The sequence below is a fragment of the Collinsella sp. AF05-9 genome (assembly GCF_003465595.1).
Lineage (GTDB): Bacteria > Actinomycetota > Coriobacteriia > Coriobacteriales > Coriobacteriaceae > Collinsella.
Window position 1 is genome coordinate 1 of sequence record NZ_QSBB01000018.1, and the last position, 43,773, is coordinate 43,773.

Annotated in this window: 33 protein-coding genes, 1 pseudogene and 1 riboswitch; of the genes and pseudogenes, 13 read left to right on the forward strand and 21 right to left on the reverse strand. The window is 61.9% G+C overall.

What is annotated here, in order from left to right; genetic code table 11:
* Nucleotides 1–61: 61 nt before the first annotated feature.
* Entirely contained in the window at nt 62–733 is a 672-nt protein-coding gene (locus DWV43_RS06440; RefSeq protein WP_147346268.1) for a hypothetical protein, read from the reverse strand.
* 532 nt (nt 734–1,265) lie between these two features.
* Here DWV43_RS06440 and DWV43_RS06445 point away from each other — a divergent pair.
* On the forward strand, nt 1,266–1,913 hold the full coding sequence (locus DWV43_RS06445) for a hypothetical protein (RefSeq protein WP_117817467.1): 648 nt from the start codon (nt 1,266–1,268) through the stop codon (nt 1,911–1,913).
* A 451-nt stretch (nt 1,914–2,364) separates the two neighbouring features.
* On the opposite strand, the gene DWV43_RS06450 is transcribed toward DWV43_RS06445, so the two are convergent.
* The 5 genes from DWV43_RS06450 to dnaK form a co-directional block, all read right to left on the reverse strand.
* A complete protein-coding gene (locus tag DWV43_RS06450; RefSeq protein ID WP_117817469.1) occupies nt 2,365–4,665 on the reverse strand; it encodes a hydratase in 2,301 nt (766 codons plus the stop codon).
* A 270-nt stretch (nt 4,666–4,935) separates the two neighbouring features.
* Entirely contained in the window at nt 4,936–5,352 is a 417-nt protein-coding gene (locus tag DWV43_RS06455) for a heat shock protein transcriptional repressor HspR (protein ID WP_055250809.1), read from the reverse strand.
* 72 nt (nt 5,353–5,424) lie between these two features.
* Nucleotides 5,425–6,390 (reverse strand): DnaJ C-terminal domain-containing protein, encoded by a 966-nt coding sequence (locus DWV43_RS06460; protein ID WP_117583637.1) that lies wholly within the window; start codon nt 6,388–6,390, stop codon nt 5,425–5,427.
* 107 nt (nt 6,391–6,497) lie between these two features.
* Nucleotides 6,498–7,340: a nucleotide exchange factor GrpE gene (locus tag DWV43_RS06465; protein ID WP_117583638.1), complete on the reverse strand. Its 843-nt coding sequence runs from the start codon at nt 7,338–7,340 to the stop codon at nt 6,498–6,500.
* A 2-nt stretch (nt 7,341–7,342) separates the two neighbouring features.
* Nucleotides 7,343–9,235, reverse strand: a complete 1,893-nt coding sequence (dnaK, locus tag DWV43_RS06470; RefSeq protein ID WP_117564548.1) for a molecular chaperone DnaK — start codon at nt 9,233–9,235, stop codon at nt 7,343–7,345.
* Between the two features lie 658 nt (nt 9,236–9,893).
* On the opposite strand from dnaK, the gene DWV43_RS06475 reads away from it, so the two are divergent.
* The gene (locus tag DWV43_RS06475; RefSeq protein WP_006235216.1) at nt 9,894–10,079 is read left to right on the forward strand and encodes a DUF362 domain-containing protein; all 186 of its coding nucleotides are present in this window, start codon (nt 9,894–9,896) and stop codon (nt 10,077–10,079) included.
* Nucleotides 10,080–10,316: 237 nt separating this feature from the next.
* Here DWV43_RS06475 and DWV43_RS06480 read toward each other — a convergent pair whose 3' ends face one another.
* From DWV43_RS06480 to DWV43_RS06510, 7 genes and pseudogenes are all read right to left on the reverse strand, one after another.
* Nucleotides 10,317–10,862 (reverse strand): transcription repressor NadR, encoded by a 546-nt coding sequence (locus tag DWV43_RS06480; RefSeq protein WP_117759114.1) that lies wholly within the window; start codon nt 10,860–10,862, stop codon nt 10,317–10,319.
* The gene (gene nadC, locus DWV43_RS06485; RefSeq protein ID WP_117817471.1) at nt 10,862–11,722 is read right to left on the reverse strand and encodes a carboxylating nicotinate-nucleotide diphosphorylase; all 861 of its coding nucleotides are present in this window, start codon (nt 11,720–11,722) and stop codon (nt 10,862–10,864) included. Before nadC ends, DWV43_RS06480 begins: the two co-directional genes overlap by 1 nt.
* Nucleotides 11,723–11,725: 3 nt before the next feature.
* Nucleotides 11,726–13,102 carry an L-aspartate oxidase gene (locus DWV43_RS06490; RefSeq protein WP_233539217.1) on the reverse strand — a complete coding sequence of 459 codons (1,377 nt, stop codon included), beginning with the start codon at nt 13,100–13,102 and terminating at the stop codon, nt 11,726–11,728.
* Nucleotides 13,103–13,158: 56 nt separating this feature from the next.
* Nucleotides 13,159–14,184 carry a quinolinate synthase NadA gene (gene nadA, locus DWV43_RS06495; protein WP_117817475.1) on the reverse strand — a complete coding sequence of 342 codons (1,026 nt, stop codon included), beginning with the start codon at nt 14,182–14,184 and terminating at the stop codon, nt 13,159–13,161.
* Nucleotides 14,185–15,178: 994 nt separating this feature from the next.
* A complete protein-coding gene (locus tag DWV43_RS06505; protein WP_158566293.1) occupies nt 15,179–16,231 on the reverse strand; it encodes an IS3 family transposase in 1,053 nt (350 codons plus the stop codon).
* Nucleotides 16,132–16,359: pseudogene (locus DWV43_RS10350) on the reverse strand (transposase); the annotation flags it as partial. The gene DWV43_RS06505 and the pseudogene DWV43_RS10350, both read right to left, overlap by 100 nt.
* Before the next feature lie 82 nt (nt 16,360–16,441).
* Nucleotides 16,442–17,548 (reverse strand): hypothetical protein, encoded by a 1,107-nt coding sequence (locus tag DWV43_RS06510; protein ID WP_233503821.1) that lies wholly within the window; start codon nt 17,546–17,548, stop codon nt 16,442–16,444.
* A gap of 103 nt (nt 17,549–17,651) precedes the next feature.
* Between DWV43_RS06510 and DWV43_RS06515 the strand changes: the two genes are divergently transcribed.
* The gene (locus DWV43_RS06515) at nt 17,652–18,806 is read left to right on the forward strand and encodes a sensor histidine kinase (RefSeq protein WP_158569841.1); all 1,155 of its coding nucleotides are present in this window, start codon (nt 17,652–17,654) and stop codon (nt 18,804–18,806) included.
* Nucleotides 18,807–18,824: 18 nt separating this feature from the next.
* Here the strand turns inward: DWV43_RS06515 and DWV43_RS06520 are convergent, their stop codons facing one another.
* A complete protein-coding gene (locus DWV43_RS06520; protein WP_117564541.1) occupies nt 18,825–19,400 on the reverse strand; it encodes a hypothetical protein in 576 nt (191 codons plus the stop codon).
* A gap of 136 nt (nt 19,401–19,536) precedes the next feature.
* Between DWV43_RS06520 and trxA the strand changes: the two genes are divergently transcribed.
* From trxA to hypE, 7 genes are all read left to right on the forward strand, one after another.
* Nucleotides 19,537–19,857: a thioredoxin gene (trxA, locus tag DWV43_RS06525; protein WP_117629728.1), complete on the forward strand. Its 321-nt coding sequence runs from the start codon at nt 19,537–19,539 to the stop codon at nt 19,855–19,857.
* 221 nt (nt 19,858–20,078) lie between these two features.
* Entirely contained in the window at nt 20,079–20,327 is a 249-nt protein-coding gene (locus DWV43_RS06530) for a hypothetical protein (protein ID WP_006235225.1), read from the forward strand.
* 1 nt (nt 20,328) lies between these two features.
* Nucleotides 20,329–20,823, forward strand: a complete 495-nt coding sequence (nikR, locus tag DWV43_RS06535) for a nickel-responsive transcriptional regulator NikR (protein ID WP_117757710.1) — start codon at nt 20,329–20,331, stop codon at nt 20,821–20,823.
* A gap of 118 nt (nt 20,824–20,941) precedes the next feature.
* Nucleotides 20,942–23,380, forward strand: coding sequence for a carbamoyltransferase HypF (gene hypF, locus DWV43_RS06540; RefSeq protein ID WP_117817479.1), 2,439 nt, complete (start codon nt 20,942–20,944; stop codon nt 23,378–23,380).
* A 146-nt stretch (nt 23,381–23,526) separates the two neighbouring features.
* On the forward strand, nt 23,527–23,787 hold the full coding sequence (locus DWV43_RS06545) for a HypC/HybG/HupF family hydrogenase formation chaperone (RefSeq protein WP_117736746.1): 261 nt from the start codon (nt 23,527–23,529) through the stop codon (nt 23,785–23,787).
* On the forward strand, nt 23,787–24,899 hold the full coding sequence (gene hypD, locus DWV43_RS06550) for a hydrogenase formation protein HypD (protein WP_117817481.1): 1,113 nt from the start codon (nt 23,787–23,789) through the stop codon (nt 24,897–24,899). Before DWV43_RS06545 ends, hypD begins: the two co-directional genes overlap by 1 nt.
* Before the next feature lie 48 nt (nt 24,900–24,947).
* Nucleotides 24,948–25,982 carry a hydrogenase expression/formation protein HypE gene (gene hypE / locus DWV43_RS06555; protein ID WP_117817483.1) on the forward strand — a complete coding sequence of 345 codons (1,035 nt, stop codon included), beginning with the start codon at nt 24,948–24,950 and terminating at the stop codon, nt 25,980–25,982.
* A 181-nt stretch (nt 25,983–26,163) separates the two neighbouring features.
* Here hypE and DWV43_RS06560 read toward each other — a convergent pair whose 3' ends face one another.
* Together DWV43_RS06560 and DWV43_RS06565 are read right to left on the reverse strand one after the other, a co-directional pair.
* Nucleotides 26,164–30,717 (reverse strand): FIVAR domain-containing protein, encoded by a 4,554-nt coding sequence (locus tag DWV43_RS06560; protein WP_117817485.1) that lies wholly within the window; start codon nt 30,715–30,717, stop codon nt 26,164–26,166.
* Nucleotides 30,718–30,884: 167 nt separating this feature from the next.
* Nucleotides 30,885–31,012, reverse strand: a riboswitch (cobalamin riboswitch).
* A gap of 357 nt (nt 31,013–31,369) precedes the next feature.
* Entirely contained in the window at nt 31,370–33,514 is a 2,145-nt protein-coding gene (locus DWV43_RS06565) for a C69 family dipeptidase (RefSeq protein WP_117817487.1), read from the reverse strand.
* A gap of 412 nt (nt 33,515–33,926) precedes the next feature.
* Between DWV43_RS06565 and DWV43_RS06570 the strand changes: the two genes are divergently transcribed.
* The gene (locus DWV43_RS06570) at nt 33,927–34,592 is read left to right on the forward strand and encodes an HAD family hydrolase (protein ID WP_199569390.1); all 666 of its coding nucleotides are present in this window, start codon (nt 33,927–33,929) and stop codon (nt 34,590–34,592) included.
* A gap of 492 nt (nt 34,593–35,084) precedes the next feature.
* Here the strand turns inward: DWV43_RS06570 and DWV43_RS06575 are convergent, their stop codons facing one another.
* The 4 genes from DWV43_RS06575 to DWV43_RS06590 form a co-directional block, all read right to left on the reverse strand.
* The gene (locus DWV43_RS06575) at nt 35,085–35,642 is read right to left on the reverse strand and encodes a hypothetical protein (protein WP_117634513.1); all 558 of its coding nucleotides are present in this window, start codon (nt 35,640–35,642) and stop codon (nt 35,085–35,087) included.
* 235 nt (nt 35,643–35,877) lie between these two features.
* The gene (locus tag DWV43_RS06580) at nt 35,878–36,414 is read right to left on the reverse strand and encodes a PTS glucose transporter subunit IIA (RefSeq protein WP_117817491.1); all 537 of its coding nucleotides are present in this window, start codon (nt 36,412–36,414) and stop codon (nt 35,878–35,880) included.
* A gap of 140 nt (nt 36,415–36,554) precedes the next feature.
* A complete protein-coding gene (locus DWV43_RS06585) occupies nt 36,555–37,994 on the reverse strand; it encodes a glycoside hydrolase family 1 protein (protein ID WP_117817493.1) in 1,440 nt (479 codons plus the stop codon).
* A gap of 170 nt (nt 37,995–38,164) precedes the next feature.
* Nucleotides 38,165–39,157, reverse strand: coding sequence for a helix-turn-helix domain-containing protein (locus DWV43_RS06590; protein ID WP_117817495.1), 993 nt, complete (start codon nt 39,155–39,157; stop codon nt 38,165–38,167).
* 114 nt (nt 39,158–39,271) lie between these two features.
* Between DWV43_RS06590 and DWV43_RS06595 the strand changes: the two genes are divergently transcribed.
* On the forward strand, nt 39,272–41,863 hold the full coding sequence (locus DWV43_RS06595; RefSeq protein ID WP_117817497.1) for a glycosyl hydrolase: 2,592 nt from the start codon (nt 39,272–39,274) through the stop codon (nt 41,861–41,863).
* Nucleotides 41,864–42,135: 272 nt separating this feature from the next.
* On the forward strand, nt 42,136–42,990 hold the full coding sequence (locus tag DWV43_RS06600) for a MurR/RpiR family transcriptional regulator (RefSeq protein ID WP_089573523.1): 855 nt from the start codon (nt 42,136–42,138) through the stop codon (nt 42,988–42,990).
* 143 nt (nt 42,991–43,133) lie between these two features.
* Here DWV43_RS06600 and DWV43_RS06605 read toward each other — a convergent pair whose 3' ends face one another.
* Entirely contained in the window at nt 43,134–43,715 is a 582-nt protein-coding gene (locus DWV43_RS06605) for a helix-turn-helix domain-containing protein (protein WP_117817499.1), read from the reverse strand.
* Nucleotides 43,716–43,773 lie beyond the last annotated feature (58 nt).

Here is a 43,773-nt window from a genome sequence, read left to right on the forward strand (position 1 = left end):
TATTTATTCAGTCCAAGTTTCGGGGCGCAGTTCACAGGCACCTTTGTGGTGGTCGCGGTCTCTACTCCTTCGCCGAACCCGTACTTCCCGATTCGACGGTCCAGGGCATCTCATCCTCGAACAGCCATGTACGGGCAGACCCACTATCGCGTGCAGTCTGCGGGTCAGGCAAGCAGGTCTGTTTATAGGCATCTTGGATACACTGACCCATAAAATCGTTGAGCTCGGTCTGGTCGCCCTCCATGACATAGGCGACATCGCCGTCCATGATGTAGATGCCCGGACCCTCATTGCCCTCGTAGCCCGGATCGTACGAGACATCACATAACTTTGCGCCGTTTGCAGTGTCCAGCTCGATGGACGAGTGGCATCCGCCAACCATGTCGTTCGCTTTTGCCCGATAGGACGCATATCCGTACCAACGCTTAAATGTTTTGCCCTTGAGTAGCTCGGACGCCCTATCGATCAGGCTTGTATCCGTGGTATAGCGCATGGCCCCAAGCTGAATACGCGGATAATTGCTAATACCCAGCACAGCCGGCTGCTCATCAAAATCAACGGTAATGGTCTCGGGCTTGTCGTCGCCGGTCAGAAGTTCGACAGATTGAGTCACAGGCTTGACCACCGGCTCCGTCACCGCAGCAGGTAGAAATGCCATACCGACAGCGCCCGCGCCAACCACAGCGATCGCAAGCGCCAAGACAATCAATCCAATACGGGCAGGACTTCTCACAGCAAAACACCTCACAATGCAAGCCTTCGCCACCTGCACTAATGATATCGCGGCCAGCACTATTACCAAAAGGAGCTGCTCGTACCCCACCACCACAAAGGTGCCTGTCCCCTTTGTGGTGGTCCCAGTCTTTTTTAGCGTCCTTCAAGACCCAACGAGAACACAGCGACGAAATCGAGAGCCACCGATAGCCCGTTCGCGCAGATATAGATGGAGATTCAAGACAAGGGTGCCGGCCTAAACGACTTGGCTATCGTACGCCACAACTTTCTCGTCATCGTCCCTGTCGTTTTTATAGTGCTTATAGTGAAAATAGCGAGTTTAGTGAGAATAGTATTGCGCAAAACTCGTGAACTCAATTTTTGACCCCTCGCCCAGAATGAGGGGAGGCAAATATTCCTATTAGAGATCAAATCGAAGCCCAATAGGGCCTTTTAGCCCTCTCATTCCGGGCGGTCGCTTTCTTTTGAATATTGTCGTAAGCTGGTATCACTTATCTTAATGAATGCATGCTGTTTGCGAGGTACCCGCCGTGAAACGCTCCACCTACATCGGCCTGCTCGTCTTAGCGTTTGCAATTACCGCAGTCGGCGTGGGCATTATCTATCTCGCATTTCTCCCTGCCTCGGCAACGCAGGCGGCGGTTGAAACCGTAAGCTACCCCATCGAAATCCTCACCGATATCGTCAAACCCGATTCAATCAACGTCGATTTCGACGGTACGCCCGCAGCGCTTGGGGTCAGTAACTATCCCCGAATCGAACTTGGAGCCACGCGCTATACCCAAGATGAGCAGCTTATCGGCAAGGCAACCAGTTTACTCAAAGGCAAGACGTTTAAGCGATGGTACGGCGCCGCAATATATCGAGCCAAGAAAGGCCAAATGAATGGCGGGTATTATTCGACCCTTGAACTCGATGCGGCAAACGGGAGCAGACTGTGCAACGTTTCATACGACCCCGGCTACGTGGACAACGAAGGGCCGGGAGTCTATATCTCGGATGGCAACGTGATCTACGTCATGGAAGGCGACCAGACGGCAGTCGTCGATTTTATGGATCGGTGTACCGAGGATGCCTACGAACAAACTTGCGAGCCCGATCCACAGACAGCGCGCGACCGTGGCTCGTCACGCACTTGGCTATTTGACGACGAAATAACCTGGACCCCATCGAAATAAGGACCCGCCGGACAGACACCTTCGTGGTAGTTTTCGGCTCCAGCGCTCCGCTGTCTCAACCTGTAACAGCTAGCGGCCCTTTTGGGTCCTTGGTGTTACAGATTTAGATGAAATGATTGACGGCAACCGCTTGTCTAAATCTGTAACAACTACTCGGCAAATTGGGCCCCAGATGTTACAGGTCGAGATTAAGTGCAGAGCCCCGTCGGAAAATCTCAATCTGTAACACCAGGCACACTTTTAACCGCCTAGATGTTACAGATCGAGACAAACGGAACCACCACAAAGGTGCCTGTCCCCTTTGTGGTGGTCCCAGTCTTTTTTTAGCGTCTCTCAAGACCCAACGAGAACGCAGAAATGTAGCCCGGGGCTTACCCTTTCCCGAACGCGACCCTCGCGAAGCGCGTGAGCGAGCGGGAAAGGGTAAGCCCCGGGCGGACAATTAAGTGCGCTACTCGGCAGCGGCCTTGAACTTGTTGTAGTTGATCAGGCAGCCGGCCTTGACGATGGCACGCTCCTCTGCCGTCATATCGGCAATGTAGAGCTCAATCTGCTCGGCCGCACCATCGGCGCGCACCACGTAAGCGGCGATGTCCTTTAGGTCGCCATCGAGCGCGGCACGGATACCCGGCACAAAGACGTAGTCGCCCACCTCAAAGTTGGGCTCGGCCTCCATCTGGAAGGGCACCATGCCCCAGTTCATCACGTTGGAGCGATAGCGCTTGGTGGCGTACTCGTGGACGATGTTGGCCAGGCCGCCAATTACGCGCTGGCAGCTCGCGGCCTGCTCGCGGGCAGAACCGTCGCCCGGCTTCTTGGCGTAGAGCATGGAGCCGTACTCAGTCGCCTTGGTGTCTGCCGCGACACCCGCGCCGGCCAGCGCCTCAAACACGCCGGCAAGCTCGGCATCGAGCGCCGCCAGGTCGCCCGCGGCCTCTCCGGCCACGCGGCGCTTCTCCACGGCGTCGACCTCCTTGGAGCGGCCCACGTAGGCCGGATCGCGACGGCTCAGCGTAAACTCGGCCAGGCCCAGCGGGTTGGAGCGGAAGGAGCTCGTCTCGCCCGAGGGAATGAGCTCGTCGGTCGTGGTGACCGGGTCCATGATCTTGGAGCACACCTTGAGCAGGATGTCGTCGCCGAGGGGCTCCATCGCGGGCCACGGCTTGATGTTGGGGCCTTCGACCAGCTCGTCGGCGGGCTCCGCCTTGCCAAAGCCCCAGTACACGCGCTTTTTGTACGGCGCGTCGTCAAAGGTGTACTCGCAGGCCTCGTCCCAGGTGTCCTCGGGCAGGTCGGTCGCCGGCGTCAGGACGCCGCCGTTGGCAGCCGTCGCCGCGATGGAGCGGGCGTCCATCAGAGCCACGGCGCTCAGCTGGCCATTGCCCGGCTTGGAGCCCTCGCGGTTGGGGAAGTTGCGCGTGGTGTGACGAATGGACAGGCCGTTGTTGGCGGGCGTGTCGCCGGCGCCGAAGCACGAGCCGCAGAATGCCGTGCGCACAATCGCGCCGGCCTCCATAAGATCGTAGATATAGCCGCGGCGCGTAAGCTCGAGTGCCACGGGCTGGCTCGTGGGATAGACCGACAGCGAGAACTCGCCGCAGCCGGTGTTGGCGCCCTTGAGCACGCGGGCAGCCTGGACCACGGAGTCGTAGTTGCCGCCCGAGCAGCCGGCGATGACGCCCTGCTGCACATGCAGCTTGCCGTCGACGATCTTGTCGAGCAGGCTAAAGTGCGTCTTGCCCTCGCCGATCTTGGCGGCCTCGAGCTCCACCTCGTGAAGGATGTCCTCGAGGTTCTCGTTGAGCTCGTCGATCTCAAAGCCGTTGGAAGGATGGAACGGCAGGGCGATCATGGGCTTGATGCTCGACAGGTCGACCTCGACGCAACCGTCGTAGTAGGCGACATCGGCGGGCTTGAGCTCGCGGTAGTCGTCGCCGCGACCGTGCATGGTCAGGAATGCGTGCGTGTCCTCGTCGGTGGCCCAGATGCTCGACAGGCAGGTAGTCTCGGTGGTCATGACGTCGACGCCGTTGCGGTAATCGGTCGTCATGCTCGCGATGCCCGGGCCCACAAACTCCATGACCTTATTCTTGACGTAGCCCTTGGCAAAGACGGCACGGATGATGGCAAGTGCCACATCGTGCGGGCCAACGCCGGGGCGCGGGGCGCCCGTGAGGTAGATGGCGACTACGCCGGGATAGGCAACGTCGTAAGTGTCGCGCAGCAGTTGCTTTGCCAGCTCGCCGCCGCCCTCGCCCACGGCCATGGTGCCCAGGGCGCCGTAGCGGGTGTGCGAGTCGGAGCCCAGGATCATCTTGCCGCAGCCGGCGAAGTTCTCACGCATGAAGGAGTGGATGACGGCGATGTGCGGCGGGACGAAGATGCCGCCGTACTTCTTGGCAGCCGAGAGGCCAAAGACGTGATCGTCCTCGTTGATGGTGCCGCCCACGGCGCACAGCGAGTTGTGGCAGTTGGTGAGCACGTAGGGCAGCGGGAACTGCTCCATGCCCGAGGCGCGTGCCGTCTGGATGATGCCGACAAAGGTGATGTCGTGGCTCGCCATGGCATCGAAGCGAATCTTGAGCGCCTCGGGGTCACCGGACGTATTGTGTGCCTGGAGGATCGAATACGCGATGGTGCCGCGCTTGGCATCCTCGGGCGTCTGCGTAATACCGCGCTCGGCAGCCTCGGCCGCAGGCACAACCTCGCTGCCTCCGCGCAGGTAGATGCCGTCCTCGTACAGCTTGACCATACTGTCTCCCACTCTGCCCAAAAGATTTGGGCGCATAGCATACATTCGTTCAATATCGTGCCATAGAACGGTTGCGAGTGGGTTACGAATCTACACGTTCACTTTATCTCAGTAAAGTAAAGGACGAGTTAGGTCCTGGGGAGGCAGACTTAGACGCTCAAATGACGAGAGTGGATAATCTCCCACTTTGAGCCTGCAAACAGGCAAAAAACGGGAGATTATCCACTCTCATTCTGCAGGTACTCATTTAAGTCTGTCCCCAATGAGTGCCTACAGGTCGCCGCCCGTGCCCAGCAGTTTGCGCATGACTTGCTCGGGGTTGACCGAGCCGTCGCGCGGGGCCAGGGCGGTGATCTTCTTCTGCATCTTATACTCGTGCAGCTCGTCCTCGAGCTGGCGCACGCGGGCGCGGAGCTTTTCGTTCTCGCGCTCGCGCTCCTCGGCACGCTCCTTCATATCGAGGATGCGCACCACGCCGGCAAGGTTGATGCCCTCGTCAGTCAGCTGGTTGATGAGCTCCAGGCGCTCGATATCGGCACGCGAATACAGACGCGTGTTGCCGCCCGAGCGCTGGGGGTTCACCAAGCCCTTGGACTCGTAGACGCGCAGAGTCTGCGGGTGCATGCCGGTCAGCTCGGCCGCCACGCTGATCATGTACAGCGGTTTGTTCCTATTGTCCTCGGCCATGCTACCTGACCCCTTTCCGTCTCGTTATCGTCCATCATAAGCCCGCGGGCGTGGGCGTGCGCCGCGACCGCCCTAGTACGTCGCCTTGTAACGATTGACCTTCTCGCGATAGTCGCGCGTGTCGGCCTCGCGCAGCTTGGTCATGGCATCGCGTTCATCGTCGGACAGGTTCGTGGGAACCTGCACCTTGATCTCGACGAGCAGCGCGCCCGTGCGGCCACGGTGCTTAACATCGGGCGCGCCCATCTCCTTAAAGCGGAACTTCTTGCCCGTCTGGGTGCCCGCCGGCACCTTCAGACGAACCGTCGCGCCGCCGGGTGTGGGCACATCCACCGTGCAGCCGAGCGCCGCCTCGTAAACCGAGATCGGTACCTCCATGGTCACATCGGCACCCTTGCGCTTAAACAGCGGGTGCTCCTCCACATGCGTGGTCACGACCAGGTCGCCGCGCTCGCCACCCGCAACGCCATACTCGCCGCGACGCTTGTAGCGTAGTTTGCCGCCGTCGACCGCACCTGCGGGAACCGAGACCGTAATGGTTTGCTGCTCGCCCGTCGAGGGAATGCGATAGGTGACCTTGTGCGTCACGCCGCGAAACGCGTCCTCGGCCGTCACGTCGACAGTCAGCGACAGGTCGCCGCCCTTGCGAGCACGGCTGCGACCCGCACCGGCACCGGCATTACCCGCAGCCCCGGCAAAGCCCGAGCCCCAATCGCTGCCCCAAGCGCCGTTGCCGCTAAAGATGCTGTCGAAGATATCGCCCCAGCCGCTGGCGCCCGCGCCGGCACCGTAGCCGCCGCCATACGCGCCGCCCGCGCCCGGCATGCCGCCGAACATGAGCATCTGGTCGTACTCTTTGCGCTTCTTCTCGTCCGAAAGCGTCTCGTAAGCCTCGCTAATCTCCTTGAACTTGGCCTCGTCGCCGCCGGCATCGGGGTGGTATTTTTGCGCGAGCTTGCGAAACGCGCTCTTGATCTCTTTGTCGGAGGCGCTCTTGGATACGCCCAGGATGTCATAGAAGGTTTTGCCTGCAGCCATCGTAGCTCCTCTCCTGTTTCATCCACCGCTCAACGGGCGGCGGCTCATACTGTCATATGGCACTAGGCCAGAAAGGGCCCCGGGTGTTGCCCCGGGGCCCTTCTCAATTACTCCTCGGTGCTCTCAGCCGTATCGGCCGCAGCATCCTCGGGCGCCGCTTCGGGCTCCGGTGCGGGGCGCTTCTCGCCACCGTAGGTCACCGTCACCATCGCGGAGCGCAGGATGCGGTCCGCCATGCGGTAGCCCTTCTGGTACACGTCGTTGACGGTCTCGTCGTACTGCGATGCGTCCTCGACACGCCCCACGGCCTGGTGCTCGAGCGGATCGAACGCCTCGCCCTTGGGGTCGATGGGCTCAACGCCCTCGTGCGCAAACACATCGAGCAGCTTGGCATGCACCGCATCAACGCCATCGACGAACTGCTTAAAGTCGTCGGAAAGCTCCTGGCTACGGGCATGGTCGATTGCACGCTCGATATCGTCAACCACCGGCAACAGCGCGGTGACAAGCTTCTCGGTCGCGCGCTCGCGCTCGGCGATACGCTCGCTGGCGGTGCGGCGACGGAAGTTCTCCCAGTCGGCCTGCAGACGGGCGGTACGCTCGGTGGCGTCCTTTGCCTTGTCCTCGGCGGCCTTCTGAGCCTCTGCCGCAGCATCGAGCTCGCTGCGTACGTCGGCAAGCTCCTTTTGGGCCTGCTCGAACTTGAGCTTAAAGTCGTTGTCGGCGGCTTCCTCACCGGCGCGGATAGCGGCTTCCACCATCTCGTCCTCGGTCATCGTCGCCTCCTTGTTGGAATCCTCTACCTGGTTCTCGGCAGCCTCGGCGGCCTCGGCCTCGTTGGCCTCGGTATCGTCGACGGCCTCTACGGGAATCTTCACGTCCTTCTCCTCAGAGTCAACGGGGGCGGCGCCAGCGGCGGCCGCCTCCGTGCGAGCTTTACGGGCGGACATGATTACTTGTCCTCGTCGTCCACAACCTCGTAGTCGGCGTCGACAACGTCATCGTCGGCAGGCTGGGCACCGGCGGCGCCGTCGGTCTGCTGCTGAGCGTCGGCGTAGACAACCTGAGCCAGCTCGTAGGCTACGGACTGCAGGGATTCGCCAGCGGCCTTGATGGCCTCGACGTCAGAGCCCTCGAGCGCCTTCTTGGCGTCGGCGATAGCGGCCTCGGCCTTGGACTTCACATCGGCGGAAACCTTGTCGCCCAGCTCGTTGAGGGTCTGCTCGGTGGAGTAGCACAGGCTGTCGGTCTGGTTGCGGACCTCGACCTCTTCCTTCTGCTTCTTGTCCTCCTCGGCATGAGCCTCGGCGTCCTTGACCATGCGATCGACTTCGTCGTCGGAAAGCGCGGTGGAGCCGGAGATAGTAATCTGCTGCTCCTTGCCGGTGCCCTTGTCCTTAGCGGAGACCTTGACGATGCCGTTGGCGTCGATGTCGAAGGTGACCTCGATCTGCGGCACGCCGCGGCGGGCAGCCGGGATACCGGTCAGCTGGAACTTACCGAGCGACTTGTTGTCGCGGGCAAGCTCGCGCTCGCCCTGGAGCACGTTGATCTCGACGCTGGTCTGGTTGTCGGCAGCGGTGGAGTAGACCTCGGTCTTGGAGGTCGGGATCGTGGTGTTGCGGTCGATCATCTTGGTCATGATGCCGCCCATGGTCTCGACACCCAGCGACAGCGGGGTAACGTCGAGCAGCAGGATGCCCTCGACGTCGCCGGTGAGCACGCCACCCTGGACGGCGGCGCCGTCGGCAACGACCTCGTCGGGGTTCACGGACATGTTGGGCTGCTTGCCGGTCATGGTCTTGACCAGATCCTGGACGGCGGGCATACGGGTGGAGCCGCCGACGAGGATGACCTCGGTCAGATCGGAGAGCTTGAGCTTAGCGTCGCGCAGGGCGTTGGTGACAGGCTGCTTGCAGCGCTCGAGCAGGTCGCGGGTGATCTTCTCGAACTCGGCGCGGGTCAGCGTGTAGTTGAGGTGCAGCGGGCCAGACTGGTTCATGGTGATGAACGGCAGGTTGATGGTGGACTGCTGGGCTGCGGAGAGCTCCTTCTTGGCGTTCTCGGCGGCCTCCTTCAGACGCTGCAGGGCCATGGGGTCCTGACGCAGGTCGACACCGTTCTCCTGCTGGAACTTATCGGCCATCCAATCGATGACGCGCTGATCCCAGTCGTCGCCGCCCAGGTGGTTGTCGCCCGAGGTGGACAGAACCTCAAACACGCCGTCGGCGAGGTCGAGGATGGAGACGTCGAAGGTGCCGCCGCCCAGGTCGAAGACCAGAATGCGCTGGTCGGTGCCCTGCTTGTCCAGGCCATAGGCCAGAGCAGCAGCGGTCGGCTCGTTGACGATACGCTTGACGTTGAGGCCGGCGATCTTACCGGCATCCTTGGTGGCCTGACGCTGGGCGTCGTTGAAGTAGGCCGGGACGGTGATGACGGCGTCGGTGACGGTCTCGCCCAGATACTTCTCGGCGTCGGCCTTCATCTTTGCGAGCGTCATGGCGCTCACCTGCTCGGCGGTGTAATCCTTGCCCTCGATATCGACGACGGCACGGCCACCCTGGCCCTCCTTGACCTCATACGGCACGGTCTTGATCTCGGAGGTGCACTCGGAGTACTTGCGGCCCATGAAGCGCTTGATGGAGAACACGGTGTTCTTGGGGTTGGTGACCGCCTGGTTCTTAGCGGCCTTACCCACGACGCGGTCGCCGTCTGCACGGAAGCCAACAACAGACGGGGTGGTGCGGTCGCCCTCGGCGTTCACGATAATGGTCGGAGAACCGCCCTCGAGGACGGCCATGGCGGAGTTAGTAGTACCAAGGTCGATACCAAGAATCTTACTCATTAGAAATTCCCTCTCTCTTTTGCGTTCGCGCCGCCTCGACGATCTGTCGCGCGGCGCTTCGGCTTGTCTTTCAGGATGTAGTGTATCCCCTTATGGGCCGGAATATACAAAATCTAAGTCAATTCATATAAGATTTCTTATTGCTGAGAGTTTAGGTTCTTAAATGCGCAGGTAGATGCGCTGAATGAGTTCTCGGCAAATCTATTGAGATCTATGTAGAGATGGCTGAGGTTTGCGTCCGGGGGTGCCTGGGGGCCGTCTTGCGGCAAGCGCATCCCGGTTTGAGCGTGGATTCCGGGTCGCAGTTTCCGTCTGAAGGCTCAACCGGAAACCGTATCCCGTTTTGAGAGCTGATACCGGGTCGCAGTTTCCGCTAGCGGGCCCAACCGGAAACTGCGACCCGGTTTTCGGCCAAATAACGGGATGCCCTTTCCGCAGGCGCGCTCAATAGGTCAATATTACAAGTCACCTATAGCTAACATTTGCGCAGCTCAACGGCCCCACCTGCGCGTTTTTTAGTAAACCTTGGCATACTCGGCGAACGGTATGAAGATGCCGGCCAGAGGGTATTGCAAACGGTCGCTCCCGTGGTATGTTTTTGCCCGAATCAAACCGGCGCGCATCGTCTGTAGCGTCGGTCAACAGAGAGGAAACTACCATGGCTCATCCCGTAATTGATGCCGACGAGTGCATCGCTTGTGGCGTTTGCGTCGACTCCTGCCCCGCTGGCGTTCTGGAGCTCCAGGACGTCGCTACCGTCGCTGACGAGGACTCCTGCGTCGCCTGTGGCGCTTGCCAGGACGCTTGCCCCGCTGGCGCGATCACCGAGATCGTCGAGGAGTAACAACTCCCCCACTTGCACACTCAAAAGTACACCGTGCACAAAAAGGAGGCTTCCGCATCGCCGCGGAGGCCTCCTTTTTTGTGCGGATAATTAATTTGGCACCGTCACAGGTTGAGCTCACGTCAGCGAAAACGCCCCTAAGCGAGCAAGGTGACGTGAAAGAGGAGGGAAGCGTACTTTTGTACGCGACCGACGATTGAACGTCAGATTGCCGCTTAGGGGCGTTTGCAGCGTCGGCTACGATAGATCGTCCTCGTAGGGCATGAGGTCTGCCAAGTAGCCCTTCTCCTTGAGCATGGCCTCGATCTCGTCGAGGGTTTGCTCGTCCTCCGCCGCGATGCGATGGAAGTGATAGCCGCTCGTCACCGTTAGTAGCGGAAAGCTCTTGCCGCTCTCGATATCGTGCAGGTAGCGCTCAACATCGCGACGATTGCGGATGTCCAGGTCGGCCGTGATCTTACCGTACACGCGGTGATTGACGATCACGTTGAGCACGGCGCCTCCGGCGTCGACGATACTCGTAAGCTCATCGCCTGTCTGCTCCACGCCGTGGCGAACCTTGACCAAGCGCGTGGGCACGGCGGGGCTACTCGCGGCTTCCTGCAGCACGTAACCGCGGTTGGTTGCCACGACATCGTGCCCATCGGCACGCAACAGGGCAATATCCTGAACCACGACCTGACGGCTCACGCCAACCTCGCGGGCAAGTGCGCTGCCCGAAACGGGCTCCTTGGCTCCTTCGAGCACGCCCATGATGGCACGGCGACGCTCGCGGGCGTTCATTATTTACCGTCCAGCAGACGCAGGTGCTTAAGCGAGAGGTCGAGGATCGGCGCAGAGTGCGTCAGGGCGCCCGAGCTAATAAAGTCAACGCCCAGGTCGGCCAGGGCGCGAATGTTGTCGGCGTCCACATTGCCCGAACACTCGGTCTTGGCGCGACCGGCGATAAGCTCGATGGCGGCGGCCATGTCGTCATGGGTCATGTTGTCGAACATGATAATGTCGGCACCGGCCTCCACGGCTTCGCGTACCATGCCCAGGTTCTCGCACTCAATCTCGACCGTCGTGGTAAACGACGCATGGGCGCGCGCCATCTCGATCGCGCGCGTCACGCCACCGGCTGCATCGATGTGGTTGTCCTTGAGCATGACGGCCGTCGACAGGTTATAGCGGTGGTTGCTGCCACCGCCGATCTCGACTGCTGCCTTCTCGAAGACGCGCATGCCCGGCGTGGTCTTGCGCGTGTCGACAAGCACGGTCTTGGTGCCCTCGAGCGCGGCCGCCATCCGATGCGTGTAAGTAGCGATGCCGCTCATGCGCTGCAGGTAGTTGAGCGCCACGCGCTCGCCCGAAAGCAATACGCGCGCATCGCCGCGCACCTGGCCCACGTGGTCGCCGGCGTGCACCTCGTCACCGTCGGCAACATCAAACAGCACCGAGCTCTGCGAATCCAGCAGCTCAAAGGTGCGAGCGAACACATCCAAGCCGGCGATGATGCCATCGGCCTTGGCGATGAGCTCAACGGTAGCGGGGCGCGCCGTAGGGCACACGCTCGCCGTACTCACGTCCTCAAACGTGATGTCCTCGCGCAGAGCCTGCAAAATCAGATCATCGACGACGAGCTTCATGGTAATGGGATTCATGGTCTACTCCTCCACGGCCTGCGTGCCGGCGGCACGGGCCAAATCATCGATTGCAAGGGTCTCGGCGCTCAGGGCGCGGTGACGTCCGTCAAGCGCGGGCTCACCGGCCTGCTCCACGGTCAGCGACTCGCCGGTGCGCATACGCCAAGCAGCGCGGCGGCCCCAAACTAGGGACTCGAGCAGGCTGTTAGAAGCCAGGCGGTTCTTGCCGTGCACGCCATTGCAGGCCGTCTCGCCCGCGGCGTAGAGCTCGGGCATCGAGGTGCGGCCGTCCTTATCGACCCATACGCCACCCATAAAGTAGTGCTGCGTGGGCGTAACGGGGATGGGCTCGTCCAAGATGTCGCGGCCGTCCTCCAGGCAGCGCGCGCGAATGTTGGCAAAGTGCCCGGTCACCACATCGCGCTCGACGGGGGCAAAACTCAGCCACTCGTGCTCGGTACCGTCCTGCTTCATCTGCTCGCGAATAGCGGCAGCGACCACATCGCGCGGCTGAAGCTCGTCGGTAAAGCGCTCGCCGGCGGCGTTGAGCAAAATCGCGCCCTCGCCGCGGCAGCTCTCGCTGATCAGGAAGGTGCGACCCGGCTGCGGCGAGAACAGCCCCGTGGGGTGAATCTGCACGTAGTCCAGGTGCTCCATCTTAATGCCATGCTCCTGAGCGATGTAGCATGCATCGCCCGTGAGCTGCGGGTAGTTAGTCGAATGGTCGTACACGCCGCCGATACCGCCCGTCGCCCACAGCGTATGGCGGGCATGGATCTTAAACGGCTCGCCGGCATGCACGCCCTCGGCGGTATTTGCCAGCTCGTCGGCAGGACGAACCGAGCTGTTCTCATCCACGGCAACGGCGACGACGCCGGTGCACACCGTGGCGCCATCGCGCTCGGCGGTCAGGATATCGGTCATGGCAACGTGTTCGAGAATCTGCACGTTGTCCAGCTTGCGAACAGCCTGGAGCAGTTTGGTCGTAATCTCCTTGCCCGTAATATCGGCATGGAAGGCGATGCGCGGGCGGCTGTGCGCGCCCTCGCGGGTAAAGTCGAGGCTGCCGTCGGCCTTGCGCTCAAAGTCCACGCCCATGGCCAGCAGATCATTGATGACCGAACGGCTCGAGCGAATCATGATGTCAACACTCTCGCGGCGGTTCTCGTAATGGCCGGCGTGCATGGTGTCCTCAAAGAAGGCATCGTAGTCAGAGCCTTCGGGCAGCACGCAGATACCGCCCTGCGCGAGCATCGAATCGCACTCGTCGACGGCGCCCTTGGAGAGCATGATTACGCGCGTGCTCGTCGGCAGATTGAGAGCCGCATACAGGCCCGCCACGCCGCAACCGGCAATGACGACATCGCACTCCATATCGGGGTATTGTTTGGTTTCCACAGGAATCCTCTCCCTTGTAATGTGACATAAGGGATGGTCCCTCATGTCACATTGGCTTAGCGCGCCGCGTACTCGAGCATGCGGTCGAGCGTGAGCTTGGCCTGGTCGGCAGCCTCGTCCGACACGCCGATCTGCACCTCGCCCTCGCCCGTCTCCAGGCAGCGCACGAGCTTTTCGAGCGTGATGAGGTCCATGTTGACGCAGGTGGGCTGCACCGCGGGGAAGTAGAACTTCTTGCCGGTGCCCTGGCGGCGGCGCTCGAGCTCATAGAGCACGCCGCGGACCGTCACGATAATGAACTCGCTCGCGTCGGACTCCTCGGCATACTTGATGATGCCGGCGGTGGAGCCGATGTAGTCGGCCTCGGCCAGCACGTCGGCCTTGCACTCGGGGTGCGCCAGCACGAGCGCGTCGGGGTGGGCCTCCTGCGCATCGACGATCTGCTCGACGGTAATGATGTGGTGGCGCGGGCAGTAGCCGTTGTTGAGGATGACGTGCTTTTGCGGCACCTGCTCGGCTACGAAGCGGCCCAGGTTTTGATCGGGGATGAACAGGACGTGTTGCTGCGGCAGCTCGGACACAATCTTGACGGCGTTGGAGCTGGTGACGCACACGTCGCTCCAGCTCTTGATCTCGACCGTGGAGTTGACGTAGCAGACCACGGCAAGGTCGTCACCGTACTCGGCGCGCGCCGCGTCGACCGTCTCGCGCTTGACCATGTGAGCCATGGGGCAATCCGCGCCCGGCTCGGGCAGCAGCACGGTCTTGGTGGGATTGAGCAGCTTGGCGCTCTCGCCCATAAACTCCACGCCGCACAACACGATGGTCTGCTGCGGTAGGCTCTTGGCGAGCTTTGCCAGGTAGAAGCTGTCGCCGACGTAATCGGCCACAGCCTGAACCTCGGGCGCCACGTAATAGTGCGCCAGGATCACCGCGTCGCGTTGGGTTTTAAGTTGCTGAATGGCCTCGACGAGCTCTGCGGGCACCAGTGCCGCGCGCTCCGTTGCCGTCGTTGCCGATGCTAGGCCGGCCGCGATATCGCGTGCAAGCTCCGACGCATCCATGTTCGCGCTCTGTGCCATCAAGGCCCCTCTCTTTTGGCGAATCTTGGGGCTTTAGTATGACACCTGGCTTTACAGCTGACAAGACAGCTGTAAAGCCAGGTGTAAAGTTGGAATAAAGATTCAATCTTGGGGCGGGTCCATTTTCGAACTGGCAAGCTGAGGACAGCCGAAAATGGACCCGCCCCCTGATTCGGGCAGCCCGTTTTGTCCTGGACCAAGGGGCAGTGGTCAAAAGGGCCAAATATGAGTACTGTCACCAAATTAGTAGCATCGATTTTCCGGTCCAGAGCAGCAAAATCGCCTTGTTTGGAGCCCGATCGCGACTCTGAAGAACGAAAATCGATGCACTTTTGGCCTCTGGCACCGATTTTTGAGGCCATTTGGCTGCCACCAAACTGGTAACAGTACTCATATTTGGCCCTTTTTGACCACCGGGTTTCCAGCAGGCCCCAAAAGCGGGTCCGAATCGCTCGATCCGGGCCCGCTGGGGGTAGCGAGCACAATCGAGGTGTAAGCAGCAAGAGAGGGCCATCGCCTAGAATCGTCAGCGCCTAGATATTCAACGAGAGGAAAGACAATGGTCCGCAGCGACATGCTACCCCAGCCGGACCGGGGGCTCGGCCTCGACCGGCCCCAGACCGAGGCATTTCACCGACGAGTTCAAGAGGAAGATAGTCGATCTCCACAACGCCGGAAAGCCCAGGCGCGAGGCCATGGACGAGTGCGACCTCGACAAGAGCACCGTGGAGAGGCGGGTCAAGTCGATAAACGAGACCGGCTCGCCGCGCGCCGCCGACAACCGCACGCCCGAGTAGAACCGGATCCTGGAGCCCGAGCGCGAGAACCGCAGGCTCCGGATGGAGGTCGACGTCTTAAGACGAGCGGCGCCAGCATACGCTCGGAAGTCAGGGCCATGGCGGCCAACGGGGGGGCCGCTGCCCCATATCGGCGCAGCGCTGGCATCGAGGCCTTCTGACCTGTGTCAAGATTTCGGACACGCAAGCTCGAGAAATCAAGCGGCCATAGGCATGGCCTCGAGCTTGGGCTCGGTTCTCTCGAAGAAGGCCGCCATGGCCTCGGCCGGCACCTTGTAGCCGATCGTCGAGCGGGGCCTTCGGCGGTTGTAGTACGCCTCGATGAACTCGACCACCGCGTGCTTGGCGGAATCCCTGGTCGGGAAGCTGCGCCTGTAGTACATCTCGTTCTTCAGCATGGCGAGGAACGACTCGGCCACCGCGTTGTCGTGGCAGTTGCCGGCGCGGCTGCAGGACAGCCGCACGTCGTTGTCGCGCGCCCATTCGGCCAGAAGCCTGCTGGTGTACTGGGCGCCGCGGTCGGCGTGGAATATCGCGTTGCCGGCCACGTAGCCGCGCGATTTGGCCGACGCCAGCGCCGAAACCACGATGTCGGCGGTCATGCGCTCGGAGAGCGACCAGCCCACCACCATGCGGGTGTTGAGGTCGATGACCGTCGACAGGTACAGCCATCCCTCGCCGGTGCGCAGGTAGGTGATGTCGCCCACGAGCTTGCAGGTTGGAACGGGACTGGTGAAGTCGCGGCGCACCAGGTCGGGCCGGGGCCTGGCCTTCGGGTCGGGGATGGTGGTGCGCTTCCTGGCGTTGGGCGTGCAGCCGCGTATTCCCAGCTCGCGCATCAGCTTGCGCACCCTGTACAGGGTCAATCCGGAGAACTCGCCGGGCAGGAAGCATTTCACGAACCGGAAGCCGAACCTGCGGTCCGACTCCAGCCACACGCGCCGGACCGCCTCGCGCTCGGCCGACCAGTCTTCTCGCGGGCAGCCGTTGGAGAGCCACGAGTAGAAGCCCGATCGGCTCACGCCGAGCACGCGGGCCATCATTTTCACCGGGAATTCGGCCTTCTCCGCCAACATCATCCGGTAGCATGCGGCTACGCCTGGCTTTTGGCGAAGAAGGCCGCGGCTTTTTTCAAGAAGGCGTTCTCCATCTCGAGCTCGCGTATGCGCCTTTTCGCCTCGCGAAGCTCGCGGTCCTCGGCCTTGGGGTCGGGCCCGCCGGCAAGCTCGCGCCGGCGGCTCTGCACCCACTTGTTCACGGTCTTGGAATTCAGGCCCAGTTCTGCGCAGCATTCCGTTATCGGCCTGCCCGTCGAGATGATGTAGTCGGCGGTCTCGCGCCTGAACTCGTCGGTGTACTTGGCGGCTGGGTTGGACATAGCATACCGTCCTCTCGGTCGTCGATGAATGCATTCTAAAGGATTGGGCCTCTAGCATGCGTGTCCGAAAAGACGATACAGGTCAGACAACCCAATCAGACGTCGTCTCGAGCACGTCCTCTGCACGGTCGAGCGTGCTTCTGGCCTTGGCACCCTGTTTGAACCACGAGCGCAGGTCCTCGAGCGTGCTGCCCGCTGCGTACACCTTGATTTTGCGACCGCCTTTCGTGGTCACCGTGCAACGGTCGCCGCTCTCGCTATCCTCGTGCGCCGTGACCTTCTTGAGATAATCGCGGCGGAACGCCACGACGCGGGCGTTGCTGATCTCGATGAACCAATCGTCGTCGACAAGCGAGGTGCCCGTGGCACCTCGGCTCGCCATCTCCTCGGCGAAGGAGAAACCGAGTTCGCGCTCCTGTCTGCCGATCTCGTAGATACCACGGGCGGGCATGCTGAGCATGAGCAGAGGCAGGAGTCCCCCTATGAACAGGAAGAGGCATGGGACGAGCAGGAGCAGACGAGCACCGGCGTCGGTGAAAACAGCCATGAAGGCGATCACGAGCGAGAAGACGAGCGCCATACCGTTGAAAACAATCGTCAACGGCTTGATGGCAGACCAACACAGACCCGCCTTGGTCATCGGGCCGTCAACAGCGTCCGAGACCTCGATGCCCTCTTCCTCCAGACGGGCGAGGAGGTTGAGCGAGCACACCCCCTCGAGGCTTATCGAGCAGAACTTCCGGTCGCCCTCGAACAGGTCGATCCTCATCATCTGCGTGTGAAGCGTTGCACGGGTGATGTTGCCAAACGTCGTCTCCTTGCGGATGCCGAAGGCGTTACGCGAGAGAATTCGCTCACCGTCCACGTCGATGCGCGGGATGCTCAGCAGGGCCCAGATGGCCATGCCCGCGAGCGCCATGGCGTGACCGAACCACACAAGTTCGTGGTCCCACTCGCCCAACGAGACGCCCTGCCAGACGTAGACACCCAGCATGAGCAGTTCGAACGCGACGGCGCAGCAGGCGATGATCGTGCGAATGGCAGCGGGCATGCGCACCGTGAAGCGATCGAGGCTGTCCGTCGCCTCACTGCGCTCGCGCGCGCCGCGACGGGCGACCCATGCAGTGAGCGGACCGACGATGAACACCACCATCGCCACGCGCAGGAACGATTCGAGTATGTCGCCCATATTAACCACCATCCCAATAGAAAACGTGAATTTGGGAGACTATAGCAGAGCGAAGCGATCTGCACGGCATCGTCCGGGTGTTTTCGGCATACGGTGGAAGCTGGTGGGGGTCGGCGCCGTAACCGGATGCGCATTCGGCCTTGCCAACGCCGTTGGCGGCGAGCTTTTCGCCCGACAGGCCTATCCGCTCGTCGTGCATCTGCCGCTTGTCGTCTACCTGTGCGTACGCTATCGCCTGAGTCCCCTGCTCGCCATCCTGGGCGTTACCAGTGCCTACCTGAGCTGCCAGTTCAGCAACTGGATGGGCATCGCCGCATTCGCCGTCACCGATTCGCAGGTCGCGTACTACGTGGCGCGCATCATCACCACGCTCGGCGTCTTTGCCGTCTTGTTGCATTGGGCAAGCGACATCGGCCCCCGCCTGGCGATCAAAAGCCCCACCGAGCTGGAGATTCTGCTCATCCTGCCGCTCGTCTACTACATCTTCGACTACGCCACCAACGTCTATACCACGCTCTTCCACTCGGGCTCGGTAGTAACCGTTGAGTTTTTGGCGTTCGCCCTCTGCGCGTTCTACCTTATGTTTCTTGCCGTCTACCTTCGCGAATACGAGGCAAAGGAAATCGCCGAGCGCGAGCGCTGGATGCTCGCGACCCGCGACAGCGCGGCCATCAAAGAGCTCGAAGCCTGGCGCCAGTCCGGACGCGAGCTCTCGGTTCTCCGTCACGACATGCGCCACTACCTGCGCGGTCTTGCGGCCCTGATCGAAGAGGGTCACACCGATGAGGCGCTCGAGCGCATCGACGCGCTCTGCGAGACCAACGACCGCACCGCTGTGCGCCGCTACTGCGCCAACGAAACGGTCAACATTGCGCTCTCGTCGCTTTCCGCGGACATCAACGCGCACGGCATCACCGCCGACCTGCGAGCCGCCGTGCCCGAAACCGTCCACGTGGGCGATGCCGATCTGTTCAGTGTGGTATCGAACGCCCTGGACAATGCCATCGCCGCGGCGAGCGCCGCCCCCGAAGGCAAGCGGTTTGTCGACCTGGACCTTCGCTACGAAGACGGTCAGCTTCTATTGCTGGTTTCCAACACGTTTGGCCGTGCGCCGCACATGGTCGACGGCATGCCCGTGGCTCAGCACACTGGGCACGGCTTTGGCACCAAGAGCATTAAACTTGCCGTCGAGCGCATGAACGGCAACTGCCATTTCCGCATTAACGGCGACCGGTTTGAGCTGCGCGCCGTGATGTAGGGGCTGCCGCCAGCCTCGCTACAGCGGTGCAGCCGCCGGGGTCAGCTGCTTGATGTAGGCCCACATGCGCTGCTTGGCGGCCTTGTCGGTGAGCGCCGCCTCAAAACCGTCGAGCGCCAGCACACGGCGCCCCTGCACATGGGCGACCAGGCCGGGCTTGAGCATGGCAGTGTCAAAGTCATCAATCGCCACAAGCATATCGGCATAGGTCTCGCGCATGACATCGGCCGCGCTGTTGTCCAGCAGCAGCACCGCCTCGGGGTCTAAGGTCTCCAGCGCCTCGCGGAACAGATCGCACGTCAGGGCCTCGCCCGCCGCGACCGCTCCGTCGCCCGCGCCGGCGACGCTTGCCAGCACGCAAAAATCCTCGGGGGCATATCCGATGGCGCCGAGCGCCTTGCGCAACGCGGCGCCATCCGCGCCGGCAGCCAGCTCGCCGCCCGAGCACTCGGCTTCATCCAAATCGCCTTTGACCAGCACAATCGGCGAGCACGCGTTGCCCGCGATACGCACACCGCGATCTGCAAGCGACGCGAGCTCCTGCTCGGTCGCCTGAGCGATGGCTTCTTTTTTCTGGCTTTGTGACGTGGGCATGCGCTCTCCAATCGTTTGCGTGCCCACCATTATATAAAAGAGCCGCCCGCGAGTGGTTGCTTTGCGGGCCGCTGGGTATAAGCACGGTCGTACTGAGTTTTACGCGGCCGAGCCGCGTCGTATTATGGAGGTCACCATGGCTGACATTAAGCAGATTACCCCCGAGAACTTCGGCGCTGTCGTCAACGATAGCCTGCCCGTACTGGTTGATTTTTGGGCCCCGTGGTGCGGCCCCTGCCGCTCGCTCTCGCCCATCGTAGACGAGGTTGCCGACGAGCTGGCCGGCAAGTTGGCTGTGGCCAAGTGCAACGTCGACGACAACCAGGACCTGGCCATGAAGTTTGGCGTCATGAGCATCCCCACGCTGATCGTCTTTAAGAACGGCGAGGAGGTCGACCGCTCGGTTGGCGCCCTACCCAAGGCAAGACTTCAGGCACTGCTGGAGAAACATCTGTAATACGCTTGTTACCCATCTGCCGTCCATGAGCGGTTTCGCACCGCTCGCCGGAGTGCCAAACGCAAGGTATGCGACCACGGATAGTATGGTAGATACAAACAGCCCCCAGTGAACGGGTGCGGGTCAGACGGACTCGCACCCGTTTTCTTATGCGGCGGCGCTCAAGGCGGGCGTAGTAGAATCTGAACCACCATATCGCCCCGTACAAAAGGAGACTCCCCATGCATGACGTCGGAATGAACATGAGCCAGCTTGCCATGAGCGTCAAGCAGGTCGACGACACCATTGAGCTCGCTCACGAGTGGAGCCATCAGCTGCTGCATGCGACCGAGAACTTTGACATGGAGCGCATTGGCGCCAAGCTCGAGGCCGCCATGGCGGCACTCCACGAGGCGCACGATGCGCTCGAGGGCTACGAGGAGGCCATCGAGGCCGACCACAACTCCGTCGGCTCTGTGAAACTGGTGTAACGTGGCCGAGCACGAGCACGCGCACAATCACGGTGCGGACGACGATGCAAGCTGCCGCTACAGCGGCTCCAGCTCCGAGCTGGTCCGCTTTTCGGTCACCGCGCCCGACGACCTGCTGCGCCGCTTTGACGAGCAGATCGCGCGCCGCGGTGACGTGGCTAACCGATCCGAGGCCGTACGCGATCTGATTCGCGCCTCGATCGCCAAGGAGCAGATGCGCACGCCCGACGAGCAGGTCATCGGTTCGCTCACCATGATCTATGACCACCATACCGGCGATCTGACGCGCCGTCTGGACGAGGTGCAGCACGACTACACCGACGAGATTGTCTCGACCATGCACGTGCATCTGGACCACCACAACTGCCTGGAGATTCTGGCGCTCAAGGGTCGCGGCAAACGCGTCTATGAGCTAGCGGACCGGTTGCTGGGACTGCGCGGCGTTAAGCACGGCGAGCTCACCTGCGCCGCCACCAAGCAGAGCCTGGGGCTGTAGCGGGATTTCCCGCAGCGCACCTGCCAAAAAGGGACAGGTTTGTTTTGGCAGGTTTAGAAGTTTTACCGACCAAAATAAACCTGTCCCTTTTTGGTCGGTTTTGACGAGGGGAAGCCACATGCGGCATGTGCATATTCATGTGACGGGCATTGTGCAGGGCGTTGGCATGCGGCCATTTGTGTATCGCGAGGCTATGGCGCATGGCATTTGCGGCTGGGTGCTCAACGCGGGCGATGGCGTGCACATCGAGGCGCATGCTTCGGTCGAGGCACTCGACGGATTTGTCGCCGCGCTGTCGGAGCACGCGCCGGCCGCGGCCCGCGTTGAGCATGTCGCTGTTGCAGACCTGGAGCCCCACGCTTGGGATGCCGACGATGAGCAGGCCTTTCGTATCGTAGCGTCGCAGGATCAGACCGTGCACACGACGCTCGTCTCCCCCGATATCGCCACCTGTGACGACTGCCTGCGCGAGCTGTTCGACCCCGCCGACCGACGCTATCACTACCCCTTTATCAACTGCACCAACTGCGGGCCGCGCTTTACCATCATCCGGTCGCTGCCTTATGACCGAGCGGCCACGTCGATGGATTGCTTTCCCATGTGCCCCAAGTGCGCCGCAGAGTATGGCGACCCGCTTGACCGGCGCTTTCACGCGCAGCCCGATGCCTGCTTTGACTGCGGGCCACATATTACCTGGCGCGAGGCGGCGGGCGACATGGAGCTCGAGGGCTCGGGGGCGACGCCGGCCGTCGGCAGCACGCGCGAAACCAGCGATGCCATTATTGACCGCTGTGTCGAGCTGCTGGCCAGCGGCGGTATTGTCGCCATCAAGGGCCTGGGCGGATTCCATCTAGCCTGCAACGCCGCCAATGAGCAGGCGGTGGTCGAGCTGCGCCGTCGCAAGCGCCGCAGCAACAAGCCGCTTGCCGTTATGGTGCGCAGCCTTGCCGATACTGAACGCCTGTGCCATGTCGATGATGCTGAGCGCGGCTTGCTAACCGGCAGCATCCGCCCCATCGTGCTGTTGCGCCGGTGTGCTGCTGGCGAGGAAGATTCCCCCGACGCCCTTACACTCGCGCCATCCGTCTCGCACGATCTACCCGAGCTCGGCGTCATGCTCCCTTATACACCGCTTCAGCATCTGCTGCTTGCAGCCGCCGCGTCGCATGACATGCACGCGCTGGTCATGACCAGCGGAAACCTGAGCGAGGAACCGATTGAAACTGATGACGGCCTTGCTTGGGAACACCTCGTTGCCGCCGGCATTGCCGACGCGCTGCTCGGCAACGACCGCGCGATTTTCTCACGCTACGATGATTCCGTGGTACGTGTGGTCGACGGCGCCGTTACGCCCGTGCGCCGCGCTCGCGGATATGCGCCTCGGCCGTTGCCGTTGCCGGCGCTCGACGGCACTGCACCCTGCGTGCTCGCCTGCGGGCCGCAGCAAAAAGCTACGATCGCGCTCACGCGCGAAGGGACGAACGGCGAGGCAACCTGTTTTGTGTCGCAGCATATCGGCGATGTCGAAAACGGTGCGACCTTCGATGCCTGGAGCGCCGCCCGTGCACGTCTAGAAAACCTCTTTGATCTGACGCCCGCCGCCTTGACATGCGACATGCATCCCAGCTATCTGTCGAGCCAGTGGGCGCGCGAACAGGCACGGGAGCACAATCTGCCGCTTATCGAAGTCCAACATCATCATGCGCACATCGCGAGCGTAATGGCAGAGGCGATTGTCGCAGGCCGGCTTGCAACCGACGCGCGTGTCCTTGGCATCGCCTTTGACGGCACCGGCGCCGGCACCGATGGGACCATTTGGGGCGGCGAGTTCCTTGTCGCCGGCCTTGGCGGCTTTGAGCGCGCCGCGCACCTGCGCACCTGGGCGCTCCCCGGCGGGGCGGCCTCCGTGCGCGACGCCCGCCGCAACGCCTTTGCCCTGCTCAGTGAGCTCGGCCTGCTCGAGCACCCGGGTGCCGCTCGGCTTTTGGACAGCCTCGACGAGCAAACGCGCAGCGTGACAGCCACCATGATCGAGCGCGGCATCAACAGCCCGCGCACCAGCAGCATGGGGCGTCTCTTTGATGCCGCAGCAGCGATTCTGGGCATCTGCGACAAGGCAACCTACGAGGGCGAACCCGCCATAGAACTCGAAGCCGCCGCCTGGCGCGCGCTTGACGGTAAGCCCGTTCGTCTCGACGGCAATCATACAGGCGTATTCACGTCTGCCGACGACTCCCCCATCTTGGACCCCCGACCGCTCATCGAAGCTCTTCTGAATGGAATCGAGGCAGGCGCGCCGGCCGACCGGCTCGCCCTCGGGTTTCACATCGCCATTACGCACGCTACGACCCACATCGCACGCGAGATCTGTGATCACGAAGGCCTCGATACCGTCGCGCTCTCGGGCGGTGTGTTCATGAACCGGCTTTTGCTTCAGCTCCTTACCCACGAACTCAAAGACGCCGGTCTTGCCGTCTTGATCCCCCACGCCGTGCCCGTTAACGACGGCTGCATCGCCTACGGTCAGGCCGCCATCGCTCGCGCTCGCCTCGCGTAGACAGCATTGCGATAGGCTGTTTTGCCAGCCTGCGCGCCGCCGTCTCACAGGTGTAACGCGTTTGCTCGTGACTCCCGCGAGCGCTACCATCAACTGATGGGTAATTAGGCGCCTATCCAGCGCAAAACGTATAAAAGGGGAACATTATGTGCCTTGCCGTTCCCGGTAAAGTGGTCAAACGCGACGACGACCTTAAGGCGACCGTCGACATGATGGGCATCGAGCGCCCCGTTTCGCTGCGCCTCGTGCCGACGGCACAGGTAGGCGACTATATTCTCGTGCACGCCGGCTTTGGCATTCAGATCGTCGACGAGCAGGAAGCCCAAGAGACACTCGAACTCGTCAATACCATGGCCGAGCTGGCCGAAGAGGACCAGCTCGCCACCAACCCGGCCGAGGCATACTAGTGGCGGCGGCGCAGCCGGTTCGCTCCGGTATCGACTTTTCGGCATTTCGCGACCCCAAGCTGGCTCGCGAGCTCATCGATCGTATTCATGAGCTTGTCGGCAACCGCAGCATCAACCTTATGGAAGTCTGCGGTACGCATACCGTGAGCATTGGCCGCTATGGCTTTCGTTCCATTATGCCGACGGGACTCAAACTGCTAAGCGGCCCGGGGTGCCCCGTTTGCGTCACCGCCAACCGCGACATCGATCACGCAATCGCGCTTTCCAACATAGACGGCGCCATCATCACCACCTTTGGCGACATGATGCGCGTGCCAGGATCGTCCACCTCGCTTGCCGCGCAAAAGGCGGCGGGGCGCGACATCCGTATCGTCTACTCTCCGCTCGACGCACTCGACATTGCTGAGCAAAATCCCGAACGCCCGGTTATCTTTATTGGCGTCGGCTTTGAGACCACAACGCCCACCATTGCCGCCGCCATCCTAGAGGCCGACGCGCGCGAGCTCCAGAACTTCTCGGTCTACTGTGCTCACAAGACCACGCCGCCGGCTCTGCGTGCGATCTCCAACGACCCCGAAACGACCATCGACGGCTTTATCCTGCCTGGTCACGTCGCTACCATCACGGGCCTGGCACCCTTTAGGTTTTTGGTCGATGAGTTCGAGATCCCCGGCGTAGTCACCGGGTTTGAGCCGGTCGATATCTTGCAGGGCATCTGCATGCTGGTCCAGATGGTTGTCGAGCACAGGCCCGCAATCGACAACGCCTACCGCCGTGGCGTCAATGCAGACGGCAATCCCGTAGCGCGCCAGCTGGTCGAGCAGGTGTTTGAGCCGTGCGACACCACGTGGCGCGGACTGGGACCGATTGCGGCTTCGGGTCTTTCCATCCGACCCGAATTCGCGCGCTTTGATGCCGGCGCCCGCTTTGATGTGCCCGTTGAGGCGACGGTCGAGCCACGCGGGTGCCGCTGCGGCGACGTGCTGCGCGGAGCCATCACGCCGAGCGACTGCCCGCTGTTCGGCCACGCATGTACGCCCGAACACCCCGTCGGCCCCTGCATGGTGAGCTCCGAAGGCAGCTGCGCGGCGTACTTTAGATACCGCGACTAGCCCGGACGCCCCCGCGTACCGGCACCACCCACGATTGGAGTTTTCGATATGTCCCGTACCGCCACCGATAGCACTGTCCTGCTGGGCCACGGCTCCGGCGGCCAGATGATGAAGCGCATTATCGATGAGGTCTTTCTGGATGCCTTTGGGTCGCCCGAGCTGCTTGCGGGCAACGATGCCGGCGTCGCCGCGCTGCCCGCAAGCGGGCGAATCGCCATGTCGACCGACAGCTTTGTGGTAACGCCGCAGTTCTTCCCCGGCGGCAATATCGGCCGCCTCGCCGTATGCGGAACCGTCAACGACGTCGCGACCTCGGGCGCTAACGTGCGCTACCTCTCATGCGGCTTTATCCTCGAAGAGGGCTATCCCATGGACAAGCTCCGCCAGATCGTTCAGACCATGGCCGAAACGGCACATGAGGCGGGCGTGTCCATAATCACCGGCGACACCAAGGTGGTCGAGCGTGGAGGTGCCGACGGCGTCTACATCAATACCGCCGGCGTGGGCGAGGTGCCCGCAGGCGTGACGCTCAGCGGTGCCAACTGCCGGCCCGGCGATGTCATCCTGGTGTCGGGTACGCTAGGCGACCACGGCATCGCCATCATGAGCCAGCGCGAGGGCTTGGCGTTTTCGAGTAACATCGAAAGCGACGCCGCACCGCTCAATCATCTGATTGCCGACGTGCTCGCCGCCGCCCCCGACACCCGCTGCTTCCGCGACCCCACGCGCGGCGGCCTGGCATCCACGCTCAACGAGTTTGCCCAGGCCAGCGGCGTTGCCATGGAGATCGACGAGGATGCTGTGCCCGTGCGCCCCGACGTGCAGGCCGCCTGCGAGATGCTCGGCTACGATGTGCTGCAGGTGGCAAACGAGGGCAAGATGGTTGCCGTGGTGCCGGCCGAGCAGGCCGATGCCGCGCTGGCAGCCATGCGCGCCGCCCGCTACGGCGAGAGCGCCGCCATCATCGGTCGCGTGCTGCCGCTTGCCGAGGACGCCCGTCCCGCCGTGCGCGTACGCACCGGCTGGGGCTCGACCCGCATCCTCGACATGCTCGTAGGAGAGCAGCTGCCGAGAATTTGCTAGCGGCTGCTCTGCAAGCTGCCCAGCATCCGGCCAAAATCGGCCCGCCCATTTTCACTGGGACGTTGGCCCACTCAAACTGCGGGGAGATGGAAGGGCCCTCCTGCCGAGCTGATCGGCAGGAGGGCCCTTCGCTTTGCAAGACCATACTCCTTGCAGTATTTACCTGGTAGGCAGAGGCTCGCTATGCCGCGCGGCGTTTGGTGTAGACAAACCAGCCGCCAACGGCCCCGATACCGACGATGCCCACGGCAACGCCAGCGATAGCAAAGCCGTTTGAACCCGCGTCCGCAGCCTTGTTGGCGGCGCCGGCGCTCAACGCGGCGGTCTTGCCGGACGTGTCCGACTTTTTGTCGCTCTTGTCTGTCTTACCGGCGATGGAAGACTCCGTCGAATCCTTCTTGCCGGATTCGGCCTCGGCCTTGGAATCGCCAGCTGCCTTGGCGCCCTCGCGCGAGGAAGCACCGGCCATCTTGGCGGCCACAGGAGCCATTACGCCCGCAAAACCGCCGGTCCCGTTGCCGGCACCGCCGTCCGACCCGGCACCCGGCGTCAGGACGCCCGGCGCCACCGTGGGCTTCTGCGGGTCCTTGCTGCTCGAGCCCTTGCCCGCCGTCACGGCCGTCTTCCAGGCAATCGTCTCTCCCGAGGAGACACGATACGTCGTGAGCGCGCGGAGCGCCTGCTCGGTCGCCATGGCGTTGGCCGCGCCGCCCTTGCTATGCGCATAGCCGTTGCCGCCGTCCACACGGTACAGGTCTAGCGCGCAGACCACGTTGGTCACAGCATTTGAAAACCCGTTGACGGGGTTGGCCGGGTCTCGGTCGAGCGAAAGCAGCGCGAGGATCACCTGGGCATTGGCCTCGGCAGAGCCGAAGTCACAGGTACCCGCGCTCATCTTGACCTTGAGGTAGGAGAGGCCGTTCTCGATGGCAGCATCGACCTTGGTGTCGCCCGCATAGGGCGCCACGGCCTGGATCGCCATGGCCGTCAGGTCCACGTCGCCCAGCCGCGTACCTTCCACAGCGTCGCCGCTACCGAGGAGCTCACAGACGGCGTCCACGAGGCTCGCGCGCGTCCAGGCGGAACCGGCGGGTGCATCCGAGCCGCTCGCATTGAGCGCCATCAGCGCGAAGATTTTCTCGTTGGCGCGCATCATATCGGTGCGACTGCAAATGAGCTCGACCAGGTTGACGCCGTCATAGTCGGTGATGTCCTCGCCGATGGCGGAGAGAGCCAGCGCCACACGCTCGGTCTCGGTCAGAGCGCAGGTCGCGCTCCCCCACTCGGCCTTGTGCTCGGCCAGCGAGGCATGGTAATTGTCGAGCAGCCCGGAATCGATCGTGCGGCCCGCCTTGGCAAAGTCGTAAATCTCCCACTCGTCGCCGTACTGGAAGGCGTCGGAGCTGCGGCGCGCGTCAATGAACGCAGCGGCAGCGTCGATGCCCGCCGAGGCGGACTCACTCGTGGCGGGGCTCGCGGCCACACCGGCCACGGTGATGGTAAGCGTCACGGGCTCGGCGGGGGCAGTCGTGTCCACCGGCGTACCCGTCGCGACCACCGTGCCGGCCGAAAGCGCCGTCACCGTGTAGTCGCTCGAGGCCACGTACAGGCCGTCGTCGGGAGCGCCGTCGACGTGCTTCCAAGCGCCCTTCTCGTTGCGGTCGATGCTCACGATCCCCGAGGCGTCCTTGCCGTCGAGCGTCTTGAACGTCCAGGTGAGGCCGGGTTCGGTCACGCTCCAGCCATCCGCGTCGTTCTTACCGGTAAAGGTCAGGTCGAGCTTTTGCGCCGAGCCGGCCTTGAGGTAGAGGCTGTCCGTACCGGCCGTCACGCTCGCAAGCGGATTTTGGTAGGCATAAGTCACGTCGCACGACGCGCTGATGGCCTTGCCATCGGCGTCCGTGTCGGGCAGCGTCGCGGTAAACGTGGTGGTGCCGGCCTTGTACGCCGTGTAGCCGATCTCGCCCGCGGTAGTGTAGGCCGCCACGGCAGGATCACTGCTCGTCACGGTAAAGTTGTCGCGGTTGGTGGCGTTGTCGGGCGTCACCACGGGGCGTGCGTGATCGGTCAAAAACGCGCCGCGCTCGGAGAGTGGGCTGCGGCCCTGCAGGTAGACGGTGGCGCCGTCCTCGTTATAGCCCATCGAGATGGACGTGGCGGCCACGGCTTCTGACGTCAGCGTCACGCTCTTGGAGCCGGCGCCCGCAGATGCGGCGTCGCGCGGGGTAACGGTGATCGTGGCACTGCCGGCATGCTTGAAGTAAAAGCAGGCCGAGTAGTCGTTGCTGTAGATGGTCGTAGGATCGCTCGAGGCAAAGTGGAAGCGGCTGAACGAGACGGGCACGTACTCGCCCTTATCGGCGTCGACGTAATGCACGCGAATCTCGAGGTTGCGCACCTCGGAGCCCTGGACGGTAGCCGCACCATCGGTCACGTTGCTCACGGTGCCGTCGGAGGCACGATACCACAGCTCAAAGTCGTCGAACTGTTTGGCCTTGGCCTTGATCTTGATGGTAGCCACGGTCTGCTCGGAGCCATCGGCCTTGTGCTCGGTGGCGGTCACCGTGCCGGTAGCGTTGTCGTAGATGTAGAGCTCTCCCGTGGACTCGTTGATGCCGATGTTGCCGCGGTTGGCGTCATCGGTGCCCCAGGTGATGGTGCTCGTGGCCGGGTCGCCCTTAAGTGCAAAGACGCCAAGTTTGCGGTAGGCGTCCACAGCATCAGGCGAAACCTCGAGCATATGGCCGGCAACCGTCTGGCTGGCGCCGTCGTTGGCCGTGAAGCTCACGGTGTAGGCGTCGTCGGGCGTGGTGTCCTCGGGCGCCTGGTAGCTGTTGCCCGAGCCAAAGACCGGCGTGCCATTTTTATCGATACCCCAGCTGCTGCCGTTGGCGCCGCAGTTGGCGTTGATAAGATCGGCGAAGGCATCGGTGGCCATGTCAGCGGGGTCGACAGCATAGGAGTTGACGAGCGCCGAGGCGGGAGCGCCCATCTTGTTGGTGAGGAATGCGCCCCAGTAGGTGTTGACGAGCTGGCCCGCGCTATAGGTCGCGAACAGCGCGCCCGCCGTGCCCTTGGAGGTCGAAACGCAGTTGGACACGATGCCGCCGTCGAGCGTGCGCGCAAAGCCCGCTACGCCCTTGCCGGTCACGCTCGTGGAGCAGTTGAGCACGGCGCCCTGAACCTTGTTGCCCAGGGGGCCGAACGCCTTGCCGTCCGTCGCCCGCTTCAGCTCGCCGGCGAACGAGATGTTCTGCACCACGCCCGTGGAGGCAACGCCGTCCATGAGCGACTTCACGCCACCGCCGTTGGTGAAGGTGATGGCGTGGCCCTGACCATCAAGCGTACCCGCGAGCATGCCCGTGGGGGCAAAGAAGTACTCGTCGTCGATGGTGATGTCGTTGTCGAGGACGTAGTAGGCGTCGACGTCGGCAGGCTTGAACTTGCCCATGAAGGCGTCGAGGTCGCTCTGCGAGCTCAGGTGCACTACGCTCTGCGGCTGAGCCACGGGCTCAGTGGGCTTGGGTTTCTCGAGCGCGGCGGTGGCATCGGTGAGTGCCTTGGTTGCAGCGTTGACCTCGGCCTGTGCGGCGTCATCGTTGGCGTAGACGTCCTGGGCGTTCGCAAGGGCCTCGGCGAGCTTGGACCAGCTCTTGGCCGTGTAGTCGCCCTCGACCTTGGCGCTGGCATCGTCGATGGCGGCCTTGAGGGCACCCTTGTTCACGACGACCACGGCGCTGCCCGAGACCAGCACGGGCAAACCGCCCTGTGCAGACCAGCTAAAGCCGGTGGCAGGAGCATCGGTGTTGAGCTTATCGACCGAGGCCTGGGTCTTGAGGTCGTCGACAGAGATTTTGCTGCCGAAGGAAGAATCGACCTTGTAGCCGCACGCCTGATCGCCCACAGTGAACAGATTGTTGGCCACGGTGCCAGACCTGTAATATCCAACAAGGCCGTGGGCGCAAAAGCCCGACATCGATCCGGAAACATAGGAGTTGATTACAGACCCACCGTTGAGCGTTCCCACCAGGCCACCGTAATCGGCCCAAGAGCCGCCATCGCTCAAAGTGGCCGTCGACCAGCACATCTGCACGGTTCCCGAGCAATTGATCGCAAGGGCGCCCTCATAATCGCCCATGGTTGCCCGGCCCGTCACGCCCAGATTCTGCACCGTGCCAGTCACGCTCTTCGCAAGTGCCTTGCCGTTAAGCACGATGCTGTGGCCCTGGCCATCGAGCGTGCCGGCCACGGTCTCGATCTGCTGGTCGGCGCCAAGACTGATATTCGCCGCGAGCTTCACGACAGCCCCGGCCTCGATGGTGGTGGGCAGCTCATCGGCAGAAGAGACCATCACAGTCTCGCCGGCCTTGGCGACACGCACGTCACGTGCCTGCTGAACATCGGCGTCGTCATCGTCGACGTTCACCGCGGCGGCGTTCTGCCCGTCCGCACTCAGCATGGCGGCAAGCCCCTCATCGGCAGACGGAGCAACGTCGGATCTTGCCTCGTCCGCCGACGCCTCGGCGCCTTCAGCACCCGTCTGCTCGTCCGCAGTGAAACTCGTCTCGTCGGCATTCTCGGCAGCATCCGCCTGCTGCGAGGCCTGGGCCTGCGCCTGCACAGCGATTTCTGCCATGCCCTCGGCAAATGCTGACGTACCCGGCATCGACCAGACGAGTAGCACCGAGAAAGCAGCGGCTCCCAGGCGCTTGAGCATAATGTTGTTTCGCGTCACCCGTTCTCCTTCTTTCGCGAACTTGCAATAGAGCCGTGGCGAAGAAGGCGGGGCAGGCGATGCCCCGGCAGCACAAAGGCGCACGTCAGCCACCCTATCGGCAGCAAAACGCACGCTCAGCAGCACCCCTTGTAGACCGGAATCCAGCGGCAAACAGAGAGGCCCTCGGTTTCGAGAAGAGCACGGGCAGGTAATCTGACTCGCGGGCGCGCCCGCACACAGTAACCGCCTTGCTCGGGATTCTCACCCGATTCCCCTTTATGCACTCGCGCGCACCCGTGCTCCGGCTTCTATTTTTTAACGGAGGAAGTGTACGTTACCGCAGGTAAATCGGTCAATGCACTACACAAAAACCGCCATACCCGAGCCATATGGCTCCCGGATGGCCACCTATAGGCAGCCCATATCGCCAGCCGTCCACCGAGCCGTCCCTGCCCACAAGATTGAGCGGCCCGAATGTCCCCCGTGGGGCTGAGGGGGCCAAATGTACCTGTTAGAAGCCATTTAAGCGTTTTAACAGGGACTTTTGGCCCCCTCAGTCCCACGGGGGCTTTTGGCCCGCTCATTTTGCTTTAGCTCAAGCAAACGGTCCCGCACGATTACTCGTACGGGACCGTTTTTAGTTAGGGCTGTCGTCTATGACCCGCTCCGGTTAATTCGCACGCTTGCGGATAAGCACGGCCCCCATAACGGCCAGAACTCCAGCCACCGTCAGAAGCGCCACGATCACCACAGACGAATCACCGGTCTTGGCAAGCCCTCCCTTGGTCGCCTTCTTGGCGGTATCGGTCTTGACGTCCGTCTTCACATCCGTCTTCTGACCGGGCTTCTGCCCAGGCTCCTCCTGCGCAGCCTGCGTCACGGTCACCGTCGCTTCATCGGACGTGGAAACCAGCCCGGCAGCACTCGTCACCTCAACGCGATACACCTTTGAACCGACCTCGGTCGTCGCGGCGACGTACTCAGCCGCCGTCGCCCCGTCGATGGCAGAGAAGTTACCGTCCTCGCCCTTGACGAACCACTGGTAGGTAAGCTGGGCATCCGAGCCATCCACGCTGTCATCAACCGTCGCGGCAACGCTCAGCTTGGCCTCAGCGCCCTGAGCACACGTTACCGACTGCGGCTGAGCCGTGATGCTGGGAGCAACAAAAGCGGACGCGTACATAATCGGGGTCCGGGAGGTTCCATTCTCGGCGTCATAGTCGCTCGGCATAAACGCACTCGAGGTATCTCCCGCATTCACATAGGCGCGCATCTCATCGAGAAGCTTGGCCGCCTTGTTGTAGACCTGTTCGCTCACTGCGGCAAACGCCTTGTTGGCAAGGTCCGTGCGCTGATCGGCAGGGGTTGCCTGCATCAACCCGTCAACAACGTCCTGCTGGGCGATAACCTGCTTCTGAAGGACATCGAGGTAGGCGCGCACGTTCTCACCCATCGAGGCACGGTTGTTGTAGGCGAGCGTGTTGATGTCCATGAAGACGTAGTCGAGGTTCTTGCCGTCCTTTTCGACCAAAGCCTGCGCGACGTCGTCCTTGGGTCCTGTATAAGTGCCGTCCACCGTGTTCCACGCCGGGAAGTAGTCAGCCGGAACTTCCGTCAACAGCGCAGAGTAGCTGGGCAGGTACACGCTGAACTCGCAACGCGAAAGCGCTTCCCACTGAATCGTGGCGATATCACTGGAAAGGCCGGACCGAATCTGGAAGATATTGCTCTCGGTCGTCCTGTTGTTGCCGATGGCATACAGGGCACTGTTGAGATTGGCGTTGAGGCTGTCATCCTGCTCACCGCGGGCAGCGAGGGAACGCAACGCCGTGAACGTATCGGATTTGATGCCCGGCGTAAACGTCAGCTGCGGGTCGATGAGCGAGGTGACGCGACCCTGTTCATCAACGGTATAGTCCGTCTGAGGCGCAAGGGCAGCACCGAAGTAAGCACATCCCTGGGCCAGGCGCGTATTCTGCGACGAACCCGAATTCTCCTTGCCATACGTCTTGAAGATGTTCGGCGTGCCGTCGTCATAGGTTACGAGAACGCCGTTGGACTCGGGCAGCGTCACGACATCGGCCGAGTGCAGGCACTGACTCGCATCGTCAAGATTGACCTTATACTGCAGGCCGCCGATGTTGGGATTAACGGACGCCACGTCGTCGCCCATCTTGACGGCAATCCACTGATGGCCCGAAAGCTGAGCGAAAATCCAGGTCTCGGTATTGTCGGCAATGACGATCTGGTTGCAGTCCTGAGAGCCATACTGATCGATGATGGCGCCGAGCTTCTCCACGCCGTCGCGCGCCGAGGACGAAACGCTCAACAGGTAGTCGGCCAGGTTATACTCGCCGATGCCCGTGTCGACAAGAGGGTCGATAGCCTTGATTCCGTCGTTGTAATCCGTTGTGAGCGTCGCGGAAACGGAGACACCGCGCTCGTTGGTGCCGGCCTCGGAATACACGCGGGACGCTGCCTCGTCGTCCTGGGCATCCCACGCATCGGGATTGTCACGAACATAGGTGTAACGATACGAGCGACCCTGATAGGTGTACTCAAAGCCGGTCCCCGGCACAGAATCGTTCTCGAAAGAACGGAAGACAGGGTTGTCGATCGGCTGCTGCACGCCAAAGGTCTTGCAGTAGCGAGGTGAATAGTCCTCGGCGCGGCCGACATAGGTATCGCCCGTCGTTGTCTGGTTCTTACCGATGTAAACCTGCGTGCAGGCGAGCGCGGGCGCGGGCATGGCAAGCACAAGCGCCGCGACTATGCCCCCCCTAAACGCCTTCTTAGCAAAAGCCGGTAACCTCATACGTTCTCCCCTCCACACGGAGCCCGAACTACCCACCAACAATATGCGTAATGAGAACACTTTAGCTGGGTAAATCGGATTGAATATGCAGTTATCAGCTTATCTTATGTGTTAAGGAAGTATGGACACGGCACTCGTAACAACCCGTGACCGGTCGTTTGCATCTGGCAGGCGGCATTCCCCGCAGGGTTGAACAGGCCGATAAGCCCCGTGCGCAAGATTGAGCGGGCCGAGTGTCCCCCGTGGGATTGAGGGGGCCAAATGTACCTGTTAGAGGCCATTTAAGCGTTTTAACGGGGTCTTTTGGCCCCCTCAGTCCCACGAGGGACATTTGGCCCGCTCATGCCCGACTGGAACGGCACGCGCTATCATGGGTGCCGTTTTGATGAGTCATCTTGATGGGAGCGTACCTATGGCAGCTTTTTCCACCGTGATCTTTGACCTTGACGGCACCATCCTCAACACGCTCGAGGACCTGGCGGCCGCCGGCAACCATACCTGCGAGATGCACGGCTGGCCCACGTTTGCCGTTGACGCCTACCGCTATAAGGTGGGAAACGGCATGCTCAAGCTGGTCGAGCGCTTTATGCCCGCCGAGTACGCGGGCGACGGCCGTATGTTTGGGCAGACGCTTGCCGAGTTTAGGGCCTATTACGGCGAGCACAAGGAGGACCACACCTCACCCTACGCCGGCACGATTGAGATGCTCGACCGTCTGCGCGCCGCGGGCGTGCAGCTTGCTGTGCTCACCAACAAGGATCATATTTCGGCAGCCCCGCTTATCGAGAAATACTTTGGTTCCGAGCGCTTTGCACTGGTGCAAGGCCGTGTCGATGCGTTTCCGCCTAAGCCCGAAGCGCCCGTCACGCTGCACGTGATGAAGGAGCTGGGCGCCAATCCGGCAACCACGCTCTATGTGGGCGATTCGAATGTCGATGTTCTGACCGGCCACAACGCCGGCCTTAAGAGCGCGGGCGTCAGCTGGGGCTTCCGCGGCCGCGCAGAGCTGGAAGCCGCCGGCGCCGACTACGTGGTAGATACGCAGGACGAACTCGCCGAGCTAATCTTGGGCGAGTAGCGAGCGACACCGCTTAACGCAGCTGCGACAATTCTTCCACGCGGAAAGTGCATCCCGTTTTGGAGCTCCGAAATGGGATGCACTTTCCGTTTGAGGCGCGTCGGGGAAACCGCATCCCGTTTCAGAGCAATATTCCGGGTCGCGGTTTCCGCAACCCGCCCCATCCGGAAACCGCGACCCGGAATTCGGCCAAAAACCGGGTCGCATTTTCCCGAGCATTTGATACGGCGTTGATACAAGGAGTGTCCCCAACTGCCGGCAGAAAAGGAACGTCCCCAAGTGTCGCCTCAATGACTACCATGGCAACGCCGCAGGTAGAGGACGGGCAGCGAGCGGGCACCAGAGCGAACAAATTGGCATGAAAAGAGGACGGCATAGACCTTCTGGTCATGTCGTCCTCTTTGAATGACAAGTTGTCGCTCTGGTGCCCGCGCAGCGTCGGGCAGTTACGGCGTTTGGTAAAACGCCGTAACGAACTACCGCGTAACTCCCCTAGCTCATCATGGCATTCATCATCTCGTTGGTTGCGGAATCGTCGGCAGACCACTCGCCGTCGTCATTGCAGGAATACTTGAAGGTGACCTTGGTGTCCTTGGTCTTAGCAGCCTTGGTCACATCGACCATAACCTGACCGGCCATCTTGTACAGCTCGTCATCGGAAGGCATCGAATCGAGCGCGGCGACCTTCTCCTGATACTGGGTGGCAAAATCCTCAACGATCTGGTTCATGGACTTGCAGGTAATGGTGACCTCGGCAGTTGCGGTGCCCTTGTCCTCGTCGACCGTCACGTCGCCGATCTTGTAGTCAAAGCCCTCGAGATAGCTCTTGGCGTACTCCTTGGGATCGATGCCCAGCTGCTCGAACTCGTCGCCCGAGGCCTCTTCCAGGCCGGCGAGGAAGTCGTCGCCACCGTTCTTGACCTCGTCAAACTGCGTCGTAAGATCCTCGGTGATGAGCTCCTCAACCGAAGGACCTCCGCAGCCGGAAAGCACAACCACGCACGCGACCAGAACAGCCATCAGGGGCGCAAGCAGCAGCTTCTTCTTCATGACATTCCTCCCAACAAGCGGCACCGCGTTTCCCAACACGGTGCACGTCGTAACAATAAGGCCATACTAGCCGCTAACGAACACCCCCGGCAAAGCAAAAGCGCAGTCGGCTCGATTTAACGTCCGAACGGTTTACCGGTCCGCCCAACGCGCAATAAAACGTTCCGCCGCATTGTAATAAAAAAGGGCGGCCGGATAACCCGACCACCCTTGCACACCCTTTGGATGCCGCAGCTTACTTGCGAACGACCTTGACGATGGCATCGCCGGCGGCGACAGCGGAGTCAGCCTCGAAGGCGAGCTCGACGTCGGCGAACTCGACGGTGTTGGACACAGCCACGACGACGCAGTCCTTGTAGCCGGCAGCGGCGATCTTGGCGCGGTCGATCTTGAGCATGGGCTGGCCAGCCTTAACGACGTCGTCGGCCTTGACGAAGCCCTCGAAGCCGTCGCCGTTCATGTTGACGGTATCGACGCCAACGTGCACCAGAACCTCGATGCCGCTATCGGACTGCAGGCCCACGGCGTGACCCATGGTGACGGTCACCTTGCCGTCGCAGGGAGCGTAGACCAGATCGTCCTCGGGCCACACGGCGCAGCCCTTGCCCAGAACCTCGCCACCAAAGACGGGATCGGGCACGTCGGCCATCTTGATGACCTTGCCCTTGACGGGCGAGCACAGCACGTCGGCGCCGGCAGAAGCAGAGATGGAGGCGGGAGCAGCAGCAGCGGCAGGCTCAGCCTTCTTCTTGAACATGTCAAACAGACCCATACGTTTTCTCCTCTTGATTAAGCGCAACGTTATGCGCATGCCTATGGTAATTATAGTGCCAAATGGTTCAAATGCTAAGGTGGGGACTCGAATCGCGAGCCCGTCCCAAGGCTTTTCCCCGGTGGCACTCATCTTGTCGATTAAGCCAGGCCCTCGGCACCGTTGGACTTGATGATCTTCTGGTAGGCGAAGAAGCTGTCCTTGCGGCGGCGCTCGTAGGTGCCGGTGCCGTCATCGTACTTATCGACGTGGATAAAGCCGTAGCGCTTGCGCATCTCGCCGGTGCCGGCGGACACCAGGTCGATGGGACCCCACCAGGTGTAGGCGATCAGGTCGACGCCGTCGGCAATGGCCTCGCCCATGGCCTTGACGTGGCTCTGCAAGTAGGCGATACGATACGGGTCGTGGATGGAGCCGTCCTCCTCGACCTCGTCGTAGGCGCCCATGCCGTTCTCGACCACCATCAGCGGAATCTCGTAGCGGGCGTAAATCTCGTTGAGGGCGATGCGCAGGCCCAGAGGATCGATCTGCCAGCCCCAATCGGTGGACTCCAGATAGGGGTTCTTGCCGCCAAAGGTCATGTTGCCCTCGGTCATCTCGTGGTCCTTGTGGGTGCCCACGGTACCGGACATGTAGTAGCTGAAGGTGTAGAAATCGACCTTGCCATCGGCGATATCCTGCAGGTCGCCGTCCTCCATCACGAGCTCAACATCGTTCTCGGCCCAGAAGCGCTTGGCATAGAACGGGTACTTGCCGCGCACCTGCACGTCGGAGCAGTACCAGTTCATGGTATTCATCTCCTGCTGCGTGGCGAACACGTCGGCCGGATCGCATGTGGCAGCATAGGAAAGGATGAAGCAGTCCATGTTGCCCATCTTGAACTGCGGGTAGTGCTCGTGGGCGTAGCGCACGACGCGGCCGCTGGCGACAAACTGGTGATGCAGCGCCTGCATACGAGCCTGCGGCGTAGCATGGACCGCCGAAGCCGGGCCCTCAAAGCCCTGAATCATGCTGGTCTCAAAGAGGTTGCCCATGTCCTGAGTGCCGCAGTTGATCTCGTTGAAGGTGAGCCAGAACTTGACCTTGTCCTGATAGCGGTCGAAGACGGTCTGGCAGTACTTCTCAAAGAAGCCGATGAGCTCGCGGCTCGCCCAGCCGTTGTATTTCTCGACCAGGTGATAGGGCATCTCGTAGTGCGACAGGGTCACGAGCGGCTCGATATTGTGAGCGCGCAGGCAGTCGAAGACGCGGTCGTAGAAGGCGAGGCCGGCCTCGTTGGGCTCGGCGTCGTCACCGTTGGGGAAGATGCGGCTCCAAGAGATGGACATGCGGAACATGGTAAAGCCCATCTCGGCGAACAGCGCGATGTCCTCCTCGTAGTGATGGTAAAAGTCGATACCGTCATGGTTGGGGTAGAAGCGGTTAGGGTCGATGTCGATCGTAATCTGGCGCGGCTCCTTGTAGCTGCCACCCAAGAAGTGGTCGTCGACCGACGGACCGCGGCCGTCAACGTTCCAAGCGCCCTCAAACTGATTGGCGGCCGTGGCGCCGCCCCAATAGAAACCCTCGGGGAATCCCATAAGTGCCTCCTCGCTCATGCGTGTTGCTGATGAAACGAGTATGCCGCCGAGTCGCTCCAGGCCAGGGCGAAGGCGCCGATTTGGACACTTCTTTTCGCAGACGCGCGCTGCAACAGCGCTGCAGCTGAAACTTTTTGACACCGAAGGAGCGAAGACAATCCGCCCCGCGCTTACCGGCGGTATGCCGCGGGGGTGCAGCCATACTTGTCGTGAAACTTACGGTAGAAGAAGCTCATGTTTTCATAGCCCACCGCATGCGCAGCCGCCCCGGCCGTGGCGCCGCCGCGCAGAAGCTCGGCCGCACGTACCAGGCGTCGCTCCTGCACAAGCTGCCTAAAGGTCTTGCCCACATGCCGCTTGAGGAGCGCCGTCGCATAATTAGGGCTCAAGCCAAACTCCGCCGCCATCCCCTCGAGGGAGCATGCAGCGAATTCGCGATCGATATAGCCAAGCATTCCCGTCACCAGGGCAGTGGGCCCCGCTGCGCCGTCCGCCGCGCCGCGCACCAGCTCGCGCTCGTAGCAATCCATGAGCTCGGCCAAAAACAGCTGAAACAGACGCAAGACGATCTCGGGACCGTTGGGGCTCGGGTCGTACAGCTCGCAGAGCATCTCCTGCATGTAGCGCCGAATCCGACGGCTCTCGCCGCAATGAAAACGGACATGGCCCCGATGGTCCGTCTCGCTGTTGAGCGCGTTGAACAAAAACCGCGAGACCGCGCTCTCGCGCGAGAGGCTCGACTCGAGACTCCGGCGCAAAAAAGAGCGTGAAACGGTCATGCTCAGCATGATGTCGTCCTCACCAAGCGCCGCCACGGCATGCGGGCAGAGGGCGTCGAGCAAAAGCACCTCGTTGCGGCCCAGCTCGAGCCTCTCCCCCGCCACCGTCTGCGGGCAGCGTCCGCGATACACATAGCTCAGCTCCACGTAATCATGCACGTGCTCGGGAACTGCATTAAAGCGCGAGTTTTTCCTTATCGTCAGGCCACGCGGCATGCCGGGCTGGGCATAGGCAAACCCTGGCTGGCCAATCTTGCGCACTGGGCATCCGTCGATTTCGACATGCTCGGTCATAATCGACCAATCAAATGCCATGCCGTCTTTATAAGCGATCTCACTGGCGCTCAGTTCGTTGAGCCTACGCTCGAGCTCGTCGATCTCCATGGCTTGCCAATCGTTGATTTGGTCATAGTTCGTCGTGATTCAGATATTAGCAGAACGCGCCGACGCGTCCATAATCTGTGCTATGCAGCAGATCGATCGAGCCAAGGAGGATCCATGACCGCGTACTATCAGCAGGTGCTCGAGGGCACATACGACAACCACGTGCTTCCGTTTTTGTGGATGAAGGGCGAGAGCCATAAGACCATTGCCGAGTATCTGGAAAAGATCGCCGGCGCCGACATCCACGAGGTCTGTCTCGAAAGCCGCCCACACCCCGATTTTTGCGGCGAGGGCTGGTGGCGCGACTTGCGCTTTGTCATTGACGAGTGCAGGCAGCTGGGCCTTAAGCTCTGGATCTTGGACGACGCGCACTTCCCCACGGGCTTTGCCAACGGCGCCGTCAAGGAGGCCGTGCCCGAGCTCCGCAAGATCGTGCTCACGCACCGCACGTTCGACATCGTGGGCCCCACGTCCGCCGCGAGCATCGCGCTCGCCAACATGCTCGACAAAACGGAGCGCTTCTACGGCGTGACATTTATGCAGGACGGCAGCCCCGTCGACGTCGCTTACCGAGTAATCGACGATGCAGACGGCAACCCCAGCCGCCTGGTCCTCGATGCACCTGCGGGCCTCACGCAGGCATGCGTGATGTTCACGAGCGGCAAGACCTCCTACAACGAGGACTACATCAATATGGTCGACCGCGCCTCGGTGGCGCAGCTCATCGATGCTGTCTACGAGCCGCATTTTGAGCATCTGGGCGATGAGTTTGGCAAGACGATCCTGGGCTTTTTCTCCGATGAGCCCGGATTTGCCAACGAGAAGGGCACCACGGGCCCCGATGGCATCTCGGACACGCTCATCGGCAAGGCCACCGCGCCCCTACCCTGGTCGGCCGAGCTTGAGCGTCGCCTACGCGCGGCACTGGGCGAGCGCTACCTGGCCGAGCTCCCGCACCTGTGGGACCGCGAGCCGGCCGGCGCGCACGTACGCCACGTCTATATGGACATCGCGAGCACCCTCTATAAGGAGTGCTTCTGCGACCAGCTCGGAGACTGGTGCCGCGCGCGCGGCGTGCAGTACATCGGCCACGTTATCGAGGACAAGGACTGCCACGCGCGCCTGGGCGTGGGCGCCGGGCACTACTTCCGCGCCGTGGGCGGTCAGGACATGGCGGGCGTCGACATCGTGATCAACCAGCTGGTACCCGGCATGGACCGCGGCCTTCACAGCTACGGACGCGGCGTGTGGGACCTCGAGTTCTATAACTACGTGCTGCCCAAGCTGGGCTCCTCGGCAGCACACCTCGATCCCAAAAAGCAGGGGCGCTGCATGGCCGAGGTCTTTGGCGCATTTGGATGGCACGAAGGCCTACGCGAGATGAAGTGGATCGCCGATCATTTTTTGGTGCGCGGCGTCAATTGGTTTGTGCCGCATGCCTTTAGCATGGCCGCCTTCCCCGACTGGGACTGCCCGCCGCATTTCTATGCGCATGGCCAAAACCCCCAGTTTGCACACTTTGGGCAGCTCATGAGCTACATGAACCGTACGGCGAGCCTGCTGAGCGGCGGGCGCGCAACGACCCCGGTGGCGCTTCTCTACCATGCGGACGCCGAGTGGACAGGCGAGGCGAACTTTATGCAGCATGCCGCCTCCGAGCTTATGCGCGCGCAGGTCGACTTTGACATCGTGCCGGCAGAGGCATTTGAGGACGCAGGGCGCTATGCCGTTGAAATTGCCGCAGACGGTAGCGGCTTTGGCGTGAACGGCCAGGCATACCGCTGCCTGGTGATGCCCGGAGCCGAGTTTGTCGGCGGAGCCGTGCTCGACTTTGCCGCGCGTGCCGCAGCCGCAGGTGTTGCCGTGTACGCGCTGGATGAGTTGCCGAACAAGCGCTACGACGGTGACACTGCAGGTCGCGAGGGCTTTGCCTCCCTGGATGCAGCCGCGGTCGCCGGCATCAAGCTCCTGGCGACCACCGAGCTCGCAGACACACTTGCCAACACCGGCATGCAGACCGTGGTTTGCGCCGAGCCCCAGCCCTGGCTGCGCGCACTGCGCTACGAGCGGGCGGGCGAGACCTATCTGATGCTCGTCAACGAGCATCCCAAGCAGGGTATCTCCACTCAGATTGCGCTTGCCGACGGCACACCCGTTGCAGGCGCGCGCCTCGATCTGCTCAACGGCACCGAGCCCGCCGCCTTTGACGGCACGCTCGAGCTGGCTCCCTACGAGAGCTGCATCGTGGTCCTTGGGGCTACAGGTTCCGTTGCTGTGGCAACCGCCGAAGACGAAGCCACATGCGTCGACGGGCCCTGGGCGGTTGCCTTCTCTGCCCCTGGCACCGATGCCTTTGGCGAGTCTGTTGAGCTTGCAGACCTGCACGACCTTTCCTCGGCCGAGTTCCCCGGCAAGGCCGGCACATTCCGCTACCAGGCTTCCTTTGTCCTGGGCGAAGCGGCCACCCGCACCGTCATCGACCTTGGCGAGGTCTTTGAGACCGCAACCGTCACCCTCGACGGCAAATCCCTCGGCACGCGCATCTGTCCGCCTTACTGCTTTGAGGCCGGCGCGCTTTTGGCCGGCGAGCACGCGCTTGCGATCGATATCATCAACACCCTCGACCATGCCGTCCCCGACGTGTTCGGCATGACCGAGCCCTCCGAGCCCAGCGGTCTCTTGGGGCCCGTACGCGTGCTCGGGTAACGCCCCGGGCGCAAACGGCCCAACAAGGACAGCGCCCTATGTTGAGCCCACAACAGCGAGCGGGCCCCTGGTGCGGCAAATTGGGCCGAAAGAGGAGGGATGTGTGCTTCCGCACGCGCCCGACGATTGAAGCCCAAGGTGCCGTGCCAAGGGCCCGCGCAGCGTCGAGCGGTCCGTCGTTCATAGACCGGCGGACCAAAACTCCCAGCCAAGCCGAACGTTTTATTTATCGCTATGATTGGTTTATCGCGACGCAAACGCATAGGAGCCATATGGATATCAGGCGGAAGATCACGCAGGGCAAAAGCCTCACCCCCACCGAGCAACAACTTGGGCGAACGGCCCTCGCCATGGGCGAGGATGTGCGCGGGCTTTCCATTAAGGAATTTGCCGCGTGCGCCAACGTTTCGGTCGCGAGCGTGCACCGCTTTTGCAAAAAGCTCGGCCTCGAGGGATTCAAAGACCTCAAGGTCGAGCTCATCCGCCAGGCGACCGAGGCGGGCAACCGGCGCGACGTGGACATCAACTTTCCCTTCGATGCCACCTCCACCCCTGCGCAGGTGATGGAGCGCATGGAGGGGCTCTACCAGACCACCTTGGCCGAAACGCAGGAGCTGCTCGACCCTGCACAGCTCGACCACGCCGCCAAGCTCATCATGCGCGCCGGCACCGTGGACATCTACACGGGCTCGCATAACCTGTATCCAGCGGGAATGTTCCGCGATCGCCTGCTTTCCGCCGGCAAAAGCGCGACGTGCCACGACAGCGTCGAGGCGCAGGTGCGCACGGCGCTCGCCTCGGGTCCCGACCATGTGGCAATCATCATCTCCTACAGCGGCCTTGCCCCCAACCTCAAGGAGATCTTGCCGATCCTTAGCAGTCGACATGTCCCGGTCATCGTCATCGGCACGCCGTACTGTGCCCGCATTCACCCCGGCTTTGCCGCCTATCTCACGGTAAGCGACCACGAGAGCATGACGCACCGCATCACGCAGTTCGCCAGCCATATCGCCGTGCAATACGTACTCGATTCGCTCTATAGCAGCTACTTTGCCAAAGATTACGCCCGCTGCTCCGAGTTCTTAGAGCGCTCGTTCCCCTACACCCGCCTGCCCGGACTCAAGTAGCGACGAGCGTGGATTTTTGGACACCAACCTAGCGAGCGTGGATAATCTCCCACTTTGAGCCCGCACACAGGCCAAAACCGGGAGATTATCCACGCTCATTTTGGGTCCCCTGGGAACGCATGAGGAGGGCGGATAGACAGCCGTTATTTGCGAGGCGTCAGCGACGTAAAGAGTCCGTGTTGGTTGCAGTAAAGATATATCCTGCCGCGCCCGGTAATATGGAAGCGCGGCTGCACCGATTGCTCTGGATAGAGCTTCTTAAAGCAGATGCCGTCCATAGTCGCATATGCCACAAAGCTAATGTAGTGATCCTTGGTCATGGGATGATCGAGCGTGACGTACCAATCGTCCTCGATGCGCTCGATGGAAAAGGCGTGGTCCGCGCCCGGCTCTTCGGCCTCCTGGGGAAACATCGTGGAGCCACAGCAGCTAAAGCTGCCTTCTCCGAGCGTGTGCACAACGTTTCCGCAGATAGGGCAAACGTAAAAGACGCCTTTGAGCATATTGCCTGCACGGTTGGCGTTGGCCCGAATGTCACCAGCCAAAAGCTCAGCCACGCTTATGCCGAGTCTCTGGGCCAAAGGCTCGACGAGGGAAATGTCGGGAAGGCCGCGGCCGGATTCCCACTTGCTGACAGCTTTATCGGTCACGCCAAGGCTTTCCGCCAGGGCGCGCTGGGTGAGGCCGCGCTCTTCGCGCAGCTGCTTGATGGCATGCGCTGCCAAAAAAGTAGGCTCTGTTAGACCAAGGTTGACATAAAAACGATGTCACCGCGAGGCGGTA

Coding starts and splice junctions, on each gene's coding strand:
- DWV43_RS06450 (WP_117817469.1), bottom strand. CDS start 4,665: ATGGTCAAGCTGTACGAGGACGGCATCTACCTGCGCGGAGGCAGCGAG.
- DWV43_RS06455 (WP_055250809.1), bottom strand. CDS start 5,352: ATGGCCGAGGACAATAGGAACAAACCGCTGTACATGATCAGCGTGGCG.
- DWV43_RS06460 (WP_117583637.1), bottom strand. CDS start 6,390: ATGGCTGCAGGCAAAACCTTCTATGACATCCTGGGCGTATCCAAGAGC.
- DWV43_RS06465 (WP_117583638.1), bottom strand. CDS start 7,340: ATGTCCGCCCGTAAAGCTCGCACGGAGGCGGCCGCCGCTGGCGCCGCC.
- dnaK (WP_117564548.1), bottom strand. CDS start 9,235: ATGAGTAAGATTCTTGGTATCGACCTTGGTACTACTAACTCCGCCATG.
- DWV43_RS06475 (WP_006235216.1), top strand. CDS start 9,894: ATGGCTCATCCCGTAATTGATGCCGACGAGTGCATCGCTTGTGGCGTT.
- DWV43_RS06480 (WP_117759114.1), bottom strand. CDS start 10,862: ATGAACGCCCGCGAGCGTCGCCGTGCCATCATGGGCGTGCTCGAAGGA.
- nadC (WP_117817471.1), bottom strand. CDS start 11,722: ATGAATCCCATTACCATGAAGCTCGTCGTCGATGATCTGATTTTGCAG.
- nadA (WP_117817475.1), bottom strand. CDS start 14,184: ATGGCACAGAGCGCGAACATGGATGCGTCGGAGCTTGCACGCGATATC.
- DWV43_RS06510 (WP_233503821.1), bottom strand. CDS start 17,548: ATGGGCGACATACTCGAATCGTTCCTGCGCGTGGCGATGGTGGTGTTC.
- DWV43_RS06520 (WP_117564541.1), bottom strand. CDS start 19,400: ATGCCCACGTCACAAAGCCAGAAAAAAGAAGCCATCGCTCAGGCGACC.
- trxA (WP_117629728.1), top strand. CDS start 19,537: ATGGCTGACATTAAGCAGATTACCCCCGAGAACTTCGGCGCTGTCGTC.
- DWV43_RS06530 (WP_006235225.1), top strand. CDS start 20,079: ATGCATGACGTCGGAATGAACATGAGCCAGCTTGCCATGAGCGTCAAG.
- hypF (WP_117817479.1), top strand. CDS start 20,942: ATGCGGCATGTGCATATTCATGTGACGGGCATTGTGCAGGGCGTTGGC.
- DWV43_RS06545 (WP_117736746.1), top strand. CDS start 23,527: ATGTGCCTTGCCGTTCCCGGTAAAGTGGTCAAACGCGACGACGACCTT.
- hypE (WP_117817483.1), top strand. CDS start 24,948: ATGTCCCGTACCGCCACCGATAGCACTGTCCTGCTGGGCCACGGCTCC.
- DWV43_RS06565 (WP_117817487.1), bottom strand. CDS start 33,514: ATGAGGTTACCGGCTTTTGCTAAGAAGGCGTTTAGGGGGGGCATAGTC.
- DWV43_RS06570 (WP_199569390.1), top strand. CDS start 33,927: ATGGCAGCTTTTTCCACCGTGATCTTTGACCTTGACGGCACCATCCTC.
- DWV43_RS06575 (WP_117634513.1), bottom strand. CDS start 35,642: ATGAAGAAGAAGCTGCTGCTTGCGCCCCTGATGGCTGTTCTGGTCGCG.
- DWV43_RS06580 (WP_117817491.1), bottom strand. CDS start 36,414: ATGGGTCTGTTTGACATGTTCAAGAAGAAGGCTGAGCCTGCCGCTGCT.
- DWV43_RS06585 (WP_117817493.1), bottom strand. CDS start 37,994: ATGGGATTCCCCGAGGGTTTCTATTGGGGCGGCGCCACGGCCGCCAAT.
- DWV43_RS06590 (WP_117817495.1), bottom strand. CDS start 39,157: ATGGAGATCGACGAGCTCGAGCGTAGGCTCAACGAACTGAGCGCCAGT.
- DWV43_RS06595 (WP_117817497.1), top strand. CDS start 39,272: ATGACCGCGTACTATCAGCAGGTGCTCGAGGGCACATACGACAACCAC.
- DWV43_RS06600 (WP_089573523.1), top strand. CDS start 42,136: ATGGATATCAGGCGGAAGATCACGCAGGGCAAAAGCCTCACCCCCACC.